55 protein-coding genes and 2 tRNA genes (2 of these 57 cut by a window edge) are annotated in these 56,448 nt (G+C 67.1%); 15 read left to right on the forward strand and 42 right to left on the reverse strand.

Annotated features, from left to right (window positions below; translation table 11 throughout):
• Positions 1–50, forward strand: the 3' portion of a protein-coding gene (locus ACIPRS_RS10620) for a hypothetical protein (protein WP_446538531.1). Its footprint begins 1,663 nt before the window's first position; 50 of the gene's 1,713 nt are visible here — the last part of the coding sequence; its start codon lies beyond the left edge, outside the window; its stop codon occupies positions 48–50.
• A gap of 52 nt (positions 51–102) precedes the next feature.
• On the opposite strand, the gene pnp is transcribed toward ACIPRS_RS10620, so the two are convergent.
• From pnp to tpiA, 25 genes are all read right to left on the reverse strand, one after another.
• Entirely contained in the window at positions 103–2,211 is a 2,109-nt protein-coding gene (gene pnp / locus ACIPRS_RS10625) for a polyribonucleotide nucleotidyltransferase (protein WP_446538532.1), read from the reverse strand.
• Between the two features lie 183 nt (positions 2,212–2,394).
• Positions 2,395–2,655 (reverse strand): 30S ribosomal protein S15, encoded by a 261-nt coding sequence (rpsO, locus tag ACIPRS_RS10630; RefSeq protein ID WP_162336597.1) that lies wholly within the window; start codon positions 2,653–2,655, stop codon positions 2,395–2,397.
• Positions 2,656–2,806: 151 nt separating this feature from the next.
• Positions 2,807–3,760, reverse strand: a complete 954-nt coding sequence (truB, locus tag ACIPRS_RS10635; RefSeq protein WP_446538533.1) for a tRNA pseudouridine(55) synthase TruB — start codon at positions 3,758–3,760, stop codon at positions 2,807–2,809.
• A gap of 120 nt (positions 3,761–3,880) precedes the next feature.
• On the reverse strand, positions 3,881–4,243 hold the full coding sequence (rbfA, locus tag ACIPRS_RS10640) for a 30S ribosome-binding factor RbfA (RefSeq protein WP_192201404.1): 363 nt from the start codon (positions 4,241–4,243) through the stop codon (positions 3,881–3,883).
• A 2-nt stretch (positions 4,244–4,245) separates the two neighbouring features.
• Positions 4,246–6,894, reverse strand: coding sequence for a translation initiation factor IF-2 (gene infB, locus ACIPRS_RS10645; RefSeq protein WP_446538534.1), 2,649 nt, complete (start codon positions 6,892–6,894; stop codon positions 4,246–4,248).
• 142 nt (positions 6,895–7,036) lie between these two features.
• On the reverse strand, positions 7,037–8,548 hold the full coding sequence (nusA, locus tag ACIPRS_RS10650) for a transcription termination factor NusA (RefSeq protein ID WP_337731005.1): 1,512 nt from the start codon (positions 8,546–8,548) through the stop codon (positions 7,037–7,039).
• Positions 8,549–8,551: 3 nt separating this feature from the next.
• Positions 8,552–9,163 carry a ribosome maturation factor RimP gene (gene rimP, locus ACIPRS_RS10655; protein WP_446538535.1) on the reverse strand — a complete coding sequence of 204 codons (612 nt, stop codon included), beginning with the start codon at positions 9,161–9,163 and terminating at the stop codon, positions 8,552–8,554.
• Positions 9,164–9,333: 170 nt separating this feature from the next.
• Positions 9,334–9,410 (reverse strand) — tRNA-Met (locus ACIPRS_RS10660).
• 137 nt (positions 9,411–9,547) lie between these two features.
• The gene (gene nuoN / locus ACIPRS_RS10665) at positions 9,548–11,011 is read right to left on the reverse strand and encodes an NADH-quinone oxidoreductase subunit NuoN (protein ID WP_446538536.1); all 1,464 of its coding nucleotides are present in this window, start codon (positions 11,009–11,011) and stop codon (positions 9,548–9,550) included.
• 9 nt (positions 11,012–11,020) lie between these two features.
• Complete coding sequence (locus ACIPRS_RS10670; protein ID WP_192201409.1) at positions 11,021–12,532, reverse strand: NADH-quinone oxidoreductase subunit M; 1,512 nt, start codon at positions 12,530–12,532, stop codon at positions 11,021–11,023.
• 60 nt (positions 12,533–12,592) lie between these two features.
• Positions 12,593–14,800, reverse strand: a complete 2,208-nt coding sequence (gene nuoL / locus ACIPRS_RS10675; protein ID WP_446538537.1) for an NADH-quinone oxidoreductase subunit L — start codon at positions 14,798–14,800, stop codon at positions 12,593–12,595.
• A gap of 16 nt (positions 14,801–14,816) precedes the next feature.
• The gene (gene nuoK, locus ACIPRS_RS10680) at positions 14,817–15,122 is read right to left on the reverse strand and encodes an NADH-quinone oxidoreductase subunit NuoK (protein ID WP_192201411.1); all 306 of its coding nucleotides are present in this window, start codon (positions 15,120–15,122) and stop codon (positions 14,817–14,819) included.
• Positions 15,119–15,772: an NADH-quinone oxidoreductase subunit J gene (locus ACIPRS_RS10685; RefSeq protein WP_446538538.1), complete on the reverse strand. Its 654-nt coding sequence runs from the start codon at positions 15,770–15,772 to the stop codon at positions 15,119–15,121. Before ACIPRS_RS10685 ends, nuoK begins: the two co-directional genes overlap by 4 nt.
• A 10-nt stretch (positions 15,773–15,782) precedes the next feature.
• On the reverse strand, positions 15,783–16,271 hold the full coding sequence (gene nuoI, locus ACIPRS_RS10690; protein ID WP_055943845.1) for an NADH-quinone oxidoreductase subunit NuoI: 489 nt from the start codon (positions 16,269–16,271) through the stop codon (positions 15,783–15,785).
• The gene (gene nuoH / locus ACIPRS_RS10695) at positions 16,272–17,363 is read right to left on the reverse strand and encodes an NADH-quinone oxidoreductase subunit NuoH (protein WP_337731010.1); all 1,092 of its coding nucleotides are present in this window, start codon (positions 17,361–17,363) and stop codon (positions 16,272–16,274) included. It abuts the gene before it with no gap.
• Entirely contained in the window at positions 17,360–19,609 is a 2,250-nt protein-coding gene (gene nuoG / locus ACIPRS_RS10700; RefSeq protein ID WP_446538539.1) for an NADH-quinone oxidoreductase subunit NuoG, read from the reverse strand. Before nuoG ends, nuoH begins: the two co-directional genes overlap by 4 nt.
• On the reverse strand, positions 19,606–20,991 hold the full coding sequence (gene nuoF / locus ACIPRS_RS10705) for an NADH-quinone oxidoreductase subunit NuoF (protein ID WP_446538540.1): 1,386 nt from the start codon (positions 20,989–20,991) through the stop codon (positions 19,606–19,608). Before nuoF ends, nuoG begins: the two co-directional genes overlap by 4 nt.
• 4 nt (positions 20,992–20,995) lie before the next feature.
• Positions 20,996–21,523, reverse strand: coding sequence for an NADH-quinone oxidoreductase subunit NuoE (gene nuoE / locus ACIPRS_RS10710; protein WP_446538541.1), 528 nt, complete (start codon positions 21,521–21,523; stop codon positions 20,996–20,998).
• Positions 21,520–22,824: an NADH-quinone oxidoreductase subunit D gene (locus tag ACIPRS_RS10715; protein ID WP_446538542.1), complete on the reverse strand. Its 1,305-nt coding sequence runs from the start codon at positions 22,822–22,824 to the stop codon at positions 21,520–21,522. The genes nuoE and ACIPRS_RS10715 overlap by 4 nt, the downstream gene beginning before the upstream one ends.
• The gene (locus ACIPRS_RS10720) at positions 22,821–23,546 is read right to left on the reverse strand and encodes an NADH-quinone oxidoreductase subunit C (protein WP_446538543.1); all 726 of its coding nucleotides are present in this window, start codon (positions 23,544–23,546) and stop codon (positions 22,821–22,823) included. The genes ACIPRS_RS10715 and ACIPRS_RS10720 overlap by 4 nt, the downstream gene beginning before the upstream one ends.
• 44 nt (positions 23,547–23,590) lie before the next feature.
• Complete coding sequence (locus ACIPRS_RS10725; protein WP_093299488.1) at positions 23,591–24,145, reverse strand: NuoB/complex I 20 kDa subunit family protein; 555 nt, start codon at positions 24,143–24,145, stop codon at positions 23,591–23,593.
• On the reverse strand, positions 24,136–24,492 hold the full coding sequence (locus ACIPRS_RS10730) for an NADH-quinone oxidoreductase subunit A (protein ID WP_055943822.1): 357 nt from the start codon (positions 24,490–24,492) through the stop codon (positions 24,136–24,138). The genes ACIPRS_RS10725 and ACIPRS_RS10730 overlap by 10 nt, the downstream gene beginning before the upstream one ends.
• Before the next feature lie 309 nt (positions 24,493–24,801).
• A tRNA-Leu gene (locus ACIPRS_RS10735) sits at positions 24,802–24,886 on the reverse strand.
• A 49-nt stretch (positions 24,887–24,935) separates the two neighbouring features.
• Positions 24,936–25,373 carry a preprotein translocase subunit SecG gene (gene secG / locus ACIPRS_RS10740; protein ID WP_192201418.1) on the reverse strand — a complete coding sequence of 146 codons (438 nt, stop codon included), beginning with the start codon at positions 25,371–25,373 and terminating at the stop codon, positions 24,936–24,938.
• A 68-nt stretch (positions 25,374–25,441) separates the two neighbouring features.
• Positions 25,442–26,200, reverse strand: coding sequence for a triose-phosphate isomerase (gene tpiA / locus ACIPRS_RS10745; RefSeq protein ID WP_446538544.1), 759 nt, complete (start codon positions 26,198–26,200; stop codon positions 25,442–25,444).
• A gap of 113 nt (positions 26,201–26,313) precedes the next feature.
• Between tpiA and ACIPRS_RS10750 the strand changes: the two genes are divergently transcribed.
• Positions 26,314–27,126, forward strand: coding sequence for an SDR family NAD(P)-dependent oxidoreductase (locus tag ACIPRS_RS10750; RefSeq protein WP_337731015.1), 813 nt, complete (start codon positions 26,314–26,316; stop codon positions 27,124–27,126).
• Positions 27,127–27,211: 85 nt separating this feature from the next.
• Here the strand turns inward: ACIPRS_RS10750 and ACIPRS_RS10755 are convergent, their stop codons facing one another.
• From ACIPRS_RS10755 to trpB, 5 genes are all read right to left on the reverse strand, one after another.
• The gene (locus ACIPRS_RS10755; RefSeq protein ID WP_446538545.1) at positions 27,212–28,150 is read right to left on the reverse strand and encodes an isopenicillin N synthase family dioxygenase; all 939 of its coding nucleotides are present in this window, start codon (positions 28,148–28,150) and stop codon (positions 27,212–27,214) included.
• A gap of 76 nt (positions 28,151–28,226) precedes the next feature.
• Entirely contained in the window at positions 28,227–29,576 is a 1,350-nt protein-coding gene (gene glmM, locus ACIPRS_RS10760; RefSeq protein WP_446538546.1) for a phosphoglucosamine mutase, read from the reverse strand.
• Complete coding sequence (accD, locus tag ACIPRS_RS10765) at positions 29,573–30,466, reverse strand: acetyl-CoA carboxylase, carboxyltransferase subunit beta (protein ID WP_446538547.1); 894 nt, start codon at positions 30,464–30,466, stop codon at positions 29,573–29,575. The genes glmM and accD overlap by 4 nt, the downstream gene beginning before the upstream one ends.
• 87 nt (positions 30,467–30,553) lie before the next feature.
• The gene (trpA, locus tag ACIPRS_RS10770; RefSeq protein WP_446538548.1) at positions 30,554–31,351 is read right to left on the reverse strand and encodes a tryptophan synthase subunit alpha; all 798 of its coding nucleotides are present in this window, start codon (positions 31,349–31,351) and stop codon (positions 30,554–30,556) included.
• Between the two features lie 99 nt (positions 31,352–31,450).
• On the reverse strand, positions 31,451–32,662 hold the full coding sequence (gene trpB / locus ACIPRS_RS10775) for a tryptophan synthase subunit beta (RefSeq protein ID WP_446538790.1): 1,212 nt from the start codon (positions 32,660–32,662) through the stop codon (positions 31,451–31,453).
• A 97-nt stretch (positions 32,663–32,759) separates the two neighbouring features.
• Between trpB and ACIPRS_RS10780 the strand changes: the two genes are divergently transcribed.
• Complete coding sequence (locus ACIPRS_RS10780; RefSeq protein ID WP_446538549.1) at positions 32,760–33,641, forward strand: LysR family transcriptional regulator; 882 nt, start codon at positions 32,760–32,762, stop codon at positions 33,639–33,641.
• Positions 33,642–33,644: 3 nt separating this feature from the next.
• Here the strand turns inward: ACIPRS_RS10780 and ACIPRS_RS10785 are convergent, their stop codons facing one another.
• The 7 genes from ACIPRS_RS10785 to prmB form a co-directional block, all read right to left on the reverse strand.
• On the reverse strand, positions 33,645–34,283 hold the full coding sequence (locus ACIPRS_RS10785) for a phosphoribosylanthranilate isomerase (RefSeq protein ID WP_446538550.1): 639 nt from the start codon (positions 34,281–34,283) through the stop codon (positions 33,645–33,647).
• A gap of 121 nt (positions 34,284–34,404) precedes the next feature.
• Complete coding sequence (truA, locus tag ACIPRS_RS10790) at positions 34,405–35,223, reverse strand: tRNA pseudouridine(38-40) synthase TruA (protein WP_446538551.1); 819 nt, start codon at positions 35,221–35,223, stop codon at positions 34,405–34,407.
• Between the two features lie 15 nt (positions 35,224–35,238).
• Complete coding sequence (locus ACIPRS_RS10795; protein ID WP_446538552.1) at positions 35,239–36,948, reverse strand: FimV/HubP family polar landmark protein; 1,710 nt, start codon at positions 36,946–36,948, stop codon at positions 35,239–35,241.
• A 38-nt stretch (positions 36,949–36,986) separates the two neighbouring features.
• Positions 36,987–38,012, reverse strand: a complete 1,026-nt coding sequence (locus ACIPRS_RS10800) for an aspartate-semialdehyde dehydrogenase (protein ID WP_446538553.1) — start codon at positions 38,010–38,012, stop codon at positions 36,987–36,989.
• Positions 38,013–38,088: 76 nt separating this feature from the next.
• Entirely contained in the window at positions 38,089–39,129 is a 1,041-nt protein-coding gene (locus ACIPRS_RS10805; protein WP_446538554.1) for a 2-hydroxyacid dehydrogenase, read from the reverse strand.
• Entirely contained in the window at positions 39,122–40,225 is a 1,104-nt protein-coding gene (gene aroC / locus ACIPRS_RS10810) for a chorismate synthase (RefSeq protein ID WP_446538555.1), read from the reverse strand. Before aroC ends, ACIPRS_RS10805 begins: the two co-directional genes overlap by 8 nt.
• A 137-nt stretch (positions 40,226–40,362) precedes the next feature.
• On the reverse strand, positions 40,363–41,292 hold the full coding sequence (prmB, locus tag ACIPRS_RS10815; protein WP_446538556.1) for a 50S ribosomal protein L3 N(5)-glutamine methyltransferase: 930 nt from the start codon (positions 41,290–41,292) through the stop codon (positions 40,363–40,365).
• A gap of 138 nt (positions 41,293–41,430) precedes the next feature.
• Between prmB and ACIPRS_RS10820 the strand changes: the two genes are divergently transcribed.
• Entirely contained in the window at positions 41,431–42,084 is a 654-nt protein-coding gene (locus ACIPRS_RS10820) for an SCO family protein (protein ID WP_446538557.1), read from the forward strand.
• On the forward strand, positions 42,081–42,926 hold the full coding sequence (gene asd / locus ACIPRS_RS10825; RefSeq protein WP_446538558.1) for an archaetidylserine decarboxylase: 846 nt from the start codon (positions 42,081–42,083) through the stop codon (positions 42,924–42,926). The genes ACIPRS_RS10820 and asd overlap by 4 nt, the downstream gene beginning before the upstream one ends.
• 113 nt (positions 42,927–43,039) lie before the next feature.
• Here asd and ACIPRS_RS10830 read toward each other — a convergent pair whose 3' ends face one another.
• Genes ACIPRS_RS10830 through ACIPRS_RS10840 form a run of 3 tightly spaced genes read right to left on the reverse strand, consistent with a single transcriptional unit; the run spans position 43,040 to position 46,537 of the window.
• Complete coding sequence (locus ACIPRS_RS10830) at positions 43,040–44,269, reverse strand: M50 family metallopeptidase (RefSeq protein WP_446538559.1); 1,230 nt, start codon at positions 44,267–44,269, stop codon at positions 43,040–43,042.
• A complete protein-coding gene (locus ACIPRS_RS10835; RefSeq protein WP_446538560.1) occupies positions 44,266–44,949 on the reverse strand; it encodes a lysoplasmalogenase in 684 nt (227 codons plus the stop codon). The genes ACIPRS_RS10830 and ACIPRS_RS10835 overlap by 4 nt, the downstream gene beginning before the upstream one ends.
• A gap of 7 nt (positions 44,950–44,956) precedes the next feature.
• A complete protein-coding gene (locus tag ACIPRS_RS10840) occupies positions 44,957–46,537 on the reverse strand; it encodes a transglycosylase SLT domain-containing protein (protein ID WP_446538561.1) in 1,581 nt (526 codons plus the stop codon).
• A 135-nt stretch (positions 46,538–46,672) separates the two neighbouring features.
• Here ACIPRS_RS10840 and ACIPRS_RS10845 point away from each other — a divergent pair, with 135 nt between their 5' ends.
• Genes ACIPRS_RS10845 through greB form a run of 3 tightly spaced genes read left to right on the forward strand, consistent with a single transcriptional unit; the run spans position 46,673 to position 49,089 of the window.
• Entirely contained in the window at positions 46,673–48,175 is a 1,503-nt protein-coding gene (locus tag ACIPRS_RS10845) for a helicase HerA-like domain-containing protein (protein ID WP_446538562.1), read from the forward strand.
• Between the two features lie 10 nt (positions 48,176–48,185).
• Positions 48,186–48,584, forward strand: a complete 399-nt coding sequence (locus tag ACIPRS_RS10850; RefSeq protein WP_446538563.1) for a copper resistance protein NlpE N-terminal domain-containing protein — start codon at positions 48,186–48,188, stop codon at positions 48,582–48,584.
• A 1-nt stretch (position 48,585) separates the two neighbouring features.
• Positions 48,586–49,089: a transcription elongation factor GreB gene (greB, locus tag ACIPRS_RS10855; RefSeq protein WP_446538564.1), complete on the forward strand. Its 504-nt coding sequence runs from the start codon at positions 48,586–48,588 to the stop codon at positions 49,087–49,089.
• Positions 49,090–49,092: 3 nt separating this feature from the next.
• On the opposite strand, the gene ACIPRS_RS10860 is transcribed toward greB, so the two are convergent.
• A complete protein-coding gene (locus ACIPRS_RS10860) occupies positions 49,093–49,920 on the reverse strand; it encodes a DUF3025 domain-containing protein (protein WP_446538565.1) in 828 nt (275 codons plus the stop codon).
• The gene (gene rimO / locus ACIPRS_RS10865) at positions 49,917–51,278 is read right to left on the reverse strand and encodes a 30S ribosomal protein S12 methylthiotransferase RimO (protein ID WP_337731035.1); all 1,362 of its coding nucleotides are present in this window, start codon (positions 51,276–51,278) and stop codon (positions 49,917–49,919) included. The genes ACIPRS_RS10860 and rimO overlap by 4 nt, the downstream gene beginning before the upstream one ends.
• Before the next feature lie 145 nt (positions 51,279–51,423).
• Between rimO and ACIPRS_RS10870 the strand changes: the two genes are divergently transcribed.
• The 7 genes in view from ACIPRS_RS10870 to ACIPRS_RS10900 are tightly spaced (at most 20 nt apart) and all read left to right on the forward strand, a layout consistent with a single transcriptional unit that may run on beyond the window.
• Positions 51,424–52,083 carry a dienelactone hydrolase family protein gene (locus ACIPRS_RS10870; protein ID WP_446538566.1) on the forward strand — a complete coding sequence of 220 codons (660 nt, stop codon included), beginning with the start codon at positions 51,424–51,426 and terminating at the stop codon, positions 52,081–52,083.
• Positions 52,080–52,487, forward strand: coding sequence for an HIT family protein (locus ACIPRS_RS10875; protein WP_337731037.1), 408 nt, complete (start codon positions 52,080–52,082; stop codon positions 52,485–52,487). The genes ACIPRS_RS10870 and ACIPRS_RS10875 overlap by 4 nt, the downstream gene beginning before the upstream one ends.
• Complete coding sequence (gene pxpB, locus ACIPRS_RS10880; protein WP_337731038.1) at positions 52,484–53,182, forward strand: 5-oxoprolinase subunit PxpB; 699 nt, start codon at positions 52,484–52,486, stop codon at positions 53,180–53,182. Before ACIPRS_RS10875 ends, pxpB begins: the two co-directional genes overlap by 4 nt.
• On the forward strand, positions 53,179–54,117 hold the full coding sequence (locus tag ACIPRS_RS10885) for a 5-oxoprolinase subunit C family protein (protein WP_446538567.1): 939 nt from the start codon (positions 53,179–53,181) through the stop codon (positions 54,115–54,117). Before pxpB ends, ACIPRS_RS10885 begins: the two co-directional genes overlap by 4 nt.
• Before the next feature lie 20 nt (positions 54,118–54,137).
• The gene (locus ACIPRS_RS10890; protein ID WP_446538568.1) at positions 54,138–54,899 is read left to right on the forward strand and encodes a LamB/YcsF family protein; all 762 of its coding nucleotides are present in this window, start codon (positions 54,138–54,140) and stop codon (positions 54,897–54,899) included.
• Positions 54,896–55,594 (forward strand): DUF969 domain-containing protein, encoded by a 699-nt coding sequence (locus tag ACIPRS_RS10895; RefSeq protein WP_446538569.1) that lies wholly within the window; start codon positions 54,896–54,898, stop codon positions 55,592–55,594. Before ACIPRS_RS10890 ends, ACIPRS_RS10895 begins: the two co-directional genes overlap by 4 nt.
• Positions 55,581–56,448: the 5' portion of a DUF979 domain-containing protein gene (locus ACIPRS_RS10900; protein WP_446538570.1), read on the forward strand. It continues 98 nt past the right edge of the window; 868 of the gene's 966 nt are visible here — the first part of the coding sequence; the start codon lies at positions 55,581–55,583; its stop codon lies beyond the right edge, outside the window. Before ACIPRS_RS10895 ends, ACIPRS_RS10900 begins: the two co-directional genes overlap by 14 nt.

The raw sequence follows: 56,448 nt of genomic DNA on the forward strand, positions 1-56,448 counted from the left end.
CCCGGTGGCTCGGCTGCCAGCGTCCTCCCGTTGGTGCCCTCTGGAAATAGAAAAAGCGGGCCGAAGCCCGCTTTTCCGTATCGCGTCGCGATGTCGTGCGGCTTACTCGGCCGACACGCCCTCGCCTTCTTCCACGGCCTTGATCGACAGGCGGATGCGGCCCTGCTTGTCGACTTCCAGCACCTTGACCTTCACCACGTCGCCTTCCTTCAGCGCGTCGCTGACCTTCTCGACGCGGTCGTTGGAGATCTGCGACACGTGCACCAGGCCGTCCTTGCCCGGCAGGATGGTGACGAACGCACCGAAGTCCATGATCTTGGCGACTTTGCCTTCGTAGATGCGGCCCGGCTCGACGTCGGAGGTGATCTGCTCGATGCGGGCCTTGGCGGCCTGGCCGGCGGCGCCGTTCACCGAGGCGATGGTGATGGTGCCGTCGTCCTGGATGTCGATCTGCGTGCCGGTTTCCTTGGTGATGGCCTGGATCACCGAGCCGCCCTTGCCGATCACTTCGCGGATCTTGTCGGGGTGGATCTTGATGGTGATCAGGCGCGGCGCGAACTCGCTCAGCTCCTGGCGCGGCGAGGTCATCGCATGGGCCATTTCGCCCAGGATGTGCAACCGGCCGGCCTTCGCCTGCGTCAGCGCCTGCTTCATGATCTCTTCGGTGATGCCTTCGATCTTGATGTCCATCTGCAGCGCGGACACGCCGTTGGCGGTACCGGCGACCTTGAAGTCCATGTCGCCCAGGTGATCTTCGTCACCCAGGATGTCGCTCAGCACGACGAAGTCGTTGCCTTCCTTCACCAGGCCCATCGCGATGCCGGCCACCGGCGCCTTGATCGGCACGCCGGCATCCATCAGCGCCAGCGAGCTGCCGCAGACCGAAGCCATCGAGGAGGAACCGTTCGACTCGGTGATTTCCGAGACCACGCGGATGGTGTACGGGAAAGCTTCCATCGTCGGCATGACGGCGAGCACGCCGCGCTTGGCGAGGCGGCCGTGGCCGATTTCGCGACGCTTCGGGCCCATCATGCGGCCGGCTTCGCCCACCGAGAACGGGGGGAAGTTGTAGTGGAACAGGAAGTGGTCCTTCCACTCGCCGCCGACGGCGTCGATCACCTGGCCATCGCGCGCGGTGCCGAGGGTGACGGCGACGATCGCCTGCGTCTCACCACGGGTGAACAGCGAAGAGCCGTGCACGCGCGGCAGCACGCTGACCTTGGAGGAGATCGGGCGGACGGTATCCAGCGCACGGCCGTCGATGCGGACCTTGGTGGCCAGCACGGAACCGCGCATGGTCTGGTACTCGAGCTCGCCGAATTCCTTCGACAGCGCGCCGGCGCTCCAGCCATCGGCTTCGGCACGGCCGGCCAGCTGCTGCAGCACGTCCTTCTTGATGGCGGCGATGGCGTCGCGGCGCTGCAGCTTGTCGCGCACCTGGAAGGCGGACTCGAGCTGGGTGCCCACGGCTTCCTTCAGCGCGGAGATCATCGCCTCGTTCTTGGCCGGCGCAGACCAGTCCCAGTTCTTGGTACCGGCTTCGGTGACCAGCTCGTTGATGATGTTGATGACCTTCTGCATTTCGCGATGGCCGAACATCACGGCGCCCAGCATCACGTCTTCGGACAGCTCGGCGGCTTCGGATTCCACCATCAGCACGGCGTTGGACGTACCGGCGACGACGAGCTCCAGCTTGGAGTCCTTCAGTTCGCTGACGGTCGGATTCAACACGTATTCGCCGTTGACGTAGCCGACCTTGGCGGCACCGATCGGGCCGTTGAACGGCGCGCCGGTCAGGGCGACGGCGGCGGAAGCACCGATCAGGGCCGGGATGTCGCCGTCGATTTCCGGGTTCAGCGACATCACCGTGGCGATGACCTGCACTTCATTGCGGAACTCTTCCGGGAACAGCGGGCGCAGCGGGCGGTCGATCAGGCGGGAGATCAGGGTCTCCTTCTCGGTCGCGCGACCTTCGCGCTTGAAGAAGCCGCCCGGGATGCGGCCACCGGCGTAGAACTTCTCCTGGTAGTCGACCGTCAGCGGGAAGAAGTCCTGCCCTTCGCGGGCCGACTTCGCCGCCACGGCGGTGACCAGCAGTACGGTGTCATCGAACTTGACGATGACGGCACCGCCCGCCTGGCGGGCGATTTCGCCGGTTTCCAGGGTGACCTGGTGCTTGCCGTACTGGAAGGTTTTGGTGATTTTTGCCACGTTGGTTCCTTGAGGTGCCTTGTGCGGGTTGGACCTCACGCGACCCTTGTCGCGTGCGGCTGGCCGGATGCGTCCGGCCGGTGGTGCTGTGCGGGGCGGGCCCGGTGCGGCCAGCGGATGCAGCGCATTCCGTTCCCTGAAATGCAAACCGCGGCGCATCTCTGCGCCGCGGTGGGGGGTATATCAGCGACGCAGACCCAACTTCTCGATCAAGGTCTTGTAGCGCTCGTTGTCTTTCTTCTTGAGGTAGTCAAGCAGGCTGCGACGGCGGTTGACCAGCTGCAGCAGACCACGGCGGCTGTGGTGGTCCTTCTTGTGGGTCTTGAAGTGGCCGCTCAGGTGCTCGATGCGGGCGGTCAGCAGGGCGACCTGGACTTCCGGGGAACCGGTGTCGTTGGCGCCGCGGGCGTTGTCGGCAATCACTTTCTGGGTATCGACGGACATGGTTTCTCTCTGTTGATGCGTGGCCTGCAGGAACGCGGGTGTCCTCCGCGCGCACCGCCTGGCTCGCCGTTGATGAAGCTGGGGAAATAAGGAAATGCCGGCGCGAAACCGGCGGCGTAGTGTAGCCGCGGGGGCCTTGTGAAACAAGGTTTTATTGACCGTTGCCGCCCTTGGTGGCGGTGCCGGCGACCGCCCAGGCGAACAATCGCTGCGGCGAGAGGGTGCCGTCGGCATCGACCGTGCCCAGCCCCAGGACGCGGCCGTCCTGCCCGTGGATCGCGACCGTGCCGTCGCGGGGGGGGTGTCCGCGCAGCTTCTGGCCCTGCGCCAGCCGGCGCGCATCGATGGCGTCGACGTCGACCCGGGGGAAGCCGGCCAGGCCAGCCTCGATGGGCAGCAGACACGCCTCGAGGGCGGCTTCCCCACCCTGTTCAGCCAGCGCCTGCAACGCGTCCAGGGAATACATGCGCGGTTGCCTGAACGGGTCGACCCAGAGACGACGCAGTTCGGCCACGTGGGCGCCGCAGCCCAGCGCCTCGCCCAGATCACGGACCAGGCTGCGCACGTAGGTGCCGGAACCGCACTCGACCCGCAGGGAGAGCCGGTCCGGCGCGATCCCGAGCACCTCGATGGCGTGGACATCGACGTCGCGTTCGGGCGCTTCGATGATGTCTCCCCGGCGGGCCTTGGTGTAGAGCGGCTCGCCGCCCTGCTTGAGCGCCGAATAGATGGGCGCGCGCTGACGGATGCGTCCCTTCAGCGGGGCCAGCGCGGCGTCCAAGGTGGCGGCATCCAGCGGTGGCACCGCGCGTTCACGCAGTGGTGTGCCGTCGGCATCGTCGGTATCGGTGGTGGTACCCAGCACGGCGACCGTGTCGTAGGCCTTTGAGGATCCCAGCAACAGGCCGGCGATCTTGGTCGCCTCGCCGAAGCACAGCGGCAGCAGGCCGGTGGCGAGCGGATCGAGGCTGCCGGTATGCCCGCCCTTCTCTGCCCGGAACAGCCGGCGTGCGACCTGGAGCGCGGCGTTCGAACTCATTCCCTGCGGCTTGTCCAGCAGCAGCAGGCCATCCAGCGAACGGAACTTGAGCTTCGGCGGCGACATCGGAAGCGGGATGACCTTCTGTAGGAGCTGCTTAAGCTGCGACCGTGGCCTTGCCGCATTCGGATGACGTCCGGGGAGCCCTGTGCCGCTGTTGTCGCAGCGCCTTCAGGGAACGCGGGGTCACTCGTCGTCCGGCGGGGGCGGCAGGTCGCGCAGCAGGTTCTCGATGCGCTCGCCGCGGTCGACGGAATCGTCGTAGTGGAAATGCAGCTCGGGCACGTGGCGCATCTTGACCCGACGCGCCAGTTCCATGCGCAAACCCCAGGCCAGTTCCTTCAGGCCCTTCACGGCTTCCACGGAACGCTCCGGCATCAGGGCGGTGACGAACACCTTGGCGTGCGCCATGTCACGGGTGACTTCCACGTCGGACACGCTGACCGACGGCAGGCCGTGCTCGCGCACGGCCTCGTGCACCAGCGTGCCCAGCTCGCGACGGAGCTGGGCGGAGACGCGGTCGGTGCGGTGGAACGACTTGGTCGGCATGATCAGAGCGTGCGCTGCACTTCGATGCGCTCGAAGCACTCGATCTGGTCGCCCGGCTGGACGTCGTTGTAGGCCTTCACGCCGATGCCGCACTCGGTGCCATTGCGCACCTCGTCGACGTTCTCCTTGAAGCGGCGCAGCGATTCCAGTTCGCCCTCGAACACCACCGTGCTGGCGCGCAGCACGCGGATGGGCTTGTTCCGCTTGACCGTGCCCTCGACCACCATGCAGCCCGCGACCGCACCGAACTTGGAGCTGCGGAACACGTCGCGCACTTCGGCGATGCCGATGATCTCTTCGCGGATCTCCACGCCCAACAGACCGGAGGCCACCTGCTTCACCTGGTCGATCACGTCATAGATGATCGAGAAGTAGCGCAGGTCCACGCCGGCGGCTTCGATGATGCGACGCGCGGAGGCGTCGGCACGCACGTTGAAGCCGATGACGGTGGCCTTGGAGGTGACCGCGGAGTTGGCGTCGGACTCGGTGATGCCGCCCACGCCGGAGTGGATGATGTTGATGCGGATCGATTCGTTGGACAGCGCGGTCAGCGAATGACGCAGCGCCTCCACCGAACCCTGCACGTCGGCCTTGATGATCAGGTTGAGGCTGAGCTGGCCTTCGCCCTTGCCCAGCTGCGCCATGATGTCTTCCATGCGGCTGCCGGCGGACTGCACCAGGCGCGATTCGCGGCGCTTGGTGTCGCGCTGCTGCGCCACGTCCTTGGCCAGGCGCTCGTCCTCGACCACGACGAAATCATCGCCAGCCTCGGGCACGCCGGACAGACCCAGCACCTGCACGGGGATGGACGGGCCGGCCGACGGCGGCTGTGCGCCGGTCTCGTCGAACAGCGCACGCACGCGGCCGTACTGGACACCGCAGACCAGGTAGTCGCCCTTCTTCAGCGTGCCCTGCTGCACCAGCACCGTCGCAACCGGGCCACGGCCCTTGTCCAGCGAGGATTCGATGACCACACCGCTGGCGCGGCCGTCTTCGACCGACTTCAGTTCCAGCAGTTCGGCCTGGATGGAGATGGCGTCCAGCAGGTTGTCCACGCCCTGGCCCGTCTTGGCCGAGATCTCGACCATCTGGGTGTCGCCGCCGAAGTCTTCGGCGACCACTTCCTCGGCCAGCAGCTCGTTCTTCACTCGCAGCGGGTCGGCGTCGGACTTGTCGATCTTGTTCACCGCCACGATCAGCGGCACCTTGGCCGCCTTGGCGTGCTGGATGGCTTCGCGGGTCTGCGGCATGACGCCGTCGTCCGCCGCGACCACCAGCACCACGATGTCGGTCAGCTTGGCGCCACGGGCGCGCATCGCGGTGAACGCGGCGTGGCCCGGGGTGTCGAGGAAGCTGATGACGCCCTTCGGCGTTTCCACGTGGTACGCGCCGATGTGCTGGGTGATGCCGCCGGCTTCGCCGCTGGCGATCTTGGTGCGGCGGATGTAGTCCAGCAGCGAGGTCTTGCCGTGGTCGACGTGGCCCATGATGGTGACCACCGGGGGACGCGCGACCTTCTCGCCCTGCTGCTCTTCCGAATGCGCCAGCAGTTCGTTCTCGACGTCGTTGGCGTCGGCACGGACGGCCTTGTGGCCCAGTTCCTCGGTGATCAGCGCGGCGGTGTCGTGGTCGATGGACTGGGTGATGGTGGCCATCACGCCCATCTTGAACAGCGCCTTCACCACGTCGCCACCCTTCAGCGCGAGCTTCTGCGCCAGGTCGGCCACGGTGATGGTCTCGCCGATCGCCACTTCGCGCACGATCGGCGCGGTCGGACGCTCGAAGCCATGCGCACCGCCGCCACCGCGGCTCTGCTCATGGCGGCGCGGCGGCTTGGGCTTGCCGCGCGAAGCGCCGCGACGGGCACGGTCGGCGGCAGACAAGTGCAACTGGCCTGCGAAGCGGCTGGTGTTGTCGTCGTCTTCGACGCCGGCGACCATCGCATGCGAGCCACGGGTCTTGTGCTTGGCGGCCGCGGCATTGTTGCGGTCGTCGGTACGCGGCGGGTCCTTGCGCACGACCATCTTGGGCACGTGGTGGCCCGGGGTCGCCGGCTTCGCCGGGCGCGCAGGTTCATCACCGTCCACGGCGACGGCACCGGCGGCCAGTGCCGCTGCCTCGGCATCGGCCTGCGCACGCGCAGCCTCCGCTTCGGCACGCGCGGCGGCTTCTTCCTGCCGGCGACGCTCGAGCTCTTCGGCGCGCTTGGCGTCTTCCTGGGCCAGCCGCTGCTGTTCGTCGAGGTTGCGCTGGCGGGACTCTTCCAGCTTGCGCAGGATCTCGGCGCGTTCCGGATCCGGTTCGTTCTGCCAGTTGGTGCTGACGGATTCGGCGTCGGTCGGCTTCACGTAGGTGCGCTTCTGGCGCACTTCCACGTTCACCGTAGTCTTGCTGCGCCCGGCCGCGACGGTCACTTCCTGCACCTTGCGGCGGTTCAGCGTGATCTTCTTCGACCCGGCATCATCCGCGGCGGCATCGCTCTTGCCGTGGGAACGCTTGAGGAAGCCGAGCAGCTTCACTTTTTCCATGCTGGTCACGACCTGGTCGGGACCGCTGAAGCTCATCCCGGCCTCGGCCAGTTGCTCCAGGAGTTTCTCGACCGGCGTATTGACCAGTTCAGCGAGCTTGCGGATGGTGGTTTGCTGCGACATTCGGATCCTAGGTTGGGTGTTGCGCCCCCCCGGTGGTGGTGGGGCAACCCTTTTCAAGAGGGGGAATTCTAAGCCCTGCGGGTGCCAGGGCGGTGTTCATGGGTGGCTCATGCGCCGCGTCCCAGGCGAGCCCGGGCAGCGCTCATGCGCCGCGCTCCAAACGAGCAATCTCTTCGGCACGGGCGGCCAGGATCAGCGCCGCGGCACGGCCCTCGTCCAGCCCCTCGATGCCGAATTCGACCACTTCGTCGGCGGCCAGGTCGGACAGGTCCTCGCTGGTACGGACGCCATGCGAGGCCAGCGCGAACGCCGTCTCTTCGTCCATGCCTTCCAGCGCCAGCAGGTCCTCGGCCGGGTGGTTCTCCTCCAGGCCCTCTTCCTCGGCCAGCGCCTCGTTCAGCAGGGCATCGCGGGCACGCGAGCGCAGCTCCTCGACGATGTCCTCGTCGAAGCCCTCGACCGCCAGCAGTTCGCCGACCGGCACGTAGGCGATTTCCTCGACCGTGCTGAAGCCCTCGGCGACCAGGATGGCGGCGATTTCCTCGTCCACTTCCAGCTTGTCCATGAACAGCTGGCGGGCGACGGCCTGTTCGGCCTCGCTCTTGGCCTGCACCTGGTCGGCGGTCATGACGTTGAGCTGCCAGCCCGTCAGGCGGCTGGCCAGGCGCACGTTCTGGCCGCCCTTGCCGATCGCCTGCGCCAGGCGGTCTTCCGCCACGGCCAGGTCCATCGAATGCTTCTCTTCATCGACGATGATCGACTGCACTTCCGCCGGTGCCATCGCGTTGATGACGAAGGTGGCCGGGTTGTCGTTCCACAGCACGATGTCCACCCGCTCGCCGTTCAGCTCGTTGCTCACGGCCTGCACGCGCGAACCACGCATGCCGATGCAGGCGCCGATGGGATCGGTGCGGGTGTCGTGCGCGAGCACGGCGATCTTGGCGCGGTCGCCCGGATCGCGCGCGCAGGCCTTGATCTCGACCAGGCCCTGGCCCACTTCCGGCACTTCCAGCTTGAACAGCTCGATCATGAATTCCGGTGCGGCGCGGCTGATGAACAACTGCGGGCCGCGCGGTTCGTAGCGCACGTCGAACAGGTAACCACGGACGCGGTCGCCAGCGCGCAGCACGTCGCGCGGGATGCCCTTGTCCTTCGGGATGAAGGCCTCGGCGTTGCCGCCCAGGTCCACGTAGATGTTGCCGCGCTCGGCGCGCTTGACCACGCCGGTGACCAGCTCGCCCACGCGGTCCTTCCAGGCATCGACCACCTGCGCGCGCTCGGCTTCACGCACGCGCTGCACGATGACCTGCTTGGCGGCCTGCGCGGCGATGCGGCCGAAATCCGGGTTCTCGATCTTCTCTTCGATCCAGTCGCCGACTTCGGCGCCTTCGGCTTCGTCCTCGGCATCCATCAGGCGGATCTGGCGGTCCGGCGACTCCATCACCACGTCATCGGCCACCACTTCCCAGCGGCGGAACGTCTCGTAGCTGCCGTCCTTGTGGTCGATGGTGACGCGCACCTGCACGTCCTGGTCCATGTAGCGCTTCTTGGCGGCGGACGCCAGGGCGGCCTCGATGGCATCGAAGATGACTTCGCGCGGCACGCCCTTTTCGTTGGCCACCGCATCCACGACCAGCAACAATTCCTTACTCATTGATCACTCCGCGCGCGGCTTGCGGGCCGCCGGTTGGTTGGGTTTTTTCTTGGCTTTCCTGGCCGGTGCGCGCTTGGCGTCCCCAGCCTTGGCACCGGCCTTGCGGCCGCCACCGGGTTTCTCGGGCGCCAGGCCCAGCGCCGCCCAGTCGGGGACCAGGCGCGCCTTGTCGATATTATCGAACGCCACCGTCATTTCGGCGTCGTCCACGGTGAACACGATGTCCTCGCCTTCGATGCGGCTGATCGTGCCCTGCAGACGGCGACGACGATCCTGCGGCAGCTTGAGCACCACCTTGGCCGTCTCGCCCAGGAAGCGGGCGAAGTGGACCAGTTCGAACAGCGGCCGGTCAACGCCGGGCGAGGACACTTCCAGCGTGTAGTTGCCGGTGATGGGATCTTCCACGTCCAGCTGCGCCGAGACTTCGCGGCTCACCGCCTCGCAGTCCTCGACGTTGACGTGGCGCGTATCGCGCTCGGCTTCCTGCACATCGATGTACAGGCGCAGCGTGGCGCTGCCGGGAGCCGGCAGGTACTCGATGCCCAGCAGCTCCAGGCCCAGGGCCTGGACCGTCGGTGCCAGCAGGTTGGCGATGTGGTTGGCCTTCTCGCTCACGGATTCGATGCCGGTGGTTTGGTAGTGCCGTGCGTATCGCTGAAACAAACAAGGGGCCCGATGGGCCCCTTGTCCGATACGCTGGATGTCGGTGCAACGACGGGAACATGCGTCGTTGCGTGCCCAGGTTTTTCGTCGGCCGCCTGTACTCAGGCGGCCTCGGACAAACATGGTAGCGGGGGCAGGATTTGAACCTGCGACCTTCGGGTTATGAGCCCGACGAGCTGCCAGACTGCTCCACCCCGCAGCAGAAGCGAAATTATGATGAATACGCCGGTGCATTGCAAGCCTTGCCGTGCACCAAGTTGAAACATCGCGTTCATGAGCCCCACCGGCGGCCCACTGCCGGCGACGTTGCCTGCAAACGTTGCCGGTGATCCGGCCTCAGCCGGCGAACGCCAGCTTGCACCACGCCATGATCGGATTCCACGCGACGCCCAGCGCGAGCAGCGCGAGCGCGTTCACGCCGAACACGATCGGCACCACGCGATCGGCGCGCGGCGGCGGAATCTCGCCCACCGGCTCGTCGAAGTACATCACCTTGATCACGCGCAGGTAGTAGAAGGCGCCAATGACCGCGCACAGCACGCCCACGATGGCCAGCCACAGGAAACCGCCGTTGACCGCCGCGCCCAGCACAACCAGCTTGGCCCAGAAGCCGAGGAAAGGCGGTACACCGGCCAGGGACGCCATCACGCACAGCACCAGGCCTGCCTGCCACGGATTGCGCGCATTCAGGCCCTTGAAGTCGTCGATCCTGTCGGCCTCGAAGCCCTGGCGCGACAGCACGATGATCGCGCCGAACGCCGCCGCCGACATGATCGCGTAGCTGATCGCGTAGAACAGTGCTGCCGAATACCCCGCCTCCCCGCCGCCCGCGAAACCGACCAGCAGGAAGCCGACGTGCGACACTGTGGAGTACGCCAGCATGCGCTTCAGGTTGGTCTGCGCGATGGCGATCACGTTGCCGATCACCAGCGATGCCGCCGCCAGTCCCGCCAGCAGCCACTGCCACTGCGCCGCGGCCGGGCCCACGCCATCCTGCAGCAGGCGGAATGCCATGCCGAACGCGGCAAGCTTCGGTGCCGCACTGATGAACAGCGTCACCGGCGTCGAGGCGCCCTGGTAGACGTCGGGCAGCCACATGTGGAACGGCGCCGCGCCCAACTTGAAGGCCACGCCCGCCACCATGAACACCACGCCGGTCAGCAACAGCATGCGCTGCTCACCGCCGCCTGCCAGTGCCGCGCCCGTGGCATCGAAGATCGCCGGCAACTGCAGCGAACCGGTCGCGCCGTACACCAGCGACATGCCGTACAACAGCAGGCCAGACGCCAGCGAACCCAGCACGATGTACTTCATCGCCGCTTCGGTCGCCAGGCCGTCGTCGCGGTTCAGCGCCACCAGCGCATAGGAACACAGCGCCAGCAGCTCCAGGCCCAGATAGACCATCACCAGGCTACCGGCCGATACCATCACCATCATGCCGGCGGTGGCGAACATCACCAGTACGGGCGCCTCGCCCGGATACAGGTTGCGCTCGCGCAGGTACGGCCAGCCGTAGACCAGCGACAACGCGCTGACGGCGACGATCACGACCTTGCTGACATCGGCCAGCGTGTCGCGCACGAACATGCCGCTGAACACGCTGCCCTGCCCGCCCACACCGGTCGCCAGCATCCAGACCACCGCGACCATGACGACCAGCGCCAGGGCGTGGGTGATGATGCGGCGGGAGCTGTCGAGGAACAGGTCCAGCATCAGCAGCGCGAACGCGCCCGCGATCAGGGTGAGCTCCGGCAGCAGCGGCTGCAGGTCGGCGGCGGAGATGGGCATCGGCGTCGTCATGGTTCTTCCTTACAGCTTGCTGTTGGCGAGCTGCATCGCCAGTTGCGCGATCGACGGCTCCATCAGGTCCGTCAGCGGCTTGGGATACACACCCAGCGCCAGTACGCAGACGGCGAACCCGCCCAGTACCAACGCCTCGCGCAGGGACACGTCCTTCAGCTCGGCCACATGGGCATTGGCCACGTCGCCGAGGATCACGCGCTTGACCAGCCACAGCGTATAGGCCGCACCGATCACCAGCGTGGTGGCGGCGAAGAAAGCGATCAGCGGATGCTGCTGGAAGCTGGCCAGGATGACCATGAACTCGCCGACGAAGCCGCTGGTGCCCGGCAGGCCGGAGTTGGCCATGCCGAACAGGATGAAGAAGGCGCCGAACCACGGCATCGTGTTGATGACCCCGCCGTAGTCCTTGATCATGCGGGTGTGCATGCGGTCGTAGAGCACGCCGACGCAGGTGAACATCGCACCGGAGATGAAGCCGTGGCTGATCATCTGCACCATCGCGCCCTGCAGGCCCAGGCGCGCGCCGTCCAGGTTGCCGTAGTCGCGCACCAGGCTGAAGGCGATGAAGATGCCGAGGGTGACGAAGCCCATGTGCGAGACCGACGAATAGGCGATCAGCTTCTTCATGTCGTCCTGCACCAACGCCACCAGGCCCACGTAGACCACGGCGATCAGCGACAGCACGATGACGAACGTCGCCCACTCGTGGCCGGCATCCGGCACGATCGGCAGGCTGAAGCGCAGCAGGCCGTAGCCGCCGATCTTCAGCGCGATGGCCGCCAGGATTACCGAACCGGCGGTCGGCGCCTCGACGTGCGCGTCCGGCAGCCAGGTGTGCACCGGGAACATCGGGATCTTCACCGCGAATGCGATCAGGAACGCGAAGAACAGCCAGGTCTGTTCCTTCGCCGTCAGCGGCATCGCGTACAGGTCGGCCAGCTGGAAGCTGCCACCCTTGATGTACAGATACACCAGACCGACCAGCATCAGCACCGAGCCGAGGAACGTGTACAGAAAGAACTTCAGCGAGGCATAGATGCGGCGCGGACCGCCCCAGACACCGATGATCAGGAACATCGGGATCAGCATCGCCTCGAAGAACACGTAGAACAGGACCGCGTCACTGGCGGCGAAGATGCCGTTGGTCAGGCCTTCCAGGATCAGGAACGCGGCCACGTACTGCGCCACGCGCTTGTTCACCGAACCCCACGCACCGGCAAGCGTCAGCACGGTGATCAGCGTGTTGAGCAGCAGCAGCGCCACCGCGATGCCGTCGGCGCCGAGGTTGTAGTGGATGTCGAAACTGGGGATCCACGCATGGTTTTCGACGAACTGCAGGCCCGGGTTGGCGTAGTCGAACCCGGTCAGCAGCCCGACGCTGAAGACGAAGGTCAGCACCGCCACCGCGAAGCCCAGCCAGCGGGCCGCATCCGCGCGGGCATTGCCCAGCGCGAGCACCAGCGCGCCACCCAGGATGGGCAGCCAGATCAGAACACTAAGCAGGGGCCAGTTCGACACGTTGTGTTATCCGTTGAGTTCTTCGCCAGGACGATCCGCCGGAGCGGCGGCGTCAGGTCGTTACTGCCAAAACTTGATGACGACGCCCAACAGCAGGATTAGGCCGACGATCATCGCGAACGCGTAGTGGTACAGGTAGCCGGACTGGGTCTTGCGCAGCAGGTGCGCGCCCAGGTCGACCAGCTTGGCCGTGCCGTTCACCGCCGCGCCGTCGATCACGTGGCTGTCGAAGGCGCGGGACGCCTTGCCCAGTTTCACGCCGCCGCCGGCAAAGCCGTTGATCCAGAGATGATCGGCCCAGTACTTCTTGTCCAGGATGTTGGTCAGGAAGGCGCCGACCGTGCTGTTGCGGACCTTGCCCGGCAGTTCCGGCTTGAACAGGTACAAGAAGGTCGCGAGGACGAAGCCCCCCAGCGCCAACCAGAACGGCGGCATCTTCATGCCATGCACGGCGAACTCCCACGGACTGTGGAACTCTGCCTTCAACGCCATCACGGTGTCGCGCGGCGACAGGGCCAGATTCGGATCGATCCGCAGGAAGTCGATCGCGCCGAGGAAGAACGGCGTCGCTTCGTGGTGACCCGTCCAGTCGGTGCCGAACAGCATCGGGCCGATGGTGAAGAAACCGATCAGGATCGACGGAATCGCCAGCAACACCAGCGGCACCGTCACCACCCACGGGGACTCATGCGGCTCATGCGCACCGTGGTGGCCGTGATCGTTGTGACCATGGACATCGTGGCCATGGCCATGATCCGCATGCGCGTCCCGGAAACGCTCCTTGCCATGGAACGTCAGGTAAAGCAGCCGGAAGCTGTAGAAGCTGGTGACGAACACGCCCAACAGCACCGCCCAGTAACCATAGTTGGCGATCCACTCGCTCGGCCCCTGGTATCCCTGCGCGGCCATGACGCCCATCTCGGCCACTTCCTTGCCCACCTCGTGCGCCACGTGCTGGTGGTGCTTGGCGGCCTCGATGATGGTGTCCTTCGAGTAGAAACCGGAGAAGAACGGCGTCCCGACCAGCGCCAGCGTGCCGATCAGGCTGGTGATCCAGGTGATGGGCATGTACTTGCGCAGGCCGCCCATCTTCCGCATGTCCTGCTCGTGGTGCATGCCGATGATGACCGAGCCGGCCGCCAGGAACAGCAGCGCCTTGAAGAAGGCGTGCGTCATCAGGTGGAACACCGCGGCCGAGTATGCCGACACGCCCAGCGCCACCGTCATGTAGCCCAGCTGCGACAGCGTGGAATACGCCACCACACGCTTGATGTCGTTCTGCACGATGCCGATCAGGCCGGTGAACAATGCGGTCGTCGCGCCGATGAAGAGCACGAAGTCCAGAGCCGTCTGCGACAGCTCGAACAGCGGCGACATGCGCGCCACCATGAAGATGCCGGCGGTGACCATCGTGGCCGCGTGGATCAGCGCCGAGATCGGCGTGGGGCCTTCCATCGAATCAGGCAACCAGACATGCAACGGCACCTGCGCCGACTTGCCCATCGCGCCGATGAACAGGCAGATGCAGGTCAGCGTGGCCATCGACCAGATCACCGGCTGGTCGAGCACCTGCCAGGTTTCGCCGAACAGGGTGAGCGCGCCGGACCAGACCGGCACGGCCTTGCCGGCCAGCATCGGCGAGTTGGCGAACACGGTGGCGTAGTCCAGGGTGCCGAACATCAGCAGTACGCAGCCGATACCGAGGAGAAAGCCGAAATCGCCGACGCGGTTGACCAGGAACGCCTTCATGTTGGCGAAGATCGCCGTCGGACGCTTGAACCAGAAGCCGATCAGCAGGTACGACACCAGGCCCACCGCTTCCCAGCCGAAGAACAGCTGCAGGAAGTTGTTGCTCATCACCAGCATCAGCATGCTGAAGGTGAACAGCGAGATGTAGCTGAAGAACCGCTGGTAACCCGGATCGTCGGCCATGTAGCCGATGGTGTAGATGTGCACCAGCAACGACACGAAGGTCACCACCACCATCATCATCGCCGTCAGCTTGTCGATCATGAAACCGACGTGGCCGGTGATGTTGCCAACCTCGAAGAAGGTATAGAGGTTCTGGTTGAACGGGGACGCACCCTGCGCCACCAGCTGGTACAGCACCCAGCACGACAGCGCACAGCTGGTCGCCACGCCTAGGATGGTGGCCGTGTGCGCGCCGGCGCGACCGACGAAGCGGCCGAACAGCCCGGCGATGATGCTGCCCAGCAGCGGCGCCAGCACGATCGCCAGCAGCACGTTCTTGGAAAGGAGGACTTCCATACCGGTCATCGGTGCATCAGCCTTTGAGCGTATCGACTTCGGCGACGTTGATCGTGCGCCGGGTGCGGAACAGGGTGACCAGGATCGCCAGGCCGATGGCGGCCTCGGCCGCGGCCACGGTCAGGATGAAGAACACGAAGATCTGGCCGGCGGCGTCGCCCAGTTCACGCGAGAACGCGACGAAGTTGATGTTGACCGACAGCAGCATCAGCTCGATCGACATCAGCAGCACGATGACGTTCTTGCGGTTCAGGAAAATGCCCGCCAGGCTGATACAGAACAGCACCGCGCCCAGTGCCAGCAGGTGACCGACCGTGATCATGGCGTGCCCTCCCCTTCGCCCGCCGGGGTGGACGGCGCTTCACGCACCGGCTTCTCCGCGGACATCTTGATGATGCGGATGCGATCGCTCGCCTTCACCCGCGACTGCTCGCCCGGATCCTGCGTCTTGATGCCGGTGCGCTTGCGCAGCGTCAGCATCACCGCAGCCACCACGGCGACGGTCAGGATGACGGCGGCGAACTCGAACGGCAGCAGGAACTCGGTGAACAGCGTGCGCGCCAGCCACGCCGTGTTGGACACATCGGCAGCAGCCGAGGCGGCGTTGTCCGGGAACGGCACCGCCATCTTCGCCTTGATGCCGATCAGCACCAACATCTGCACCAGCATCACGATCGCCACCAGCAGGCCTGCGGGCAGGAACTTGACCCAGCCCTCGCGCAGCGCGTCGACATCGATGTCGAGCATCATCACCACGAACAGGAACAGCACCATCACCGCGCCCACGTAGACGAGGATCAGGGCGACGCCCAGGAACTCCGCGCCCACCAGCAGCCAGGTGCAGGCCACCGAGAAGAACGTCAGGATGAGGCACAGCACGGCATGCACCGGGTTGCGCACGCTGATCACCGCGCCAGCGGCGACGACCGCGACGGTGGCGAAGGCGTAGAAGCTGATCAAAACCCAATCCATTCTTTGGACCTCAGCGGAAGGCGGCGTCGGCGGCGCGGCGTTCGGCGATTTCGGCTTCCAGCCGGTCGCCAATCGCCAGCAGCTGCGGCTTGGTCACGATGTTCTGGCCACGCTTGTCGAAGTGGTACTCCAGCACGTGCGTTTCCACGATCGAATCCACCGGGCAGCTTTCCTCGCAGAAGCCGCAGTAGATGCACTTGAACAGATCGATGTCGTAGCGCGTGGTACGGCGGGTGCCGTCCTCGCGCGGGGCCGAGTCGATGGTGATGGCCAGCGCCGGGCACACCGCCTCGCACAGCTTGCACGCGATGCAGCGCTCTTCGCCGTTGGGATAGCGGCGCAGCGCATGCAGGCCACGGAAACGCGGCGACTGCGGGAACTTCTCCATCGGATACATCAGTGTGTACTTCGGCTTGAAGGTGTACTTCAGCGTCAGCCACAGGCCCTGCATCAGTTCCAGCAGCATCAGGCTCTTGAAGTAGTGCACAACCTTGTTCATTTACACACCCTTCTCGAACACACCGAAGAACACCAGCAACGCCGTCACCGCGATCCAAGCGATGGTCAGCGGAATGAACACCTTCCAGCCGAGCCGCATGATCTGGTCGTAGCGGTAGCGCGGGAAACTGGCGCGGAACCAGATGTAGGCGCTGGCGAAGAACAGCACCTTCAGCAGCAGCCACGGCCAGCCGCCGGTCCAGATCCAGTTGATCCAGGGCGATACGTCGGCGGTGATCCAGCCCTGCAGCGGGCTCAGCCAGCCGCCCAGGAAGAACAGCGACACCAGGAAGCTGACCAGGATCATGTTGGCGTATTCGGCCAGGAAGAACAGCGCGAACGCCGCACCCGAGTACTCCACCATGTGGCCGGCGACGATTTCCGATTCGCCTTCCACCACGTCGAACGGCGAGCGGTTGGTCTCGGCCACGCCCGACACCCAGTACACGATGAACAACGGGAACAGCGGCAGCCAGAACCACTCGAAGAAGCCGGCGTTACCCGACTGCGCCATCACGATGTCGGTCAGGTTCAGGCTGCCGGCGGCGATCAGCACGCCCACCAGCGCGAAGCCCATCGCGATCTCGTAGCTGACGACCTGCGCGGCCGAGCGCATCGCCCCGAGGAAGGCGTACTTCGAGTTCGAGGCCCAGCCGGCGATGATGATGCCGTACACGCCCAGCGAGGTCATCGCCAGCAGGTACAGCAGGCCGGCGTTCGCGTTCGACAGCACCAGCTGGTAATCGAACGGCACCACCGCCCACGCGGCGAAGGCCGGCGCCAGCGTGATCAGCGGCGCCAGGATATACATGGTCTTCTGCGCGCTGCTGGGCTGGATGATTTCCTTGAACAGCAGCTTGAAGACGTCGGCGAAGGCCTGGAAGATGCCCATGCCCACGTACATCGGCCCGTGGCGCACGTGCATCCAGCCGATCAGCTTGCGCTCCCAGACCACGTAGAACGCGACCGAGATGATCACCGGCATGGCGATCACCAGGATCTTCAGCACGATCCACAGCACCATGCCGATGTCGCCCAGCCCGAAGAACCACTCGCGCAGGGGGCCGACGGCGTTGATCAACAGCTCGTTCATGCGCTCACCACCGTGACACGTCCTGCGCCCAGCGGCGCGGTCGCGCCGTAGCCGCTTTCGATCCACGCGGCGCCCGCAGCGACGCGGGCATCCACCATCACCGGCAACGCGGCCGTGCCGATGCCATTGCCGACCTTGGCCATCTGCCCGTCAGCGACACCCGCAGCCTGCGCGTCGGCAGGGTTCAGGACAATGCGGGCGCCGACATTCAGCGGATGCGCCTGCAACGCTTCGGCACGACGGACGGTGCCGTCGGTGCGGTAGATCGCTGCGCTGACCGCCAGTTCGAGGCCCTGACCGTTTACTGCCGGTGCCGCCGATGTCGCGATGGCGACAGGCTTCGTGTTGCTGATCGCTTCGCGCATCCCGGCGGCATCGGTGAACTCGAAGCCGGCCAGTTGCAGTTCGCCGCCGAGTGCACGCAGCACCGTCCAGCCCTCACGGGCCTCGCCCGGCAGCTTGCCGGCGGCCTGCGCGTGCTGGTCCTTGCCGTCCAGGTTGGTCAGCGTCGCGTCGATTTCAGGCAGCAGGCCGATCGGCAGGATTACGTCGGCCACGTCGCGCGTCGACTTGCAGGCGAAATGGCTGAACGCCACGACCTTCGCAGAGGCCAGCGCGCGGGACGCGGCCGGCGTATCGGCGAAATCGAGGCCCGGTTCGATGCCGTAAATGACATAGGCGCTGCGCGGCTCGGCGAACATGCCGGCCACGTTGCGCGCGCTCGGCAGCACGCCGTGGCGTGCCAGACCAACCGCGTTCGCTCCCTGCGGGACGCGGCACAGCGACGCGCCGGTCGCGGACGCATAGTCCGCCGCAGCGGCACGCAGCGAAGCTGCCTGCGGATGATTCTCGACGATGCCACCGACGATCACGACCGCACGGTTGGCGCCCTTGGCGACGTCGCGCAGCGCGGCGTCGTTCAACGCAGCACCGAGCTTAGACGGCGCGACGATGTGCTTGCCCGCGATGCCGAACGCGAAATCGAAGTCGACCGGATTCACCACGTGCACGCGGGCGCCCTTGCGGACGGCCTTGCGGATGCGCTGGTGCAGCAGCGGCAGTTCGTGGCGAATGTTGGTGCCGAACAGCACGATGACATCGGCCTGCTCGATCTCCGCCAGCGGCAGCGCGAACGGTTCCGCCACCGCGCCGTCGGAGAAGTCACGGTTGTTGACGCGGTGGTCCAGGTTGCCGGTCCCGAGGCCGTCGGCGAGCTTTGCCAGCAGGCCGCCCTCCTCGTTCGACACCGCCGGGTGCACCAGCACGCCGAGGCTGTCGCCCTTGTTCGCGCGCAGGATCTCGGCAGCGGCGGCCAGGCCTTCGGCCCAGGACACTTCGCGCCAGCTTTCATCGGGTGTGCCGCCGTTGATCTTCAGCAGCGGCTTCACCGCGCGGTCGTCGGCATACAGGCCCTGGTGCGAATAGCGGTCGCGGTCGGACAGCCAGCATTCGTTGACCGCCTCGTTCTCGCGCGGCACGGTGCGCAGCACCTGGCCGCGGCGCGAGTGGTAGAACACGTTGGAACCCATCGCATCGTGGAAGCCGACGGATTCGCGCGCGATCAGTTCCCACGGACGGGCGCGGAACTGGAACACCTTGTTGGTCAGCGCGCCCACCGGGCAGACGTCGATGACATTGCCCGAGATCTCGGTGGTCAGCGGCTTGCCGTCGTAGGTGCCGATCTGCAGGTTTTCACCGCGATACATGCCGCCCAGCTCGTAGGTACCGGCGACGTCGGCGGTGAAGCGTACGCAGCGCGTGCACTGGATGCAGCGGGTCATTTCGGTGGCGACCAGCGGACCGATGTCCTCGTCCGGCACCACGCGCTTGCGCTCCTGGAAACGGCTGACCGAACGGCCGTAGCCGAGCGACAGGTCCTGCAGCTCGCACTCGCCGCCCTGATCGCAGATCGGGCAGTCCAGCGGATGGTTGATCAGCAGGAACTCCATCACGTTGCGCTGCGACTTCAACGCCTTGTCGCTGCGCGTGGCGATCTTCATGCCATCCATCACCGGCGTGGCGCAGGCCGGCGCAGGCTTGGGCATCTTCTCCACTTCCACCAGGCACATGCGGCAGTTGGCGGCGATCGGCAGCTTCTCGTGGTAGCAGAAGCGCGGGATCGGAATGCCCGCCTTGTCGGCGGCCTGGATGATCATCGAACCCTTGGGCGCGGCCAGCTCCTGCCCGTCGATGAAGACGGTGACGTGGTCCGGCGGCAGGTTGGGATTCACGGGCTGCGCACTCACGCGGCCACCTCCAGGTTGGAACGGACCACCGTGCCGTCCCGCTCGTCGTCGACGAGGAAACGCTTGTTGACGATCGCGTATTCGAATTCGTGCCAGAAATGGCGCAGCATGCCCTGCACCGGCCACGCGGCGGCCTCGCCGAACGCGCAGATGGTGTGGCCTTCGATCTGTCCCGCGGCCGCTCGCAGCGTCTGCAGGTCCTCGAGGGTGGCCTTGTGCTCCGCCACGCGGGTCAGCATGCGGTACATCCAGCCGGTGCCCTCGCGGCACGGCGTGCACTGGCCGCAGCTTTCCTTGAAGTAGAAGCGCGCGATGCGCTGGCACGCGCGCACCATGCAGGTGGTGTCGTCCATGACGACGACGGCGCCCGAACCCAGGCCGGAACCGGCCTTCTGGATGCTGTCGTAGTCCATCGTCAGGCCCATCATCACCTCGCCCGGCAGCACCGGCATCGAGGAACCGCCCGGAATGACGGCCTTGAGCTTGCGGCCTTCGCGCATGCCACCGCAGAGCTCCAGCAGGTCGGCGAACGACGTACCGAGGCGGATCTCGTGATTGCCGGGACGCGCAACGTGGCCGGAGACCGAGAAGATCTTGCAGCCGCCGTTGTTGGGCTTGCCCAGGTTCATGAACCACTCGGCGCCGTTGCGCACGATGGCGGGCACCGAGGCGTAGGTCTCGGTGTTGTTGATCGTGGTCGGCTTGCCGTACAGGCCGAAGTTGGCCGGGAACGGCGGCTTGAAGCGCGGCTGGCCCTTCTTGCCTTCCAGGGACTCCATCAGCGCGGTCTCTTCGCCGCAAATGTAGGCGCCCGCGCCGAGCGCGTTGTACAGGTCGATATCCACGCCCGAGCCAAGGATGTTCTTGCCCAGCCAGCCATGCTTGTAGGCTTCGGCGGTGGCTTCTTCCAGGTGCTCGAAGGGCTCGTGGTGGAACTCGCCGCGCAGGTAGTTGTAGCCCACGGTGGAACCGGTGGCGTAGCAGGCGATCGCCATGCCCTCGATCACCGCGTGCGGGTTGTAGCGCAGGATGTCGCGGTCCTTGGCGGTACCCGGCTCGGATTCGTCCGAGTTGCAGAGGATGTACTTCTGCATGTCGCCCTTGGGCATGAAGCTCCACTTCAGGCCGGTGGGGAAGCCCGCGCCGCCGCGGCCGCGCAGCCCGGACTGCTTGACCATCTCGACCACGTCGGCCGGCGGGATCTTCTCTTCGATGATCCTGCGCAGAGCAGCGTAACCGCCGGTCTTCAGATAGTTCTCATACGACCACGGCTTGTCGAAGTGCAGCGTGGTGTAGACGGCCTGGTGCTCCTTGGGAGCGGGGCCGACCGGGCCGTAGCCCTCGGAACCGTGCTTGTTTGAATCTGGTGAATGGCCTGCCATGCGCTTACTCCAGCCCGTCCAGCAGCTCGTCGACCTTCGCCGGCGTGAGATTCTCGTGGTAGTGGCCGTTGATGACGACCACCGGCGCGCCGCAGCACGCGGCCACGCACTCTTCTTCGCGCTTCAGGTACACGCGGCCATCGCCGGTCGATTCGCCCAGCCTGCAGCCGAGCTTCTTCTCGGCGTGCTTCACCAGGTCCTCGGCGCCGTTGAGCCAGCAGCTGATGTTGGTGCAGAACGCCACGTTGTTGCGGCCGACCTTCTCGGTCTCGAACATCGAATAGAAGCTGGCCACCTCGTACGCCCACACCGGCGGCAAGTCGAGGTACTTGGCGACGGCGGCGATCAGCTCGTCGGTCAGCCAGCCATCGTTCTGTTCCTGCGCGGCATGCAGGCCCTGCAGCACCGCGGAGCGCTTGCGGTCCGGCGGGAACTTGGTCAGCCAATGATCGATGTGCGCGCGCGTCTTGTCGCTCAACGCCACCAGCGGATCGACGTTCTGCGCCGCCTCGAAATTACCCGTGGCCCTCATCGGTCCACCTCACCAAAGACAAGATCATAGGTACCGATCATCGCAACGACGTCGGGAAGCATGTGGCCGCGCACGATCTCGTCCATGGAGGACAGGTGCGCGAAACCCGGGGCGCGCAGCTTCACGCGGAAGGGCTTGTTGGCGCCATCGGACACCAGGTAACAGCCGAACTCGCCCTTCGGCGCCTCGACGGCGGAATAGGTCTCGCCAGCCGGCACGCAGTAGCCCTCGCTGAAGAGCTTGAAGTGGTGGATCAGCGCTTCCATGTCGTCCTTCATCTCCTCGCGGGAGGGGGGCGCGACCTTGAAGTTCTGCACCATGACCGGGCCGGGATTGGCCTTCAGCCACTTCACGCACTGCTGGATGATGCGGTTGGACTGGCGCATCTCGGCGACGCGGACCAGGTAGCGGTCGTAGCAGTCGCCGTTCACGCCGACCGGAATGTCGAAATCGACCACGTCGTACTTGGCGTAGGGCTGCTTCTTGCGCAGGTCCCAGGCGATACCCGAACCACGCAGCATCGCGCCGGTCATGCCCAGCGCGCGCGCCTGCTCGGGCGAGACAACGCCGATGCCGACGGTGCGCTGCTTCCAGATGCGATTGTCGGTCAGCAGCGTCTCGTATTCGTCGACGCGCTTGGGGAATTCGTTGGTGAAGTCTTCAAGAAAGTCCAGCAGGGAGCCTTCGCGCGCCTGGTTGAACTGCTTCAGCGCCTTGCCCTTGCGCCACGGCGATTCCTTGTACTTCGGCATGCGATCGGGCAGGTCGCGGTACACGCCGCCGGGGCGGTAGTACGTCGCATGCATGCGCGCACCACTGACCGCTTCGTAGCAGTCCATCAGCTCCTCGCGCTCGCGGAAGGCGTACAGCATCACTGCCATCGCCCCGAGGTCGAGCGCATTGGAGCCGATCCACATCAGGTGGTTCAGGATGCGGGTGATCTCGTCGAACATCGTGCGGATGTACTGCGCGCGCTCCGGTGCCTCGATGCCCATCAGGGTCTCGATGGCGCGCACGTAGGCGTGCTCGTTGCACATCATCGACACGTAGTCCAAGCGGTCCATGTAACCGATCGACTGGTTGAACGGCTTGGACTCGGCCAGTTTCTCGGTGCCCCGGTGCAGCAGGCCCACATGGGGATCGGCACGGACGATGGTCTCGCCGTCCATTTCCAGGATCAGGCGCAGCACACCGTGTGCGGCCGGGTGCTGCGGGCCGAAGTTCAACGTGTAGTTGCGGATCTCCTGCCTGGCTTCGGCAGGATTGCTGGCGAACGCGGCGCCGGATTGCGGATTGCTCATGCCTTGCCCTCGCGCGCGGCGGCTTCGCCGGCGGCGGTCTGGTAGCGCGCGTCGTCGCGGATCACGCGCGGCACGCCGACGCGTGGCTCGACCGAAGTGACCGGCTCGTACACCACGCGCTTCTTCTCTTCGTCGTAGCGGACTTCGACGTTGCCGATCAGCGGGAAGTCCTTGCGGAACGGATAACCGACGAAACCGTAATCGGTCAGGATGCGGCGCAGGTCCGGATGACCTTCGAAGATAATCCCGTACAGGTCGAACGCCTCGCGTTCGAACCAGTTCAGGCCCGGCCACACGTCGCACAGCGACGCGACGACCGGAAGACCGTCATCCGGTGCGAAGCAGCGCACGCGGACGCGACGGTTGTGCTGGTACGACAGCAGGTGCAGGACCACCGCGAAGCGGTTGGGCTGCGAGGCACCCTGCGGGCGCTGCTCCCAGTTGAAACGTCCCGGGCCGAAACCCTCCACGCCGCGACTGAAACCCTCGGAGGACACATCGGCCGTGTCCCATTCGGTGCTGCCGTAGCCCAGGTAATCGACGCCACTGACATCGACGGCCTGTTCGAAACCGAACTCGTCGCGCAGCGCCAGACAGACGGCGTGCCAGGAGGCGGACGGCACTTCCAGCGTGATTTCGCCGCGCGGCTCGGCCACGCTGACCGTCGCGTCCGCGAAGCGGGCGCGCAGCTGGTCGGTGAAATTTGCAGCTTGCTCTGCCATGGGGCGTGGCGTGCTCTGAAGGGGGATGTCGGGGGAAGCAGGAATCAGCGTGCGATGGTCTGCGTGCGCCAGATCTTCTTCTGCAACTGGAGGATGCCGTACACCAGCGCCTCGGCCGTGGGCGGGCAACCGGGTACGTAAACGTCCACCGGCACGATGCGGTCGCAACCGCGCACGACGGAGTACGAGTAGTGGTAGTAGCCGCCGCCATTGGCGCAGCTGCCCATCGAGATCACCCACTTCGGCTCGGGCATCTGGTCGTAGACCTTGCGCAGCGCGGGGGCCATCTTGTTGACCAGCGTGCCCGCCACGATCATCACGTCGGACTGGCGCGGCGACGGGCGGAACACCACGCCATAGCGATCCAGGTCCAGGCGCGACGTGCCGGCGTGCATCATCTCCACCGCACAGCACGCCAGGCCGAATGTCATCGGCCACATCGAACCGGTGCGCGCCCAGTTCATCAGCGCATCGACGCTGGTGGTGACGTAGCCCTTTTCCAGCAGCGGGTTGTCGCCTTCGGGGCGCAGGATGTCGTCCACCCGCCCTTCCGGGATCGGGTTGTTCATCAGACGGTCGACGGTCTGGATCACTCCCATTCGAGCGCTCCCTTCTTCCAAACGTAAATGAAGCCGAGGAACAGCATGCCCACGAACAGGCCCATCGTGACGAGTGCACGCGGGCCCAGCTCCTGGAACACCAGCGTCCACGGAACAATGAAGATGATTTCCAGATCGAACACGATGAACTGGATGGCGATCAGGTAATAGCGCACGTCGAACTTCATGCGCGCGTCTTCGAAAGCCTCGAAGCCGCATTCGTACGGGGACAGCTTCTGCGCGTCCGGACGACGCGGCCCCAGGAAGCGACCGGCCACCATCAGCGCGATGCCGATGCCGGTGGCGACGATCAGGAACAACAGGGTGGGCAGGTAGTTGGCCAGCACTCGCTTGTCTCTTCTTGTCCTATCCGCCGGCGCGCATGACTGCGGCTCGGCATGAATGGGGCTTGCATCGCCCGCCCGGCCACGGTGTGCGCCGCGACCGACCCTTTGGCGATGCCGCCCGGGCCCACCTTCCGCGAGAGCCCTTCCGCAACACGTACCGGGCGCCCGATGAATCGCCGGGATTGTAACGGTTCGTGAACTCGCTAGTAAACGATTACCCGCGCATATCGCGCTTGTCGACAAAAGAAAAAACCCGCCGGATGGCGGGTTTTTCGTTGCGGGAACGACATTCATGCCGACCCACTGTATTGGTGCCCAAGAGGGGACTCGAACCCCTACGACTTTCGTCGCTACCACCTCAAGGTAGTGCGTCTACCAATTCCGCCACCTGGGCAATCAAACCTTTGCGCAGCGCTTCGCGCACCCCGCCATTGTAGCCGGGCTCAGCCGCCCTGCGGCGGTGTCGCCGGCGCCTGTTCGCCTGCGGGCACTGCATCCTGCGGTGCGGCAGGCACGGTGCCGGCCGGCGCGGGAGCCTGCTGGATCGGCGTGCTGGGCACGGTCGACGGCTTCGGCAGTTCGCCCGCGGGAGCAGCGGGTGCCGCCGGCAGCTGCGACATCACGCCGAGATTCTGCTGCGTGGTCGGACGCGCGCTGTGCGTGGCGTACCACGCCATGAACAGACTGATCCCGAAGAACACGATGGCAAGCCACTTGGTGCTCTTGGACAGGAAGTTGGACGCGCCGCGCGCGCCGAACACCGTGCCTGAAGCGCCCCCGCCGAAGCCGGAACCGGCCTGGGCACCCGAGCCACGCTGCATCAGCACCAGCGCGATGATGGCGATGGCCACCAGCACGTAAACCACATTCAGGATCAACATCCACTGCATCGGAATCAGTCTCAACCGGTTGAGTCGTCCGGCCCGCGAGGGTCCGGTCTTGCCAGGGGCTACCCCCGACCGGCCGCCGCCTGCGCGATGGCCAGGAAATCCCGGGCGACCAGTGAAGCACCGCCCACCAGCCCTCCATCGACATCGGGCTGCGAAAACAGTTCCGCGGCGTTGTCGGGCTTCACGCTGCCTCCGTACAGGAGGGTCAGCGAATCGGCGATTCTAGCATCGCGTGCGGCCACTTCGCCACGGATGAAGGCATGGACGGCCTGCGCCTGCTCCGGCGTGGCGGTCAGGCCGGTGCCGATGGCCCAGACGGGCTCGTAGGAGATCACCGCATCGGCGAAGGCCTGCGGTCCGGCAAGGTCGAACACGGCTTCCAGCTGCTTGAGGATCCGGAACTCGGTCTGGCCGTCCTTGCGCTGCTGCTCGGTCTCGCCCACGCAGAGCACGGGGATCAGGCCGGCGTGCTTGGCCGCGACGAACTTGCGCGCCACGAACTCGCTGCTCTCGTTGTGGTACTGGCGGCGCTCTGAATGACCCACCAGGCCGTACCGCGCGCCCACGTCGACCAGCATGGAGGCCGACACCTCGCCGGTGTATGCGCCCTTCTCGTTGCTGCTGACGTCCTGCGCGCCGAACGCGATACCCCGGTGACCGTAGTCTTCGATCAGCTCACCCAGGTAGGGCAATGGCGGCAGGACCAGCAGGTCCACGCCGTCCAGCGGGAGGCCGGCGACCAACTCGTCCATCAGCGCGGTGGCGAAACCGCGATTGCCGTGGAGCTTCCAGTTCCCAGCCACGAGCTTGCGGCGCATAAGACCAATTCCTGTCCAGTTCGGGGCCGCGCAGTCTAGCGGATGTTTGCCGTCGCACCTACCCGCCACGTTATCGTGCTTGCCGACCCGCCCCTCCCGATCAGGATCCGCCCATGCCAGATGCCTCCCCTGCCCTGTCCCCCGGCTATGCACTGGTCACCGGCGCCTCCAGCGGCATCGGCGAGCAGATTGCGCGCGAATATGCCCGCCGTGGCGTCCCGCTGGTGTTGACGGCCCGGCGTGCGGAACGGCTGCAGGCGCTGGCGGAGGAGCTACAGGCGCAGGTGCCCGTGGAAGTGGTGGCCGCCGACCTGGCCGACCCTGCGGCGCCTGCCGCGCTGGCCAGCGAACTGGAGCAGCGCGGGGTGAGGGTCCGCATCCTGGTCAACAACGCCGGGTATGGCCTGCCGGGACGCTATCGCAGCAGCGACTGGTCCGATCACGCGGCATTCCTGCAGGTGATGGTGACCGCAGTCTGCGAACTGACGTGGCGCCTGCTGCCGTCGATCCGGGCCTCCGGCGAGGGCCGCATCCTCAATGTCGCCTCGTTCGCCGCCCTGATGCCGGCCGCCGACGGGCAGACGCTGTATGCGCCGGCCAAGAGCTTCCTGGTGAAGTTCAGCGAAGCGCTGGCGCTGGAGAATGCCGAGCGCGGCGTCAAGGTGACCGCATTGTGCCCGGGCTTCACCTATTCCGAGTTCCACGATGTCACCGGCACCCGCGCACGCATGCGCGTGTCACCGACGATGTGGCTGCAAGCGGCCGACGTGGCGCGGGCCGGCATCGACGGCAATGAACGTGGCGCGGTACTGGTGGTGCCGGGATGGCGCTACCGGTTGCTGCACGCGATCGCGAAGCTCCTGCCGCACCGGTGGGCGATGGGGCTGATGGCGCGCAACTCCCGCAAGGTGCGACCGCTGGACTGAGCGACCAGCCCAAGGCGCTCGCAGGGCGCCTGGCGATCTGCGGGAGCGGGCCATCCCCGCGACGCTTCGTGCCTGCGCGGCGCCCCTACTTGAGCTTGATCTCGCGCAGGCGCTCTTCCAGATAACCCTGTGCCGTGATCGGCTCGGGATAGCGCTTCGGATTGTCCGGCGTGACCGTGGACGGCAACACGTCGATCAGGAAGTCCGGATTCGGGTGCAGGAAGAACGGTACCGAATAGCGCGGCTGGCGGGCCTGTTCGCCCGGCGGATTGGTCACGCGGTGCGTGGTCGACGGGTACACGTGGTTGGTCAGGCGCTGCAGCATGTCGCCGATGTTGACCACGATGGTGTCGGCGTCGGAGGTGAACGGCACCCACTCGCCCTGCTTCGACTTCACTTCCAGGCCCGCGGCGCTGGCACCCACCAGCAGCGTGATCAGGTTGATGTCCTCGTGCGCGCCGGCACGCACGTTCGGGATGTCGTCGGCGGTGATCGGCGGATAGTGGATGGGGCGCAGGATCGAGTTGCCGGAATCCGTCTTGTCGGCGAAGTAGGTTTCCGGCAGGCCGATGTGCAACGCCAGCGCCGACAGCACGCGCGAACCCAACTGGTCCAGCGCCTGGTACAGGCCATAGCCGTGCTCACGGAAGCCGGGCACTTCGTCCGGCCACAGGTTCGGCGGCATGACGTCGCGGTACTTCGAATCGTCGGGAATCTCGCGACCGATGTGCCAGAACTCCTTGAGGTCGAAATGCTTGGAGTCCTTCGCGGTCTCCACGCCGAACGGCGTGTAGCCGCGCGCACCGCCACCGCCCGCCACGTGATACTGCTTCTTTGCCTCGTCGGGCAGTGCGAAGAAACGCTTGAACACGTCGTAGGCCGCATCGATCTGCGCCTGCGGGATGCCATGGTTGCGGATGCCGGCAAACCCCCATTCGCGGTAGGCCGCGCCCAACTCGGCCACGAAGGCCTCGCGGTCGGTGTCGAAACGGGTGATGTCCAGGGTGGGGATGCGGGCACTCATGCGGTTCTGCTCCAACAGGTGTGTTGCGCGGGAACGCCATTGAAGCGTTCCCGCGCCAGGTGTTCATTGATCAGGCTCAAGCGGCGGCGGCAGCCCGCACGGCCTCGGCCAGGGTTTCCAGCGTGTCCTTCACCAGCGCGTCGTCATCGGCCTCGACCGTCACGCGCACCACCGGCTCGGTGCCGGAAGGGCGCAGGAATGCCCGGCCGCGGCCCGACACCGCCGCCTGCGCCTGCGCGAGCGCGGCCTGCACACTCGCGGCCTCGGTGGGTTTGGCGCCGTTGGCCAGCTTCACGTTGATGGTCTTCTGCGGCAGCATCGCGAGGCCATCGAGCGCATCACGCAGCGAGACCTTGCGACGCCTCAGGGCTTCCAGCACCTGCAGCGCGGCGATGATGGCGTCGCCGGTGGTGGTGCGGTCCAGGCACAGCAGATGGCCTGACGCTTCACCGCCGAGAACCGCATTGCCTTCCACCAGTGCCTGGTGCACGTAGCGGTCGCCGACCTTGGTGCGGACGAAGGGAATCTCGAGCTTGGCCAGCGCGCGTTCCAGGCCGTAGTTGGTCATCAGCGTACCGACCACCGGGCCACGCAACCGCCCGCTCGCCTGCCAGTCACGCGCCAGCAGATAGATCAGCTGGTCGCCGTCGACCGGCGTGCCCTGCCCGTCGGCCATCAGCACCCGATCGCCGTCGCCATCGAAGGCGATACCCAGATGGGCACCGGACTCGCGCACCTTCGCAGCCAGGCTGTCGATGTGCATGGAGCCCACGCCGTCGTTGATGTTGACACCGTTCGGCTCGGCACCGATGGTGATGACGTCGGCACCCAGTTCGCGGAACAGCAGCGGTGCGATGTGGTACGTCGCGCCATGCGCACAGTCCAGCACCAGCTTCAGTCCCTTCAGGTCGAAACGGCGCGGCACGCTGGCCTTGCAGAATTCCATGTAGCGACCGACCGCATCACGGGTGCGGATCGCCTTGCCGAGTTTCTCGGATTCGGCGGTGAAGAACGGCGCATCCAGCGCGGCTTCGATGGCCAATTCGGTGGCGTCATCCAGCTTCTCGCCTTCGGCCGAGAAGAACTTGATGCCGTTGTCGTAGTGCGGGTTGTGCGACGCGCTGATCACGATGCCGGCGTCGGCACCGAGCGTGCGGGTCAGGAAGGCGACCGCAGGCGTGGGCATCGGGCCCATCAACTGCACGTCGGCACCGGCGGCGACCAGGCCGGCTTCCAGCGCCGCTTCGAACATGTAGCCTGAAATGCGCGTGTCCTTGCCGATCACCACCACCGGACGCGCATCGCCGGCGTTCTGGCACAGCACGCGGCCCAGCGCGTTGCCCAGGCGCAGCACGAAGTCGGCGGAGATCGGGCTGGTGCCCACGCGGCCACGGATGCCATCGGTGCCGAAATATTTGCGGCTCATGCGGTCACCAGGTCGCTTTGTTCGGGCTTGGGCTGTCGCATCATCAACGCCAGCAGGTCGGCCAGGCGGTCACGGAGCTCGCGGCGGTCGCAGATCTGGTCGATGGCGCCGTGCGCCACCAGGAACTCCGAGCGCTGGAAACCCTCCGGCAACGTCTCGCGCACGGTCTGCTCGATCACGCGCGGGCCGGCGAAGCCGATCAGCGCTTCGGGCTCGGCCAGGTTGATGTCGCCCAGCATGGCGAAGCTGGCCGACACGCCACCCGTGGTGGGGTGCGTCATCACCGAGATGTACGGCAGGCCGGCCTCGCGAAGGCGGCCGAGCGCGGCGGAGGTCTTGGCCATCTGCATCAGCGAGAACAGGCTTTCCTGCATGCGCGCGCCGCCGCTGGCGGAGAAGCACACGAACGGCGACCCGATCTCCAGCGCCTTCTCCGCGCCCAGCGAGAAGCGTTCGCCCACCACCGAGCCCATCGAGCCACCCATGTAGGCGAAGTCGAAGGAACTGGCGACGAGGTCGCGGCCCTTGAGCGTGCCCTGCAGGGTGATCAGGGCGTCGCGCTCGCCGGTGCTCTTCTGCGCGGCCTTGATGCGGTCGGCGTACTTCTTCTGGTCCTTGAACTTCAGCACGTCGATCGGGCCGAGCGCGGCGCCGATTTCACGGGTGCTGCCCGGATCGAACAGCGCCGCCAGGCGGGCGCGGGCGCGGATCGGCATATGGAAGCTGCACTTCGGGCAGACCTCGAGGTTCTCTTCCAGCTCCGGGCGGTACAGCACCGCGCCGCAGCGGTCGCATTTTTCCCACAGGCCCTCGGGGACGCTGCGTTTGCTCTTGCCTGCGTTGCCTTCGGTGCGGATGCCCGACGGCATCAGTTTGCTGAGCCAGCTCATGCGTGGTCTTGCTGCCTGCCCCGGGAGGGGCCTGATGGATTAGCGCGGCAGTTTAGCTCAGTCGTCCATGCACAGCCGTACGGTGCTTCAGCCGTCCATTGCCGCGCGCAGCGGGGCCAGGAAGGCAGAGGCCCGGGCCGGTGCGTCCGCGCCCGCTTCGGCCAACGCCGCGACCAGCGCGCTGCCGACCACCACGCCGTCTGCATCGGCAGCCATCGCGGCTGCACTGGCCGCGTCCTTGATGCCGAAGCCGGCCACCACCGGCACACGGGAGTCCACCCGCAGCTGCTTCAGGCGCCCGCCCGCCGCGCCGATGTCCAGGCGGTCGGACGCGCCCGTGACGCCGGCAAAGCTGACGTAATACAGGTAGCCCTGCGCGGTATCGCACAGCATCCGCAGGCGTTCCGGCGAGGTGGTCGGCGACGCCAGTGCGATCAGTGCCAGGCCATGCTCGTCGAAGATGGCGCGCGTCTCGCCGGCTTCTTCCGGCGGCAGGTCGACCAGCAGCACGCCATCCACGCCGGCGGCGACGGCCTCCCGCGCGAAACGCGCCGGGCCATGGATCTCGACCGGATTCAGGTAGCCCATCAGCACGATGGGCGTGGCATCGTCCTGCTGGCGGAACACCTCCACCGCCTCCAGCACGTAGCGCAGGCCGGCCCCACGCGCCAGCGCGCGCTCCGAGCTGCGCTGGATGACCGGACCGTCGGCCATCGGGTCGGAGAACGGCACGCCCAGCTCGATCACGTCGGCACCGGCAGCCACCAGCGCATGCATCACCGGCACGGTCGATTCCAGCGAGGGGTCGCCAGCGGTGATGAAGGGCACCAGGGCCTTGCGGTTGGCGACCTTCAACTCGGCGAATTTGTGTTCGAAACGGGACATGACGTGCTCACGGTGCTGGATGGGTCGGCCGTTGCAGAGGGGCTTCAGCCCCGACCGCTTTCGGAATGCACGGTCGGGGCTGAAGCCCCTCCTGCAGGGTTACAGGGTGATGCCTTCGCGCGCCGCGATGGTGTGTACGTCCTTGTCGCCGCGGCCGGACAGGTTGCACAGCACCAGCTGGTCCTTCGGCAGATCGCGTGCCAGCTTGATCGCCTGCGCGACGGCGTGGCTGGATTCCAGCGCAGGCAGGATGCCCTCGGTGCGGGTCAGGCGATGGAACGCGGCGAGCGCTTCATCGTCGGTGACACCGACGTACTCCGCGCGCCCGCTGTCCTTCAGGAAGGCGTGCTCCGGCCCGACGCCCGGGTAATCCAGGCCTGCCGAGATCGAATGGGTTTCGATGATCTGCCCGTCGTCGTCGCAGATCACGTAGGTGCGGTTGCCATGCAGCACGCCGATGCGGCCCGCCGACAGCGACGACGCGTGGCGCCCGGTTTCGATGCCGTCGCCAGCCGCTTCCGCACCGACGATGCGCACGCCCGAATCGTTGAGGAAGGCATGGAACAGGCCGATCGCATTGCTGCCGCCGCCCACGCAGGCGGTGATCGCGCCCGGCAGGCGGCCGTAGTCGGCCAGCATCTGCACCCTCGCCTCGCGGCCGACGACCGCATTGAAGTCGCGCACCATGCGCGGATACGGGTCCGGGCCGGCGACGGTGCCGATGATGTAGAACGTGTCGTGCACGTTGGTCACCCAGTCGCGCATCGCCTCGTTCAACGCGTCCTTGAGCGTGGCCGAGCCGCTGGTCACCGGCACCACGGTCGCGCCGAGCAGCTTCATCCGGTAGACGTTGATCTTCTGGCGCTCGATGTCGGTCGCGCCCATGTACACCACGCATTCCAGGCCCAGACGGGTGGCGACGGTGGCGCTGGCCACGCCGTGCTGGCCGGCACCGGTCTCGGCGATGATCCGCTTCTTGCCCATCCGGCTGGCCAGCAGGGCCTGGCCGATGGTGTTGTTGATCTTGTGCGCGCCGGTGTGGTTCAGGTCTTCGCGCTTGAGCAGGATCTGCGCGCCGCCCACTTCCCGGCTCAGGCGCTCGGCGTGGTAGATCGGGCTGGGGCGGCCGACGTAGTGCTTGAGGTCCTTGTCGAAGGCGGCGATGAAGGCCGGATCGATCCGCGCGGCGTCATAGGCGGCCGCCAGCTCCTGCAGCGGCCCCATCAGGGTCTCGGCGACGAAGCGGCCTCCGTGGCGACCGAAATGGCCGGCGGCATCAGGGTAAGCGTGGTAGTCGGCGGGAGCAGGCATGGGCGGCAAGGCAGTCTTCACGGGCTGTCACTCTAGCGCACAGGTCATCAACGGAAAAACGATGAAATATCATCGATCCGTGACTTAAACTCACGCAATGTCACGTTCCCTGCCACCCCTCAACGCCCTGCGAGCCTTCGAGGTCGCCGCCCGCCTGGGCAGCCTCAGCCGGGCGGCCGGCGAACTGCATGTCACCCACGGCGCGATCAGTCGCCATATCCGCACACTGGAGGACGCGCTGGGCCGGCCGCTGTTCGTCCGTGAAGGGCGAGGCCTCGCGCTGACTGCCGATGGGCAGCGCCTGCGCGACCTGGCCGGCGACGCATTCACCAGCCTGCAGGCCGGCTGGGGCGCGTTGCAGCGCGAACGAAGGCCGGCCGCGTTGGTGCTGGGCTGTCCCGGCAGCCTGCTTGCGCGCTGGGTGATCCCCCGGCTGGAACGGCTGGCGACCGACCTGCCGGACCTGACGCTGCACCTGTCCGCACAGGAAGGCGGGATCGATCTGGCCACGGCCGGCCTGGACGCGGCCCTGCTGCTGGGCGAGGCGCCATGGCCTTCGGCATGGCAGGTGCGGACGCTGGCGCCCGAACAGATCGGTCCCGTGCTCAGCCCCCACCACGCGCGCTTCGCGGCGCTGCGTGATGCTCTGCCATCGGCATTGCGGGACGAGCCCCTCCTGCATACCGTTTCGCGACCGCAGGCGTGGCCGCACTGGTTCGCCACCCGGCAACTGCCGGACGCGCCGCGCCTAGGCACCGGCTTCGACCACCTCACCTATCTGCTGGAGGCCGCCATCGCGGGCCTGGGCGTCGCTATCGCGCCACGCGAACTGGTGCAGTCCGATCTCGACAGCGGCCGCCTGGTGGCGCCCTGGGGGTTCGTCGACACCGGGGGCGAGTGGGCGCTGTGCAGCGCTCGCGGCAATCCTGATCCCCGCATCGCAGCGCTGGCCGACTGGCTGCGCGCGGAACTCGCCTAGCGCCTACGGCGAAGGCCGGGCGTCCGCCACGCGCACTGCGTCGACGAAGCGCCGCATCCTGTCGGCGTCCTTGATACCCGGGCTCGCTTCGATGCCGCTGGACACATCCACGCCCCAGGGACGTGCCGTGCGCAACGCCAGCCCCACGTTCTCCGGCGACAGGCCACCCGCCAGCAGGAACGGCTTGTCGGTGGCGACCGGCATGCGCCGCCAGTCGAAGCGCTGGCCACTGCCGCCCTGCTCCCCCGCGGCATGACCGTCGAACAGGAATCCCTGCGCGCCGGGAAACGCCGCGAGGGTCGCGAAAGCGCCATCGCCCTGCCCGCCCATCGCGATCGCCTTCCAGAAAGGCAGACCAAACGACACGGCGAAGGCATCGTCCTCGGCACCATGGAACTGCAACACATCCGGTTGCAGCGACTCGACGATCTGCTCCACTTCACCCCGTGGGTTGTCCATCACCAGGGCAACGACCGCGATCTCGTCAGGCACCAGCTCGCGCAGCATGCGCGCCTGGCCCAGCAGCAGGTGGCGCGGGCTGCGTGGCGCGAACACCAGCCCCAGGTAGTCCACGCCCAGTTCGATGGCGAGGCGGACATCCTCGGCGCGGGTGAGGCCACAGAACTTGATGCGGGTATGCATGGTGGGCGCAGGCGATCAGGCGAGGGAGAAGCGTAGCCGCTTTCGGCAGGCCCCGTGGGGGCACGCCCGGGTACGGCGCTTTCCGCGATCCGGTACACCAGCGTCGCGCGGAAGGGCACTGCTACAGCGTGATGGCGGAGCTGCCCGGTACGTCCTGCAACGTCACTTCCGCAGGCATCTTCCACTGGGGCGGATACAGCGGACTGACGAAGACCAGCCCATCCGGAGGCGCCGTCGGGCCGGCCACCGTGCGGTCGCGCCCGGCCAGCAGTTCGGCGATCCAGCCTTCGGGCCGTTCGCCGCGCCCCACCACCAGCAAGGAGCCGACGATGTTGCGCACCATGTGGTGCAGGAAGGCATTGGCCTGTACCTCGACCACGACACGCTCGCCATGGCGCGTGACCGAAATCGCATGCAGGTTGCGCATCGCATGCGGGGACTGGCAGTGGACGGTGCGGAACGCGCTGAAGTCGTTTTCACCCAGCAGCACCTGCGCGGCACGATGCATCGCGCCGTCGTCCAGCGGCGTCCGTTCCCAGCTGAGGTACTGGCGCTCCAGCGCGGGGCGCGCCAACCGGTTCACGAGCGTATAGCGGTAGCGGCGCGCGCGTGCGGAAAAACGTGCGTGGAAGTCCTCCGCCACCGGCTGGCACCAGCGCACACACACCGCAGGCGGAAGCCGCGCCGTCGTGCCGAGCAGCCAGCCTCGGGGGTCGCGCGCGGCATCGCTGTCGAAATGCACCACCTGGCATTGCGCATGCACGCCCGCGTCGGTGCGGCCGGCGCAGATGGTGTTCACCTGGGCATTGGCCACCGACGACAGCGCGCCCTCCAGCGCCGCCTGGATGGTGGTGGTGTCGTCCGGCGTGCCGGACTTGCTCAGCCGCTGCCAGCCCAGGAATCCGCCGCCGTCGTATTCGACGCCCAGCGCGTAACGCATCAGCGCATCACCCGGTCATCCGATCTCGCGCAGCAACTGCAGCGCTTCATCGCGGGCGGCGGTGTCGCCACCGGCGGCGACTTCGTTCAACAGGTCGCGCGCCGTGACCACATCGCCCAGGTCCAGGTAGGCCACCGCCAGTTCCAGCCGCTCGCGGCCCACGGGTGCCGGGGCAGGCGTCGCGACGGCGGCGGGCGCACCGCCGGAATGCCACGTGGGACCGGCCGCGACCGGTGCCGGCTTCGCCGCCGGCCTGGACGGCGCAGCCGCCGGCACGATCACGGGTTGCAGCGTCGGGCTGGGCGCGGGGTCCTCCACCGGAGCCGTCGGCATTCCCGCCGCGAGTTCGGCGGCGCGGCTGACGGCCGGTGTCTCGCCGAACACGCCGCTGCGCGGTGCCGGCGCTGGCGACAGACGCTTGCGACGCTGTGCGAAGCCCCATGCCAGCGCGCCTGCGAACAGCAGGCCGAAGCCCGCCCACGCCCACACCGGTACGCCGCCATCACTGCCATTACTCTGCGCCAACCGCTGCTGGGCGGCGGCGAGATCGCTGTCCTTCATGGCCAGCAGTTTTTCCTGCTGTGCCTTGAGTTTCTCCAGATCCGCGACCTGCGAACGCAGTTCCTGCACTTCCGCTTCGCGCGCGGCCAGGTCTTCCTTCGATTGCTGCAACTGCTCGTTCGCCAACATCTCGCCCTCACCACCGGCGTTGAGGCCGGACTGCGTTCCAGAACCCGACGTGCCCGTCGCCGCGGGCGCAATTTCCAGGCGTGCTTCCGCCACCTGGGGTGCGGGCGACGCAGACGCCGGAGCAGGCGCCATCGGTTCGACCACGGCCGCAGGCTGCGGGATCGGCGCGCGCGCGCGCCGCCACTCGGCGATCTGGCTGCGCACCAGCGCCGCCGCTTCGCTTTCCAGGATCGTCTGTGCCTCGGCCGTTTCTGGCACGCGCAGCACCGCGCCCTGCTTGAGCAGGTTGACGTTGCCATTGATGAAGGCGTCGGGATTGGCGCGCAGCAGTGCCACCATCGCCTGGTCCAGGGTGTAGCCCTGCTCGCGCGCCAGTGGCGCCGCGATCTGCGACAGCGATTGGCCCTTGCGCACCGGCGCCAGCGTGTCGCCCGGGGAAACCTGCGGCGCGGGTGCGGCGGTGGCCACGGGCACCGGCGCCTCGGGAGCCGGTTGCGCCACGGGTGGAGGTTCCGGCGTCGCCACGACGACCGGCTCGACCGCTCGGCTGATGGTGTCCGAGGGCGCCGCCAGAGGCGCGTCGATCACCGGCTGCTCGGCAGCCGCCAGCGTTCCTGGCGCACTCACGAGCGCGGAGTATTCGCGTACCAGCCGGCCCTGTCCCCAATCGACCTCGATCAGGAAGTTGACTGCCGGCACATCGACCGGCGTGCGGCTGGTGACGCGGACCACGGGGCGCCCCGCATCATCCAGCGCGACGGTGAAATCCAGTTCATTGACCAGGCCCTGTGGCCGCGGCAGGCCCACGCGCTCGAATGTCACCGGCGACGCCAGGCGCGCGCTCAGCTGTTCCAGCTCGCCGGGCTCGCTGGAAATGATCGGAATCTCGGCCAGCAGAGGCTGTCCGGGCTGCGATTTGACCTTGATCTCCCCCAGGCCGAGCGCGAGGGCCACGTTGCTCAGCAACGCGAGCCCCAGCCCGATCATGCCGGCCAGCAGGAGTCTTGCCGCCCGAGGTCTGTGCTTCGGTTTCACGGCCCTTCCCCATGTTTCCCGGCCACGACTATAGCCGCTCAGCCGTTTTTCGCCACCAGTTCCGCCACCTGCACGGCATTCAGGGCCGCGCCCTTGCGGATGTTGTCGGACACGATCCACAGGTTCAGCCCGCGCGGATGCGAGATGTCCTCGCGGATGCGGCCCACGTAGACGGCGTCGGTGCCGGAGGCGTGGGTGACGGGCGTGGGATAGCCGCCAGGCGCGCGGTCATCGACGACTTCGATGCCCGGGGCGGCTTCCAGCAGCGCGCGCGCCTCGGCGGCGGTGATCTTGTCGCGGGTCTCGATGGCCACGGCTTCGGAGTGCCCGTAGAACACCGGCACACGCACCGCCGTGGGATTCACCTGGATGCTGTCGTCGCCGAGGATCTTGCGCGTCTCCCACACCAGCTTCATCTCCTCCTTGGTGAAGCCGTTGTCGAGGAAATCATCGATATGCGGGATCAGGTTGAAGGCGATCTGCACCGGGAAGCGCTGCGGATCCGGGTCCTGGAAGTTGAGCAGCGCGCCGGTCTGGCGGCCAAGCTCTTCCAGCGCGGAACGGCCAGCACCGGACACCGACTGATAGGTCGCCACGTTGATGCGCTCGATCCCGTACTTGCGATGGATCGGGGCCAGTGCCACCAGCATCTGCATGGTCGAGCAGTTCGGGTTGGCGATGATGCCGCGCGGGCGGTTCTGCACCTGCTCCGGATTCACCTCGCTGACGACCAGCGGGATGTCGGCGTCGTAGCGGAACGCCGAGGAGTTGTCGATGACGACGGCGCCTGCCGCAGCGAACTTCGGCGCGAACTCCTTGGAAATGCCGCCGCCTGCGGAGAATAGCGCGATGTCGATGCCGGCGGGATCGAAGGTGGCCAGGTCCTGCACGGTGATTTTCTCGCCGTTGAACTCGACGGTGCTGCCGGCGGAGCGCTCGGAGGCCAGTGCGACGAGCTTGCCGACGGGGAAGTTGCGTTCGGCCAGGATGGACAACATGGTTTCGCCGACGGCGCCGGTGGCGCCCACGACGGCGACGTTGAAGGTTCGGTTCTGGTTGCTCATGGATGGGTTTTCGCGAAGAAGGGAATGAAGACAGCAGACACGTGTTGGCTGTGTTCGGGGAACCTGCGGGCGTGCCTCAGGCTCCCTGTCGTTTGGCGATAATGGTTTTGGTGGTGCCGGCAATGGCCAGCGCATCCGGATTGACCGGCGTCGGCGGATTGCCCGCATCCGGGCCTTCACCGAGCGCGGCGATCAGGTTGTCCACCGCCAGCGAGACCATCGCGCGTCGCGTGGCCAGGCTGGCGCTGGCGATGTGCGGGGTCAGCACCACGTTGCGCAGCGCCAGCAGCTCCGGGCGCACGGCCGGTTCGCCTTCGTAGACATCCAGCCCTGCAGCGGCCAGCCGGCCGCTGGCCAGCGCGTCGGCCAGTGCCACCTCATCGACGATGCCGCCGCGCGCGATGTTCACCAGCGTGGCCGTCGGCTTCATCTTCGCCAGCGCCGACGCGTCGACCAGATGGTGTGCCTGCGGCGAGTACGGCAACACCAGCATCACGTGGTCGGCCCGTGCGAGCAGGTCGTCGAAGCCGGCGTAGGCCGCGCCACACTCCTGCTCGATCGCCTGCGGCAGGCGACTGCGGTTGTGGTACAGCACGCGCATGTCGAAGCCACGCGCGCGCCGTGCGATGCCCTGCCCGATGCGACCCATGCCCACGATGCCCAGTGTGCTGCCATGCAGGTCGGCGCCAAGCAGCGTACCGAACGACCACTGCTGCCACTGCCCGTCACGCAGCCAGCGCTCGGCCTCGGTAATGCGTCGCGCGGTCGCCATCAGCAGCGCGAAACCGAAGTCGGCGGTGGTCTCGGTCAACACCTCCGGGGTATTGGTCGCGACGATGCCCGCCCGTGTCAGCGCATCGATGTCAAGGTTGTTGTAGCCCACGCCGACGTTGGCGATGGCGCGCAATTGCGGCGCATCGGCGATTTCCCGGAGACCGATGCGTTCGTTCAGCGTCACCAGCGCACCCGCGCTGTCACGCAATGCCGCGGTGATGGCCTGCGGCGTGTATTCGGTGACTTCCGCCGTCGAACGCACGTCGAAGTGCGCGGCAAGCCGTCCGACGATGTCGTCGAACAGCGGCTGCGACACCCAGACACGCGGCCGCAGCTCAGCCATCGACGCTGCCGGGAACGTGCGGCGGCACGTCACCCACGTCGCCGCATTGCGCGCGGTGGCGCAGCGCCTGGTCCATCAGCACCAGCGCCATCATCGCCTCGGCGATCGGCGTGGCGCGGATGCCGACGCACGGGTCATGGCGGCCGGTGGTCATGACGTCCACCGTGTTGCCGTCCACGTCCACCGTGGCACCCGGCAAGCGCAGGCTGGAGGTGGGCTTCAACACGATGGAGGCGGTGACCTGTTGGCCGGTCGATATGCCGCCGAGAATGCCGCCCGCATGGTTGGACAGGAAGCCCGCCGGCGTCATCAGATCTCGATGCTCGGTGCCCTTCTGGGTGACCGCCGCGAAGCCGTCACCGATCTCCACGCCCTTCACGGCGTTGATGCTCATCAATGCGGCCGCCAGGTCGCCGTCGAGCTTGCCGTAGATCGGCTCGCCCCAGCCGGCCGGCACGCCATCGGCAACGACATTGACGCGTGCGCCGATGGAATCGCCCGACTTGCGCAGCGCGTCCATGTAGGTTTCCAGCGCCGGCACCTGCGCGGCATGCGGCCAGAAGAACGGATTGTCTTCCACCGCGCTCCAGTCGAAACCGTCGGGGGTGATCGGCCCGAGTTGCGACAGGTAACCGCGCACCATCACGCCGTACCGCTGCAGCAGCCACTTCTTCGCGATCACGCCGGCGGCCACGCGCATGGTGGTTTCGCGCGCGGACGAGCGCCCGCCGCCACGCGGGTCGCGGATGCCGTACTTCTGCCAGTAGGTGTAGTCGGCATGGCCGGGACGGAACTGCCGCGCGATGTCCGCGTAGTCCTTGCTGCGCTGGTCGGTGTTGCGGATCAGCAGCGCGATCGGCGTACCGGTGGTGCGGCCTTCGTAGACGCCGCTGAGGATCTCGACCTCATCGGCCTCGCGGCGCGCGGAGGTGTGCCGCGACTTGCCGGTGGCGCGGCGCTCCAGGTCGTGGCGGAATTCCTCCGGCGCAATCTCGAGCCCCGGCGGGCAGCCGTCGACCACGCAGCCGATCGCCGGCCCGTGCGATTCGCCGAACGTGGTGACCGTGAGGAGTTTTCCGAAACTGTTGCTGCTCAAGCGCCGCTCCGCTGTGGAACCATCCGTGCCGGGCGTCGAAGCATCGCACGCCGGCCGCCCTATTGTGCAGTGCGCCAACGCCGGCCGCGACGGTTGCAGGCGCAACCGCTGCGCGCGCAGCGCGGGGTCCCGGCGCGTTATTTTCGCGTGGCGGCGAGCGCGGTGATGCGCGCGTTGTGGCGGATCAGCTCCGCGCATTCGACGGCGAAGATGCCCATCTGCCCCACCTTGAATTCGATCCAGGCGAACTCGACGTCGGGCAGCAGCTTCACCAGCGCACGCTCGGACTCGCCCACTTCGCAGATCAGCAGGCCGTCCTGGCTGAGGTGCAGCGGCGCATCGCGCAGGATCTTCAGCACCAGGTCCAGGCCGTCGTCGCCTGCCCGCAGGCCGAGTTCCGGCTCGTAGGAGTATTCCTTCGGCAGCGCGTCGGTCTCGTCGTTGGTGACATAAGGCGGATTGGTGACGATCAGGTCGTAGTGGCGGCCGGTCAGGCCGCCGAACAGGTCGGACTTGATGAAGTGCACGTTGTCGGCATGCAGGCGCGCCTTGTTCTCGGCCGACAGCGCAAGCGCGTCGTCGCTGATGTCGACGCCGTCGACCTGCCAGTCCGGGTTGTAGTGGCCCATCGCGATGGCGATGCAGCCCGAGCCCGTGCACAGGTCCAGCGCGCGGTTCACTTCGCGGCCGCCCAGCCAGGGCTCGAAGCCCGATTCGATCAGCTCGGCGATCGGTGAACGCGGCACCAGTGCGCGCGCATCGCTCTTGAAGCTCAGGCCCGCGAACCAGGCTTCGCCGGTCAGGTAGGCCACCGGAACGCGCTCATCCACGCGGCGCTCGAACAGCCCCAGGATCTTCGCTTTCTCCGCCGTCGTCAGCCGTGCCTGGCCATAGGCCGGGCCGAGATCGGGTGGCAGGTGCAGGGTGTGCAGCACCAGGTGCGAGGCTTCGTCCAGCGCATTGTCGTAGCTGTGGCCGAAGGTCAGGCCGGCGGCGTTGAAACGGCTGGCGCCGTAGCGGATCAGGTCGATGATCGTATGCAGTTCTGCGGCGACGTCGGCGGTCATGGCAAGGCTTGTGAAGACGCCGGGACGGCGAAGGCCGCCGATTATAGGGGCTGCCCCGGTATCATGGCGGCCTTCATGCCGCGCCCATGCGGCTCCGGCCCGCCGGCCGTGCCCTCCTCCTCGTGGGAATCCCACTGCATGTTCAACAAGAAGATCGGCCTCATCCTCGTCCTGGCGCTCGCCGCCGGCCTGGGCCTGCTGGCCGCACAGAAGTTCTTCGGCCCCGTCACGCCCGCCACGCAATGGCCGGCCACGCAGACGGTGACCCTGTTCCCGCAGGCGCGCCCGCTGCCACCCTTTTCGCTGCGCCAGTCCGACGGCACCCAGCTGGCCGACGGCGAGCTGAAAGGCCATTGGACGCTGGTATTCCTGGGCTTCACCTTCTGCCCGGATGTCTGCCCGACCACGCTGGCCGAACTGGCCCAGGCCCAGGCCCAGTGGAAGGACCTGCCCGACTCCACCCGCCCGCGCGTGCTGTTCGTCTCCGTGGACCCGGAACGCGACACGCCCACCCGCATCGGCGAGTACGCGCATGCCTTCCATCCCGACACGATGGCCGCGACGGCGGATGTCCCGACGCTGGAGAACTTCGCCAAGTCGCTGGGCTTCGTCTTCATGAAAGTGCCCGGTGACGGGTTCGAGCAGAACCCGAACGACTACAGCATGGACCACTCCTCCGCGATCGGCGTGCTGGACCAGCAGGGACGCCTGGCCGGCCTGATCCGCCCGCCGTTCCAGCCGAAGGCGATCGCCGCGGACATGCGTGCGCTGACCGAGGCGTCGGCGAAATGAGCCTGCTGACCTCGCTGACCTACGTCCTGCCGCACCGCCTGCTGTCGTCGCTGGCGCGCCGACTGGCGTATTCGACGTCGCCCGGCACCAAGCAGTGGCTGATCGACACGGTGACGCGGAAGTTCAACGTCGACCTGGGCGAAGCCGCCGAGCCCGATCCCAAGGCGTATCCCAGCTTCAACGCCTTCTTCACCCGCGCGCTGAAGCCCGGTGCGCGCGTCGCCGACGCCGATCCGCGCGCGCTGCTGATGCCGGCCGACGGCCATATCAGCCAGTGCGGTCCCATCGAGGACGGCCGCATCTTCCAGGCCAAGGGCCAGTCGTTCACCGCCGCCGAACTGCTCGGCGATGCGGCGGCCGCGGAACCGTTCCGCAACGGTCTGTTCGCCACCGTCTACCTGTCGCCGCGCGACTACCACCGTGTGCACATGCCGTGGACAGGCACGCTGCGCGAGACGGTGCATGTCCCCGGCCGTCTCTTCAGCGTGGGCACCGATGCGGTGGCCAACGTGCCGCGCCTGTTCGCGCGCAACGAGCGCCTGGTCTGCCACTTCGACACCGATTTCGGTCCGATGGTGTCGGTGATGGTCGGCGCGCTGCTGGTCTCCGGCGTGGAGACGGTGTGGAGCGGCGAAGAGATTCCCGCCTATGGCAGCGCGATCACGCGCAAGGACTACCGCGGCAAGGGCGTCACGCTGGAGCGCTTCGCCGAGATGGCGCGGTTCAATTACGGCTCGACCGTCATCGTGCTGCTGCCCCCAGGCGTGGCCGGACTCGCGCCGGAACTGAAGGCCGAATCCCCTGTTCGCCTGGGCCAGGCCCTCGCCCGACTCGGCAGGTAGCGGACGGATTCTGGCGCGTTGCGATGCGTTTCTCGCCTCGACGCCTCACTCCAGCGAGGCGCGGATCCAGGGTGATCGTGCTGCCGCCAGGTGTGGTGACGCTGCGCCGGCGCTCACATCGGCATCGTTGGTACGGCTGGGCCAGCGATTGACGATGCGGCACTGATCCGCGGAACGGGGTCGCCGGGTGACGGATCGAGCAAGGCCTCGATATGAGCGACGATCCGGCCTTCGCTTTCGTGCAGCGCGAGATCGAGGCTGGACTGCGCCGCCACGCGCGCCCGGACCGAATGTGCCGCGCAACCCGCGCGATTCCCGTCCAGCGCGCACGCGAGGGCGGCGAACCGGTGTGGCAAGTGTGGCGCACGCCAGCGCATTTCGCGCCCCAGCGGCAAGGCGAGCAGCGCACGCGCGTCACGCTGGATCACGGCGCGGGAGAACGCTGACTCGACTTGCAGCCAGGCGAGGATCCATTTGAAGCCCGACTGCTCCTCAGGGGGAACTTGGGCCATCACGTCCGTGGTAGTCCTGTCGATCTCATCGACGACCGTCCAGTCGCCGACGTTCTGCGATGCCTTCAGGCGTGTCCACGCGACCAGCAGTACGCCTCCCGGGCCAAGCGACTCGATCTGGCGTAGCAGCGGACCGGGCACCCGCTCCGCGGTGACGCCCCACACCGACAAGGAGGTGAGCGTCAGCACGCTGACCTCACGCGCCCCCTCCGACCACACGTGCCGCCACTGCAGCCACTGCCAACCGTCGCTGACATGGTGTCGTCCCCGGAAGGGAACAAGGTTGGCAAGGAAGCCCCCCAGATTGATCATCAGGAAGGCGGTCGCGTAGTCCGACCAGGGCGAGGCTCCCCACACCGCGGGAGGCAGGCTCGCCAGGGCCGCCACGAGATTGGCCAGAGGTCCGCCCGCCATCAGCCAGAGCATGGCGGGCTTCAGCGGCCGTGACGGATCGGGAACCGAATTGACCAAGCCCCCCACGCCTTTGGGTGGCGACGCCAGCCGCCAGCGCAGTCCCCGGCTCAACGGCATGATGTTCAGCAACCCGATGTGCATCTCTATCACGCGCATGCCGTGCCAGCGTGCCGCCAATGCATGGCCAGCCTCGTGGATCGCGATGGCTGGCAGGACCATCACCAGGCACGTGAACACGGGGAGCGGATGCGAATTCGGCAACGCGCCAGCCGCGGTGAGTAGCGCTGCGATCCCGACCACCCACGCCAACGCTCGCATGACGCCGTTGAACCCGCGCCCTCCGATCCAGCGCGGCAATCCGTCCGACCATAGGCGCGACGGCACGCGAACTTCGGCTTCCACTTCTTCCTTGATCATGATCTTTCCCGGGCCGATACCGGCTCTTCGCCGACCGAGCGCGCGATGCACCACTGCGCGATCCAGTACGTCGTCAATACCCACAGGCTTGCGCCCTGCAGCGGCGCACTGAACCTGTCCAGCGCCAGCAGTGCATCCGAGCATACGAAAAATGCACCGCCGATCGCGGCGATGCGCGCGGCGTTGCCCCCGCGCTCCCGCCAGACACTGGCCGCCAGCGCCGCCATGCCAGCCAGCGCGACGACATAGACGATCACCGGCGCCTTCAGTTCACTGGGCAACCCCGGCCACAACCACGCCAACACCAGCGACGCGACGACGGCATACGCGAGCAGCGGCCAGCGCACGCGCCACCACCCGCCCCGCTTCCTCAGCGCGACCAGGTAGGCGGTATGCGCCAGCAGGAAGCTCCCCAGGCCGAACACGAAACCGTCGAAAGGCAACATCAGGAACACATCGCCCAGCGTGGACAGCAGCAGGCCGATTACGATCGGGCGCCGGTAGCCTGCGGGTCCGGCCGGCGACAGACGCAGGGCCATCGCCAGGATCAGCAGCGTCGTCAGCGGCTTGAAGACGTAGTGCAGCCCGCGCAGGCCGGCGACTTCCGCGCCGACGATCGCCAGCGCTGCACTGGCGACGATCGCGGTGGTCCGGAGGTATCGGTTGCCGTCCGTGGCCATCGTTCGTCTACTTCCTGCAGCTTTCCAGCTTCAGTTCCTGGCCGGGCCGCACCGAGTAGGCCGGCGCCTTCAGCCTGTTGGCCTGCGCCAGTTTCTTGAGGTCGCACTGGAAGCGCTGCGAGATCCGGCCCAGCGTATCGCCCTTGGCGACGCGGTACTCGCGCGCCTGCTCTTTCCTGGGTTCCGCCGGCTTGGGTTCACCGGTGGCGACCGTGGTCGGTACGCCCGCCACCGGCGTCACGTCGCCCACCGCAACGCTGCCTGTCAGCCGCGTGCGCCGGATCGCGGCGGCGGGATCCGCATTGACCAGCGTGCGGGCCAGTTCGGCGCGCGGGCCGCTGACGCAATGACGGTTGTAGAGGCCGACGATGCGCGTATTGGCCTTCAACGTGGTGCCGGCCGGGATCCAGCTTTCCGGCTGGTAGCGCGGATTGAGGTTGCGCAGCGTGCGCATGTAACCCTCGCGCGTGCCGCCGTTGCCCAGGCAGATGGTCAGTTCGTAGATGGATGCGTCGCGCGCCAGCTTGAGCGGTGCCGGCTGCGCGTTGACCTTCGGGAACTCGAGGCCGTACTGGCGCGGGTGCAGGAACAGCCACGCCGCCGCGATCACCATCGGCACGTAGTCGCGCGTCTCGCCGGGGAACTGGCTGTAGACCACGTCGTCCCAGAAACCCAGGCCGCTGTTCTCGCGATAGACGCGGGCCGCCCGGCCTTCACCGCCGTTGTAGGCCGCGAGCGCCAGTTCGATGTTGTTGTTGAGGCCGCGCATGCGCTCGTTCATGTATTCCGCACTGGCCTGGCCGGACGCATACGGGTCGTAGCGCGTATCGAAGCCGCTCGCATCGCGGCCGAGTCCGAAGCGAGCACCGGTGTGGAACATGAACTGCATCGGGCCCGCCGCGCCCGCGCGCGAAGTCGAATGCACGCGGCCGTTCGACTCCTTGGCCATGATGCCGAACAGCAAGGCTTCCGGCAGGCCACTGCGCTCCCACGCGGGATACAGGTCCGAACGCATGTTCTGGTAGTTCTCGTAGCTGTCGATCAACGCCGGGCGCATGTCGGTCAGCCAGCGGCGGATGCCGGCCTGGACCGCCGGGTTGTACTCCACCATGCGATCGAACGCGTGCCGCTGGTCGTTGAGCAACGCCGTGGTGCGGGCCGTCTCCGGCACCGGCGTGCCCGCCGGAATGGCGTGGTCGGTGCCGTCGTCCAGCGCATCGATCGCTTCGCCCTCGCTTGCATCATCTTCACCCTGCGCATCGGCATTGCCCTTGAGCAGGCGCTTGTACGTTGCCAGCAAGGTGGGCACCTGGCAGCCGCGCTGCTTGATGCAGGCATCCAGCACATCCTCCATGTCCTCCAGCGCCGCGTCACTCTCGCTGGCGCCACGCGGATCGCTGTTGGCCACCAGCACCAGGCCATCGCGGTAACGTTTTTCTGCGGCCGCCATGCGTTGTTCAAGCGCGTCGGCGGCAGCGCGGTCACGCGCGGACACCCGTTGGGCCAGTGAAACAGGCGAGACCAGCAGCAGGGAAAGGGCGGCCGCAACGGGCCAACAGCGCAGACAGGAAGGAACCGCAAACGACATCAGGTGAGCATCCAGAGTGTGAGTCGGGAGGGTAGCCCCCGCCGTGCGCCCCGGGCAAGGTCGTACGTCATGGAACGTTTCCCCCGATGCAGCATCCAGCCGCTAGAATCCGGGCATCATCACGCGAGGTTGAACATGGATCCCATCCTGCTGGGCAAGGGCGTCACGGACGACATTCCGGTCACGCTGCAACCGAAGTTCGGCAACCGGCACGGTCTGGTGGCCGGCGCGACGGGCACGGGCAAGACGGTCACGCTGATGACGCTGGCCGAGGGCTTCTCGCGCATGGGTGTACCCGTGTTCATGGCCGACGTGAAGGGCGATGTGGCCGGCCTGGCCGCTGCCGGCGACGGCAGCGAGCGTGTCATGCAGCGCGCGACGGACATCGGCATCGCCGACTACACCCCCGGCGCTAACCCGGTCATTTTCTGGGATCTGTACGGCAAGCTGGGCCACCCTGTCCGCACCACGGTCAGCGAGATGGGTCCCACGCTGCTCTCGCGCATCCTGGAACTGAACGATACCCAGAGCGGCGTGCTGGACATCGTGTTCAAATTGGCCGACGACCGCGGCCTGTTGCTGCTCGACCTGGAAGACCTGCGTGCACTGCTGGGCCTGGTTGCCGCCGAGCGCAAGGACATCTCCACCAGTTACGGCCTGGTCAGCACGCAGTCGGTGGGTGCCATCCAGCGCGCCCTGCTTCGGCTGGAACAGGAAGGCGGCGAGATGTTCTTCGGCGAGCCGGCGCTGGAACTGGCCGACCTGATGCGCACGAACACCGACGGCCGCGGCGTGATCGGCATCCTGGCCGCGGACCAGCTGATCCTGAAGCCGCGCCTGTATTCCAGCTTCCTGCTGTGGCTGCTGTCGGAGCTGTTCGAGACGCTGCCGGAAGTCGGCGACCTGGACAAGCCCAAGCTGGTATTCGTCTTCGACGAAGCGCATCTGCTGTTCGACGATGCACCCGCCGCCCTGCAGCAGCGCATCGAACAGGTCGTGCGCCTGATCCGCTCGAAGGGCGTGGGCGTGTACTTCTGCTCGCAGTTCCCCGACGACGTGCCGGACAACATCCTGGGCCAGCTGGGCAACCGCGTGCAGCATGCATTGCGTGCCTTCACCCCGCGCGACCAGAAGGCGGTCAAGACGGCGGCGGAAACATTCGTGCCGAACCCGAAGCTTGACGTGGCCCAGGCCATCTCCAAGCTGGGCACCGGCGAAGCGCTGGTGTCCACGCTGCAGGACAAGGGAATTCCAGCACCGGTGCAGCAGACGATGGTGTCGCCACCCCGCTGCCGCATGGGGGCGATCAACGAGAGCGAACGGCAGCAGGTGCGCAACGGCAGTCCGGTGGGCGGCAAGTACGACACCTCCATCGATCGCGAATCCGCTGCCGAGATGCTGGCCAAGCGTGCGGAATCGGCGATGGAAACCGCGAATGCGCCCGCCGCGAAGACCGAGAAGGACGATCCGGATGCCGGCGGCTTCGGCCAGACGGTGAAGGATGCGGTGTTCGGCACCAAGCGCCGCCAGGGCATGATCGAGACGATGGCCAAGCAGACCACCCGCACCATCGGCACCAAGCTGGGCAACCAGATCGTGCGCGGCATCCTGGGCAGCATCTTCGGCGGGCGACGCTGATCGCATGCGCATGAAGTGGTTTTTCGTCATGGCGGGCATCGCCCTGTCGCTGGCGGCTTCGGCCGCCAATCCGACACCGGCGACCTTCGCCGGTCCGTTCTTCGGCAGTCTGCCGTCCACCGGTTGCGTGATGCAGAACGTGCTGCTGGACCTGCGCGCCGACGGACGCTACACCCTGCAGGCGCATTGCCAGGACGACCTGCAGGCTGCGCCGACACACGCCGGCCGATGGTCGGTGACCTGGAACGGCACCTGCGTGCAGCTCACGCCGGACGATGATCAGCCGGCGCAGGAATTCGCGATCCATGACGACGACCTGCTGGCGCTGACCGCAGGCAGCTGCATCGAACCGGTCGACGATCCGCGCGGGCGCACGCTGCGGCGCGCGGACACCGCCGGGGATCGCTGACGTGTCGCGCTGGCGCCCGCCGGGCGAGAAAAGCACCGCCCTGATCACTCGCGAAGGCCACGATCGCCTGAAAGCGGAACTGGACGATCTGTGGCGCGTCAGGCGCCCTGAAGTGGTGAAGGCGCTCGCCGCCGCCGCCGCCGAGGGGGACCGCTCGGAGAATGCGGAGTACACGTACCGGAAGAAGCAGCTCGGCGAGATTGATCGTCGCGTGCGCTATCTGAGCAAGCGGCTGGAAGCGCTGCGCGTGGTCGACACCGCACCCAGCGATCCGGAAGCCGTGTTTTTCGGCGCCACCATCGAGCTGGAAAACCTCGCCAGCGGCGAAGTCTCGCGTTACCGCATCGTCGGACCCGACGAGACCGACGCAACCCTCGGCTGGATCAGCATCGACTCGCCACTGGCACGCGCACTGCTGAAGAAGCGTGTCGATGACGAGTTCGCCGTGGAGCTACCCGGCGGCATCACCCACTTCGTGCTGGTGGATGTCAGCTACCCGGGCTGATCTTCACAGCGGTCGCGGGTAGACGCGACCATTCCGCAACGGCCGGAAGTAGTCGCCCTGCGCATAGAACGTTTCACTCTGGTCCGAGTGCCATCCCGGGATGCCGGCCAACGGCAGGGGCCGCAGGTCCGCCGGAGTGACGAGGATCGCACCGGCTGAAATCGCATCGGCCACGCGCGCGACACCGTCGACCGGATCGCCCAGCACCACCAGGCACTTGCCGACCAGCAGGCGCCCCGGCACCAGCATCTGCTCCATCAGCGCATGCCCCACCACGGCAGCCACCACGATGTCGCCGCTGCGCCAGCGCCCGGCATCCGCATGGAACAGCGCCGCCCAGTCGTGTCGGTCCCACAGATCCAGCAGCACCGGGTCACGCACCTGCACGATGACACCAGCTTCATCGAACTGGGTCAGCGCCTGCTGGGCAGGACTGCGCTCACGTGTCCCCATTCGTGCGATATGTCGGCACTGCTGCTGGTTGAGGGCGTGCTTGAGGGCCCGGTGGCGCATCCAGACCATGGCATTGAACAGGTCGTGCCAGTTCTCTGCGCGCGTTGCGATGCGCCCTTGTGCGATGCGTGCTTCGTAGTGCAGCCCGTCGGCGAGCAGGGTCGCGTCCTGCATCACGAAGCGATGCCCCGACGGCGGCATCCGCGCATTGAGGGCTTCGGTATCCGGCCATCGTGTGGCCGTCACCAGGTCCAGGTGCTCGCCATACCCGCCGAACAAGGGATGCCGGAAACACGCGACATCCACCTGCTCACGCAAGGGCGCGACAAAACGACGCCGGCCATTGCCCGCGTGTGCTCCTGTCGCTGGCGCGGTCACAGCACCTTGAGATCGAGCGGCGTGCCCGCCGTTCCGGCGATGGCATCACCGATCAGGTCGTGTTCGTCGCTCTCGGTGATCTCGACGTCGACGAACTGGCCGACGCGCAAACCCAGCTCGCCGCCATTCTGGATGTGCACCAGGCCATCGATCTCCGGCGCATCGGCCTTCGAGCGCGCCACGGCGATGTCGTCTTCGATCAGGTCGACCAGGCACTGCTGCACGGTGCCGATCTTGGCCTCGAGACGGGCGGCGGAGATCTCCGCCTGCTTCTCCATGAAGCGCGCCAGGCGCTCCTGCTTGACTTCTTCCGGCACCGGATCCGGCAGCAGGTTCGCGGCGGCGCCTTCGACCGGCGAATAAGCGAACGCGCCGACGCGATCCAATTGCGCTTCGTCGAGGAACTGCAGCAGTTCCTCGAATTCCTGGTCCGTTTCCCCCGGGAAGCCAACAATGAACGTCGAGCGCAGGGTGATGTCGGGGCAGATGGAACGCCAGCGCTTCACCCGCTCCAGCGTCTTGTCGACAGCGCCGGGGCGCTTCATCAGCTTGAGGATGCGCGGGCTGGCATGCTGGAACGGGATGTCCAGGTACGGCAGCACCTTGCCTTCGGCCATCAGCGGGACAACGTCGTCCACGTGCGGATAGGGATAGACGTAGTGCAGGCGTACCCATGCATCGAGTTCGCCCAGCCCTTCGCACAGTGCCTTCATGCGCGTCTGGTACGCCTTGCCGCGCCACTCGCGCTCGGCGTACTTCACGTCGACGCCGTACGCGGAGGTGTCCTGCGACACCACCAGCAGTTCCTTCACCCCGCCTCGCACCAGGCGTTCGGCCTCGCGCAGCACATCGTCGACGGGACGCGACACCAGGTCGCCGCGCATCGACGGAATGATGCAGAAGCTGCAGCGGTGGTTGCAGCCTTCGGAGATCTTCAGGTAGGCGTAGTGCCGCGGCGTCAGCTTGATGCCGTAGTCCGGCACCAGGTCGACGAACGGATCGTGCTTCGGCGGCAGCGCCGCATGCAGTGCTTCCATGACGCTCTGGTAGTCCTGCGGGCCGCTGATCGCCAGCACATCGGGGTACTGCTCGCGGATCTGCTCCGGGCGCTTGCCCAGGCAGCCGGTGACGATGACCTTGCCGTTCTGGTTCATCGCCTCGCCGATGGCGTCGAGCGATTCGGCTACGGCGGAGTCGATGAAGCCGCAGGTGTTCACCACCACCACGTCGGCTGCGTCATAGGTCGGCACGATGTCGTATCCCTCCACGCGGAGCTGGGTGAGGATGCGTTCGGAGTCGACCAGGGCCTTCGGGCAGCCGAGGCTGACGAAGCCCACCTTGGGGTTCTGCAGGGACATGGGGAGTACGGCGGCGGCATGTACGGGGCGCGGATTATAGCCTCCGGCCACCGGCGGCCAGGGCTGGAGCGTTCAGCCAGCCCCGGCACACAGCCCCGCCGCGCGCGCCCTACACTGTCCCGTTCCCCACGACCGGACCGCATGCATGGGCTACTGGACCCATTTCGATTCCCCGCATGGCCGCATCCATGCCTGGCGGGCCGATCCTCAGGGAACACCGCGCGGCGCGCTGGTCGTGGTGCAGGAGATCTTCGGCGTCAATCCGCATATCCGCACCGTGGCCGAAGGGTTTGCGCGCGAGGGCTATGTCGCGCTGGCACCTGCCTACTTCGACCCGGTCGAGCACGGCGTGGAACTGGACTACGATGCCGACGGCATCGCGCGCGGCAAGGTCCTGATCGGTGCATTGGGCCTGGAGCGCGCATCCGACATCACCCGCGCCGCGGCCGATGCGCTGGCGGGCCAGGGCAGGATCGGCAGCGTGGGCTATTGCTGGGGCGGTACGGTCGCTCTGCTCGCCGCGCTGCGGCTGGGCCTGCCGTCTGTCAGCTATTACGGCGCGCGCAACCTGCCGTTCCTGGGTGAGACGCCCCGCGCAGCGGTGATGTTCCATTTCGGCGAACAGGATGCCTCCATCCCACAGGACATGGTGCAGGCGCATCGCGACGCCCTTCCGCAGATGGCCGTGCATACCTACCCCGCCGGACACGGGTTCAACTGCGACCTGCGCGCCGACTATGATCCCGCCAGTGCCCAGAGGGCGCGCCAGCGCACGCTCGATTTCTTCAGGACCCACCTTTCATGAGCGACTTCGTCCTCGACCCGCGATTGGCCGCCGACAGTGTTTTCATCGCCGACGGCCCGCTGTCGCAAGTCCGGCTGATGGACGACATGCGTTTCCCCTGGCTGGTGCTGGTGCCGCGCGTCGCAGACGTCACCGAATGGCTGGAACTGGACGGCGGCCAGCAACGCCTGCTGCTGGCCGAGATCAATCAGGCGGGCCACCTGATCCGTGCTCAGGATGGCGTGCAGAAGCTCAACATTGGTGCACTCGGCAACATCGTGCGGCAACTGCACGTCCACCTGGTCGGACGGCATGAGGGCGATGCGGCATGGCCGGGGCCGGTGTGGGGCAGCGGCGCGGCGGTCCGGCACGCCCCCGGGGCATTGGCTGACGAGGTTGCCCGCTGGCAGCAACGGCTGCGATGAGCGCCCCCCTGATCGAACTGCTGGGTGACGATGCGCTGCTGGTGCGCTTCGGCGATGGCATCGACGGCGCCACCAACCAGCGCGTGCATGCGCTGGCCCTTCATCTGCGCCGCCTGGCACCCGCATGGCTGCGCGACCTGGTGCCGGCCTACGCCAGCCTCGGCGTGTTTTTCGACAGCGCGTACATGCCGGGCGAGGATCCCCGTGAGGTGATCGCGCAGGCCGTGGCCGGGTGGTCGGATCCGCCGTCGCCCCTCGAGAATGCGACGCCTACGCTGCACGAAATTCCGGTGTGCTACGGCGCCGGTTTCGGCGAGGACCTCGCAGCGGCCGCACGTGAACTCGGGCTGGCGGAAGCCGAGCTGATCGCGCGCCACAGCGCACCGCTCTATCGCGTCGCAATGATCGGCTTCGCGCCGGGATTCCCCTACCTGCTGGGCCTGGATCCCGCGCTCGCGCTGCCGCGAATGGCGACGCCGCGCGCACGCGTACCCGCCGGTTCCGTGGCCGTGGGCGGCGCGCAGACCGGCATCTATCCGCATGCGAGCCCCGGTGGCTGGCGCCTGCTCGGACGCACGCCACTGGTGCTGTTCGATGCGCTGCGCGATGCGCCCTCGTTGCTGCTTCCGGGTGATGAGGTCCGCTTCGTGCCGATCGATGCGCAAGCCTTCGCCGCGCTGGCGGGTGCCGCATGAGCCGCTGGGAAGTGCTGTCACCGGGTGTGCAGACCACCGTGCAGGACCAGGGCCGCACCGGCTGGCGTCACCTGGGCGTTGCGCGCGCCGGCGCGCTGGATCCGTCCGCGCTCGCTTTGGCCAACCGGCTGGTCGGCAACGCGGAATCCTGCGCGGGGCTGGAGATCGTGCTGCAGGGGCCACGCCTTCGCCTGCCCCGCCCCTCCCTCATCGCACTGGTGGGCGCACACGTGCAGGCCTCGTGGAATGACCTGCCTTTGCCGATGGGTCGACCGATCCATGTGCCGGCCGGAGAGCTGAAACTGGGTGCGGTACGCGACGGCGCGCGCGCCTGGCTGGCGATGACCGGCGGCATGGATGTCGCACCGACGCTGGGCAGCCGCAGCACCGACCTGCGCGGCGGCTTCGGCGGTCATGAAGGGCGTGCTTTGCGTGCCGGCGACCTGTTGCCTGCCGGCAGCGCACATGCTGCCGCTCCGCAGCCGCGGTTTCCTGCCTGGTGGATAGATCCCGACGATCCGTGGACCGTGGATCGGCACGTGCTGCGCTATGTCCCGTTGCATCACGCAGCAGCGTCGGCGCTCGGTACGCAGCGCTGGCGCGTCCATCCGAACAGCAACCGGCAGGGTCTTCGACTGGACGGGGCACCGCTTGAAGCCCAGGACGGCAGCGGCATCTCCGAGCCGGTGGCGGTCGGCACACTGCAACTTCCTCCCGACGGGCAGCCGATCCTGCTGCTCGCCGATGCACAGACGGTGGGCGGTTACCCGCGCCTGGGCCATGTGGTTGCCTGCGACCTGGGCCGGGCGGCCCAGCTGCGCCCAGGCGAATCCGTCCACTTCGAACCTATCGACCTGCGGCAAGCCCGCGCACTCGCGCTCGGGTACCAGCACCGGCTGGCGCGATTGCGGCTGGCCATCGCACAACGCCTGTAAGCCTGGGGTACGCTCAACGCATGCACGCAACGCGCGACATCGATTTCAACTGCGACCTGGGCGAGGACTGCGGGGATGATGCCGCGCTCCTGCCCTTCATCAGTTCGGCCAGCATCGCCTGCGGCTTCCATGCCGGGTCGCCGCTCACCATGCAGAAGACGGTGGCGCTGTGCCTGGCCAACGACGTGGCGATCGGCGCGCACCCGTCGCATGCGGACCGCGACAACTTCGGCCGCATTCCGCATGCGATCGAACCCGCCGCCGCGTATGCGCTCACCCTGTACCAGATCGCGGCACTGGATGGCTTCGTGCGTGCCGCCGGGGGACGTCTGCACCACGTCAAGCCGCATGGCGCACTGTACAACCAGGCGGCGCAGGATGCGGCGCTCGCGGGCGCCATCGCGCAGGCCGTGTACGACCACGATCCCGGCCTGGTGCTGTACGGACTTTCCGGCAGCGCGCTCACTGCCGCCGGTGAACGACTGGGCCTGAAGGTGGCGCATGAAGCCTTCGCCGAGCGCCGCTACGAATCCGATGCCAGCCTGACGCCGCGCACCCATGCCGATGCATGCCTGCCTTCCGTCGAAGCATCGGTGGCGCAGGTCACCCGGATGTTGCGGGAGGGTGCAGTGGTCTCTCGCACCGGACCTCCAGTACCCCTGCACGCCGACAGCATCTGCCTGCATGGCGACCGCGCCGACGCCGCGACTTTCGCGCGTGCGCTGCGCGAAGCCATCGAGGCCGCGGGTTTCGCGGTCCGCACCATGGAGCGACGTGCATGAACTACTGGCCATTGCTGGGCATCGCGGTGGTGGTGGTGGGCTTCGTGCTGCGCTTCAACCCGGTGATCGTGGTGGTCGGCGCGGGCCTGGTCAGCGGCGTGGCCGCGGGCAAGTCGATCCCCGAACTGCTGGCCTTGCTGGGGGAAAGTTTCGTCTCCAATCGCGCGCTGCTGATGTTCGCGCTGACCCTGCCCACCATCGGACTGCTGGAACGCGCAGGTCTGCGCGAGCACGCGCTGCGCTGGATCGCGGGGCTGCGCGGGTTGACACTGTCGCGGCTGCTGGCGGGCTACCTGCTGGTGCGCCAGGGACTCAGCATGGTCGGGCTGATCGACATCGCCGGCCATGCGCAGACCGTGCGCCCGCTGCTGGCCCCCATGGCCGAATCGGCTGCGGAAAAGACCCGTGCGCCCCTGCAGCGCGAGGAAGCGCAACGCGTGCACGCGATGGCCGCCGCCACCGACAACATCGGCCGGTTCTTCGGCGAGGACGTCTTCCTGGCGTTCGGCGCGGTGCTGCTGATCCAAGGCTTCTATGCCCAGCACGGCATCGAGCTGGAGCCGCTGCAGATCGCGCTGTGGGCGCTGCCGACGGCGATTGCCGCGTTCGTCATCCACGCGGTGCGCATCGTGCTGTTCCAGCGCCGGCTGGATCGCCACGCCGTGCCGAAGGAGCGCAGCGATGCTGTCGATTGACCAGTTCTACCTGCTGCTGGCGGCCTTCCTGGCCTACGCAGGGTGGCGGAACCTCCGCCAGCACCGGTATGCGCACGCCGCGTTCTGGGGCCTGATCGCGCTGCTGTTCGCGGGTGGCGGACACGTACTGCGCGCAAGCAAGGCCGGCGACCCGCTGCCCGCGCAGTTCGCCGGTGCCGCGGTCATCGCGCTCGCGCTGCTGGCCACGCGCATGCGCCGGGAACCGCAGGATGAAGCACCCGAAGCCGAGCGCCTCGCCTCCGCGCTGCGGCTGGGACACCGCCTGTTCCTGCCCGCGCTGCTGATACCCGCGCTGACCATCCTGGTGGTGGTGGTCGGGCCGCACGTATCGCTTGGCGGAACACCGCTGTTCGCTTCCACCGGCCTCACGCTGACCGGGCTGGCATTGGCCTGCACGGTCTCCGCGCTCGCGGCGATGGTGGTGACGCGCCAGCGTGCGTTGCAGGCCGCGGACGAAGGCCGGCGGCTACTGGACACGCTGGGCTGGGCGGCGCTGTTGCCACTCGTACTGGCGACCCTGGGCGGCGTATTCGCGGCCAGTGGCGTGGGCGAAGCGGTGGCATCGCTGGTCTCGATGGTGATTCCCGCCGACAGCCGCATGGCCTGCCTGCTGGCCTTCGCGCTGGGGATGGTGGTGTTCACCGTGATCATGGGCAATGCGTTTGCCGCGTTCCCGGTGATGATGGCCGGCATCGGGCTGCCCCTGCTGGTGCAACGGCATGGTGCCGACCCGGCCATCCTGGGGGCGATCGGCATGCTGACGGGCTACTGCGGCACGCTGCTGACGCCGATGGCCGCCAACTTCAACATCGTGCCGGCGGTGCTGCTGGGGC

Source organism: Pseudoxanthomonas sp. LARHCG66 (assembly GCF_052871755.1).

Coding starts and splice junctions, on each gene's coding strand:
- asd (WP_446538558.1), top strand. CDS start 42,081: ATGAGCCTGCTGACCTCGCTGACCTACGTCCTGCCGCACCGCCTGCTG.
- accD (WP_446538547.1), bottom strand. CDS start 30,466: ATGAGCTGGCTCAGCAAACTGATGCCGTCGGGCATCCGCACCGAAGGC.
- ACIPRS_RS10800 (WP_446538553.1), bottom strand. CDS start 38,012: ATGAGCAACCAGAACCGAACCTTCAACGTCGCCGTCGTGGGCGCCACC.
- pxpB (WP_337731038.1), top strand. CDS start 52,484: ATGAGCGCCCCCCTGATCGAACTGCTGGGTGACGATGCGCTGCTGGTG.
- truB (WP_446538533.1), bottom strand. CDS start 3,760: ATGTCGCCGCCGAAGCTCAAGTTCCGTTCGCTGGATGGCCTGCTGCTG.
- rbfA (WP_192201404.1), bottom strand. CDS start 4,243: ATGCCGACCAAGTCGTTCCACCGCACCGACCGCGTCTCCGCCCAGCTC.
- ACIPRS_RS10720 (WP_446538543.1), bottom strand. CDS start 23,546: ATGGCAGAGCAAGCTGCAAATTTCACCGACCAGCTGCGCGCCCGCTTC.
- ACIPRS_RS10785 (WP_446538550.1), bottom strand. CDS start 34,283: ATGCATACCCGCATCAAGTTCTGTGGCCTCACCCGCGCCGAGGATGTC.
- ACIPRS_RS10830 (WP_446538559.1), bottom strand. CDS start 44,269: ATGATCAAGGAAGAAGTGGAAGCCGAAGTTCGCGTGCCGTCGCGCCTA.
- glmM (WP_446538546.1), bottom strand. CDS start 29,576: ATGAGCCGCAAATATTTCGGCACCGATGGCATCCGTGGCCGCGTGGGC.
- nuoI (WP_055943845.1), bottom strand. CDS start 16,271: ATGAACAAGGTTGTGCACTACTTCAAGAGCCTGATGCTGCTGGAACTG.
- nuoE (WP_446538541.1), bottom strand. CDS start 21,523: ATGAGGGCCACGGGTAATTTCGAGGCGGCGCAGAACGTCGATCCGCTG.
- nuoF (WP_446538540.1), bottom strand. CDS start 20,991: ATGGCAGGCCATTCACCAGATTCAAACAAGCACGGTTCCGAGGGCTAC.
- ACIPRS_RS10850 (WP_446538563.1), top strand. CDS start 48,186: ATGAAGTGGTTTTTCGTCATGGCGGGCATCGCCCTGTCGCTGGCGGCT.
- nuoK (WP_192201411.1), bottom strand. CDS start 15,122: ATGATCACGGTCGGTCACCTGCTGGCACTGGGCGCGGTGCTGTTCTGT.
- trpB (WP_446538790.1), bottom strand. CDS start 32,662: ATGCCTGCTCCCGCCGACTACCACGCTTACCCTGATGCCGCCGGCCAT.
- ACIPRS_RS10685 (WP_446538538.1), bottom strand. CDS start 15,772: ATGGATTGGGTTTTGATCAGCTTCTACGCCTTCGCCACCGTCGCGGTC.
- ACIPRS_RS10885 (WP_446538567.1), top strand. CDS start 53,179: ATGAGCCGCTGGGAAGTGCTGTCACCGGGTGTGCAGACCACCGTGCAG.
- ACIPRS_RS10895 (WP_446538569.1), top strand. CDS start 54,896: ATGAACTACTGGCCATTGCTGGGCATCGCGGTGGTGGTGGTGGGCTTC.
- nuoH (WP_337731010.1), bottom strand. CDS start 17,363: ATGAACGAGCTGTTGATCAACGCCGTCGGCCCCCTGCGCGAGTGGTTC.
- ACIPRS_RS10875 (WP_337731037.1), top strand. CDS start 52,080: ATGAGCGACTTCGTCCTCGACCCGCGATTGGCCGCCGACAGTGTTTTC.
- ACIPRS_RS10835 (WP_446538560.1), bottom strand. CDS start 44,949: ATGGCCACGGACGGCAACCGATACCTCCGGACCACCGCGATCGTCGCC.
- truA (WP_446538551.1), bottom strand. CDS start 35,223: ATGCGTTACGCGCTGGGCGTCGAATACGACGGCGGCGGATTCCTGGGC.
- infB (WP_446538534.1), bottom strand. CDS start 6,894: ATGTCGCAGCAAACCACCATCCGCAAGCTCGCTGAACTGGTCAATACG.
- tpiA (WP_446538544.1), bottom strand. CDS start 26,200: ATGCGCCGCAAGCTCGTGGCTGGGAACTGGAAGCTCCACGGCAATCGC.
- nuoN (WP_446538536.1), bottom strand. CDS start 11,011: ATGACGACGCCGATGCCCATCTCCGCCGCCGACCTGCAGCCGCTGCTG.
- prmB (WP_446538556.1), bottom strand. CDS start 41,292: ATGACCGCCGACGTCGCCGCAGAACTGCATACGATCATCGACCTGATC.
- ACIPRS_RS10755 (WP_446538545.1), bottom strand. CDS start 28,150: ATGAGTGCCCGCATCCCCACCCTGGACATCACCCGTTTCGACACCGAC.
- rimO (WP_337731035.1), bottom strand. CDS start 51,278: ATGTCCCTGCAGAACCCCAAGGTGGGCTTCGTCAGCCTCGGCTGCCCG.
- ACIPRS_RS10845 (WP_446538562.1), top strand. CDS start 46,673: ATGGATCCCATCCTGCTGGGCAAGGGCGTCACGGACGACATTCCGGTC.
- ACIPRS_RS10870 (WP_446538566.1), top strand. CDS start 51,424: ATGGGCTACTGGACCCATTTCGATTCCCCGCATGGCCGCATCCATGCC.
- ACIPRS_RS10780 (WP_446538549.1), top strand. CDS start 32,760: ATGTCACGTTCCCTGCCACCCCTCAACGCCCTGCGAGCCTTCGAGGTC.
- rpsO (WP_162336597.1), bottom strand. CDS start 2,655: ATGTCCGTCGATACCCAGAAAGTGATTGCCGACAACGCCCGCGGCGCC.
- trpA (WP_446538548.1), bottom strand. CDS start 31,351: ATGTCCCGTTTCGAACACAAATTCGCCGAGTTGAAGGTCGCCAACCGC.
- ACIPRS_RS10805 (WP_446538554.1), bottom strand. CDS start 39,129: ATGGCTGAGCTGCGGCCGCGTGTCTGGGTGTCGCAGCCGCTGTTCGAC.
- secG (WP_192201418.1), bottom strand. CDS start 25,373: ATGTTGATCCTGAATGTGGTTTACGTGCTGGTGGCCATCGCCATCATC.
- ACIPRS_RS10715 (WP_446538542.1), bottom strand. CDS start 22,824: ATGAGCAATCCGCAATCCGGCGCCGCGTTCGCCAGCAATCCTGCCGAA.
- nuoL (WP_446538537.1), bottom strand. CDS start 14,800: ATGGAAGTCCTCCTTTCCAAGAACGTGCTGCTGGCGATCGTGCTGGCG.
- ACIPRS_RS10890 (WP_446538568.1), top strand. CDS start 54,138: ATGCACGCAACGCGCGACATCGATTTCAACTGCGACCTGGGCGAGGAC.
- ACIPRS_RS10725 (WP_093299488.1), bottom strand. CDS start 24,145: ATGGGAGTGATCCAGACCGTCGACCGTCTGATGAACAACCCGATCCCG.
- ACIPRS_RS10840 (WP_446538561.1), bottom strand. CDS start 46,537: ATGTCGTTTGCGGTTCCTTCCTGTCTGCGCTGTTGGCCCGTTGCGGCC.
- ACIPRS_RS10820 (WP_446538557.1), top strand. CDS start 41,431: ATGTTCAACAAGAAGATCGGCCTCATCCTCGTCCTGGCGCTCGCCGCC.
- ACIPRS_RS10750 (WP_337731015.1), top strand. CDS start 26,314: ATGCCAGATGCCTCCCCTGCCCTGTCCCCCGGCTATGCACTGGTCACC.
- nusA (WP_337731005.1), bottom strand. CDS start 8,548: ATGAGTAAGGAATTGTTGCTGGTCGTGGATGCGGTGGCCAACGAAAAG.